Source organism: Trinickia sp. (genome assembly GCF_051953955.1).
Classification (GTDB): domain Bacteria; phylum Pseudomonadota; class Gammaproteobacteria; order Burkholderiales; family Burkholderiaceae; genus Trinickia.
The window spans coordinates 1-56,016 of record NZ_JBQCIF010000084.1; the positions used below are offsets into that span (position 1 = coordinate 1).

Genomic DNA, 56,016 nt, shown 5'->3' on the forward strand with positions numbered 1-56,016 from the left:
CCCTGCGTCTCCGTTCCTGAGCCCGAGAGGGGTACTGCGAAGCCTGCAAAGCGAGCGAATTCACCTCCCTGGGTGATCGGGGCGACAAGCGCCACACCCAAGGCATTGAACGTGGCGGGAGAGAGCACAAGTGCCGGACGAAAATCGCCTTGCTGCTCACGGCCTACTGTCGGATTCAGGCTCACGCGGACGATGTCGCCTCGCTCGAACTTGACGCGCCTTACCATGCCTCACGCCCCACCGGCTTAACCTCGCCCCAAGCGGCCAAGTCGGCCGGAATGGGCGCTTTCTGATCGCATTGGGCGACCAGATCGTCAAGCGAATACTTACGGCGCGCCGGGGTGAGCAGCACGCCATCCGGACGCACCTCGGCGCTCAGCGAACCGCCGATCGATGCATGAATTTGCTCGAGGAGCACGCTGGGCAACCGAACTGCCGCACTATTTCCCCACTTTTGAATCTTCAATTCCATAGACCCTCCAATGTCGATCCATTGTAGATACAATGAACCCGACATGCAAGCATTTCGTATCTACAATGAAGATACGCTACGGGACCGAGACAGCGTTGCGTCAGCGAGTAGACCTTTGCATCGGCGCGATCCGGAGGGTCGGCCGGGATTCGTAAATTTTTCGCCAAAATGGCGCTAAGTCATTGATCGAAAACAGAGGATCATCGCTCTCACAGCGCTAAAGACTTCCTCTGCCTGTTGATGCTAACTGTCGCGTGACGGCGCGCTACGAAGCGCCGAAGCTATTCGACTCTTCCACGTCCCTGGCCCAACTTCGTATCGTGACAGTTGGCTGAGAAGCCTTTCGCTAGGCGCAGTGGTTGTGTATCGACCGCCTTGGATCCAAGACTCGGTATCGAGCCATCCCATCGACTTGCCGAAAGAGATCTGTCCCGGCGACCGGCCGACGCTTGGCGCCTCGCACGCCAAGCATCACGTAAGCGGGCTCCGCCCCTGCACAAGAGCCCCCACCGACCGCCCACTAGTCCATCAGAAACATCAATGCCAGCGCGGTCGTAACAAACGTTCCGCCGGCAACGTAGAAGAACCAACTCGAGCGAATGAATGCGAGGCGCCCGCCCGGGCGATTTTCCGCCTCCTCGTCGCCAAGCCACCATTCGAGTTGCCCAATCCTTGCGTTGAAAATCGCGATAAAAAGGCAAGCGAGCGCGATCAAGCAAACCGCCAGCAGCCCGTCTAGCAGAAGGTCTCGCATCATTTCAGCGCCTCAATGCCACATCAACTCGTTGAAAGCGTCGAGTTCATCCTGATAGAAGTCGAACATGACTTGCCCCGCCATGCCACCCAGGTTACTCCCAATCGTCACCGTCGCCACGGCACAAATCGGTTCGGCCGGGCCGCAAATGAATGAAACGGCCGCACCAGCAGCGGCGCCGCCGATCATGCCGGCAGCGATGATGCTGCCTTGCCGGGCGGCCTCTCTGACCTTATCCTTCGCGTGGACGATTTCGCCAACCGCAAGAATCGCGGTGAACAGGATCAACGACTTTCCTAACACTTGCATTCTCGCCGCTGTAGCAGTGACTCGTGCGTTGTCGCGGCCAGCGGACTCGATCACCGCGTAGTAGACCGAGCCGCGTTCCGTTTCCGAAAGCGCGAGAAAGTCACGGCCAAATTGCTGCTGGGCGTACTTGTTCAGATAGAAGTCAAAGCCCTTTGCGTTGAGCTTAATTTCCTGCGCCCGCGCCACTGCCTGTGGCGAAGTGAACCTGCGATATTCGACAAAAAGCTTGTCCCGCAACTGATTGCAATACTCCGCTCCCTCTTTCACGGAGATTGCGCCGCTGTCCACTTGCGCTCTGACCTCAGCTGAGACCTTCTTGATATGCGCCTGGTATTTCCGTCGAACGGCCTCATCGCGGATCATGTCGTAGGCGATACGATTCGCAGACTCCTCGTAGGAATCGATTGCAGCTTGCAAGATCGAACCCCTCAGCGAATGCTCCTTCTTTGTTTCGTAGGGGCCGTTGAAAGCAACTGGAGCGCTTGCCTGCTGCTGGGCCATTGCTGTCTTCTGTTGTGCCATCACGCGTCTCCCATCGAACTAAACGACATTTTCGACAATAACGACTCGGTCGCAGAGCCCGTTGCCCAGCCTTGCCCATCGGAGAGGACTTCAACCTTCGTGCATGGGCTCCCATTGGGCCGGGCAAAACTCACGGTGTTCTGTGCGTCGAAAGCGCCCGTCTCGAGCGAGCCGTCCGCGAAGTGGGCCGCACAGCGCAGCCCTTCGCAACTGCCTTCGTCGTGCAGGGAAAAACCGATCCAATGCCAAGCATCTTCCGACGAGTCCTCAGCCGAAAACCGAGCGACGGCCGGGCTCATCCGCGCGATGTCGCCGTCGCCGATGGTTTCGGACATCGTGCGAACAACCTGGAAGACCGGCGGGGGATTGCAGCCGCAAGCGTTGACGTCGCCGGAAAGAGCGCGCTGCCGGCCGTTCTCAGCGGTACCCGCGTGGCGCGGGCCGCGCGGCGAGATGTAGCCGTCCTTCTTGCAGGCGTCGCACCACGTCTTCATGTAGACGGTCGACAATTCGACGCGCACTCCGTCCGCGCCTTGATACGTGCTCGTGGGTAAGCCCTCGACGATGACCGCGGCACCTGCGCGGTCGCCCTTAGCGAGAAAATATCGTTGCATCGCGCCTCCTCAGTGAAGCGCTTCGGTATTCGCAGGCGGGGGGGCGTAGTCGGGGTCGAACAGCCCCTCGATGGGTTTCCCGGCACGCTCGTTGACGCCCGCGCCGTTGTGCATGGATTTAACGATTCGATCGCCGTTGCTCAGCCGGCTGCCGACAAGCGCAAGCGGCTTATCCAGGCAGACGGCTGCAAAGCCGGCCCCGTCAATGATATAGGCCTCGCTCCCGTCCTCGTAGACAACCTTGTCGCCGACACGTGCAATGGTCAGGTCGGCGATTTTTGCGCCGCTGCTCGCGTGAGCGACTCGCCCACCGCGCTCGGTAGTCGAGCCCTCCGTCGCAAACGGATGATATTTCTCGATGACTGCTTCAGCATTTTCTTGTTGCTCGTTTTTTGCGTTTTGCATAAACGCTTGCTCCTTTTAAGAGTCGGCCTGAATTCTCGGAATACTCTCGTGCGGCAACGGTGTGCCGTTATTTTGGTCGGCGATTATAGCAACTGAACGACCTCACCCAGACGCTTTGCGATCGGCTCGGCTGCGTACGTCGGGTGCCGTCGCAATCGGCAGTGCGATGAAATCCACTGCGGCATTTCATCGAACGTCTGAGGGAACGGCAGATAAAGCAACACGAGCCATTGCTCGCCCTGTCGACGGCCGGCGTAGGGATGGAGGATTACGGTGCAGTTACCTGCGTGGGCGCAGCGAGCCTTGCTGGACAAGCCTTTGGCCGGTGCAAAATAAAAGTGTCACCGGATACTCAAACGCGGCCCCTCGTGCCTCCGGCGGGACGAATGCAGCATTGGCACCGCAGGCCGGGCGATCACCGGTTACCCAAAGCGGACTATCGTTCTACTGCGTTCGGCCAGCACCTCCTCATGCGGTGCGAGATCAGCCCGCCGACCGCCTGCGGCTACCCACTCGCCCCGATGCGGTCTCCAAACTGCTTCCGTCAATCAATGTCCAGCATCGAGCTTCGGACGGCGCGATTCCCGCGCAATCGGCAAGCCGCCGTATATGCGAGCAGGCGAGGATGGAATGCAAGCGCGACCGGTTTCAAATGCAAGCCGCTACACTTACCGTATTGGCTCCCGTAAGGTCGAGGAATCATGAAGCGAGTGATCGAGCTATCACGCAACGCCGACCTGCCGTCGTTGCGAAACGACGAAACGCGGACCATGGCACTGTATGTCATGCAGAACATGCATGGCTTAATCAAGATCGGCCGAAGCGCAGACCCAATTCAGCGCCAGCGACAGCTACGAAAGCAGGCACGCTGCGCGGTAGATCTCGTGGCAACGTTTCCCAACGCGGGGCACTTCGAGGAGTGGGTGCACGTGCAATTGGACGCCCATCGCGCGGCGCTTGAGTGGTTCAAGGGCGATGATGCGGCGCGCCTCGCGATCGAAGATCTTTTCGGTGCACCGTTGAAATGGCCCTACGCGCATCACGCGGATGACGCTGCGGCTTGGATTGAACGCTTGTTGGACGCTGGCGCCGACCGGTATTGGCGCCGCCGTGAGCGGCAGGTAATCAAGTATCTGAAGTCTGCGGTCGTCGGCGAGGGCGTCTATGCCTTATACGGCGACGGCTACTACCAGCTCGATGCTGATATTGGCCTAATGATGGGATACCCCGCCGTGTGTATCGGTTCGAGCAAGGGGGAAACGATCGTTACCGGCCGACGCGAGGGTGACCGCGTAGAAACCGAAGTGCCGCGTTATTCGCGATCGATGGAAGCGGCCATGACGTTGTGGCTCCCCGACGTGCCTGAGCCTGAGCGCGGCGCGTATGCGCGGCCAGTGGAGTGTTGCCTAGCCGCGCTGTGCGACCGGTGGGGCTTCGACGCCGAGCGCCTCGGGTTCGCTCGTAAGCTGCGATAAGTTGCACCCTGTCAACATTGAAAGGGTGCAGCGGTCGACTCCACCTCCGATGCCTCTCGCCCTTGCCGTTTCCGCCGGCAACATGGCACTGCGCCGCTTCTTCGGATGAAAGGGCACTGCCATGAACTTATGAGCAACGTTCACGAAACCGCTTATCCGATCCTGCCCGCCGAGGTGAGCGATGATGAACTACGCGCGGTCTACACGCCCAGCGCGGCTAAAATTCGCTTCGTTGACGGCCTGTTCCGGCTGGCGCCGACGCGCGTTCTAATCCTCACGCAACTGAAGCTCTTGCAACGGCTCGGCTACATGCCGCTCGTATCCGACGTGCCGTCGGCGATCATCGAGCCCTCCCGAATGAAATCGATGAAAGCCCGCAGCGGCGCCGGCACATGCCGATGCCCCGGGTAGTAGAGAAACGGCCCTGTGAACGATAGTCACCAAGGTTCGAGAACCGGCTCCAATTCGCCGCTGTCGAGGTACGGCTGCAGCATGTCCTCGAATAGATTGATGACGCCTGCGCCGCCCACCGCCGCGCTGATCGCGAGATCCAGTGCGGACGCCGGCCTCACGACCAACGGGCCGGCGGGGTTCAGCTCATACTCCTCCTCGCCGCGCTGATATCGCCACATCGCCATCGCGCCACCCGAGAACTGAATTCGCAAGCAGGCGTGCCCGAGCAATTCGCGCGGATGGGCCGGCCTGCCGCGCGCAGCGAAATAGCTCGGCGCCGCGGCCGTCGCGAACCGCTGCGTACGCGGCCCGATCGGAACGGCAATCATGTCCTGCTCGAGCCGCTCGTCGTAACGAATGCCCGCATCGCAGCCGCTCGAGAGGACATCGACGAATCCGTCTTCGACGATGACTTCCACGCGCACGCCAGGGTAAGCCTTGATGAACGGCCCGACGATGCCAGGCAAGAACGTGCGCGCCGCGTTCGCCGGCACGTTGAGCTTCAACGTGCCCGTAGGCGTGTCGCGAAACGCGTTGAGAACGTCGAGCGCGGCTTGCATCTCGCCGAAGAGCGGCATCAAGCGTTCGAGCAAGTGCAAGCCGGCATCGGTCGGCGCGACGCTGCGCGTCGTCCGATTCAGCAAGCGCAAGCCGAGCTTGCTTTCCAACCGCTTCACCGCCGCGCTCAAGCTCGACGCCGACACGCCGCTCGCGCGAGCCGCATCGCGAAATCCGCCCGCGCGGGCGACAGAGGCAAACGCCGCAAGGTCATTGAAATCCATGGGGATCGATTGTTCATTTTTTCGAACGACCCGTGCAATCTAAATCGGATTATCGAACAGCGCAATCGCTTCCATACTGTTTAGCATCCACCATTCAACGAGGGAGGCACCATGTCATCATCGACAGTCACCACCACTTACCGTTTTGCGGGACGCACGGTTCGGCGCCTCGGATACGGCGCCATGCAGCTGGCCGGCCCAGGTGTGTTCGGGCCGCCGAAGAATCGCGACGCCGCAGTGAGCGTGCTGCGGGAAGCCGTCGCGCTGGGCGTCGATCACATCGATACCAGCGACTTCTACGGGCCGCACGTCACGAATCAAATCATCCGCGAAGCGCTGCACCCCTATCCCGAGTCGCTCGTCATCGTCACGAAGGTGGGTGCGGTGCGCGACGACGCGGGCGCATGGCTGCACGCTCAAGAACCGGAGGACCTGCGGCGAGCCGTGCACGACAATCTGCGCAACTTGCAGCTCGATGCGATCGATGTCGTCAATTTGCGGCTCATGTTCGACCCGCACGGCCCCAAGGAAGGGCCGATCGAGCGGCAAGTCGCCGCCCTCGCCCGATTGCGCGACGAGGGGCTCATCCGGCACATCGGCATCAGCAATGCCACCGCCGAGCAGGTTGCCGAGGCACGGCGCATCACGCCGATCGCGTGCGTGCAAAACCACTACAACTTGATGCACCGGCAGGACGACGCGCTCATCGACGAGTTGGTGGACCAAGGCATCGCCTATGTGCCGTATTTCCCGCTCGGAGGTTTTTCGCCGATTCAATCGGCCGCGCTTTCGAACATCGCGCAAACGCTGGGCGCAACGCCGATGCAGACCGCGCTCGCGTGGCTCATGCGTCGAGCACCGAACATCCTGTTGATACCGGGAACGTCGTCGCTCGATCACTTGCGAGAAAACATGCGAGCCGAGGCGTTGCACCTCTCCGATCAAACGCTGGCCGATCTCGATGCGATCGGCCGGCTCGGGCAATAGGCGATCGGCAATCGGCAATCGCGCTCAAGCGAACATCTGGCGCAGGTCGGCAAGCGACTTGCGTTGCCCGCCCTGCTCGTCGAAGTTGTCCGCGGACAGCCAAGTTTTGAACGCTTGCTTTTGCACCGGCCACTCTTTATCGAGAATCGAGAACCACGCCGTATCGCGGCTACGTCCTTTGTAGATCACGACCTGCCGAAAGATGCCCTCGAACTTGAAGCCCAGACGCTCCGCCGCCGCCCGCGACGGGGCGTTCAGGCTGTCGCACTTCCATTCGTAGCGCCGATAGCCGAGTTCGTCGAAGACATAGGACATCAACAAGAACTGCGCTTCGGTGGAAATCGGCGTGCGCTTGAGCAGCGGCGAAAACGCGACGTGGCCCACTTCGACGACGCCGTGCGCGGGTTCGATCCGCATCAGCGCCATCGAGCCCACCGCTTTGCCCGTCTTGCGATCGATGACCGCAAAATGACGCGGGTCCGTGCTGCGCGCCAACGCTTCGGCATGCCGGCGGTAAACCTGTGGGTCGTCGAACGGGCCCACCGGTAAGTAGGTCCAGTCGCGTGCGTCGGGCGCCGCCCGATAGGCCGCGTAGAGATCGTCGGCATGGCGCTCGGGATCGAGCGGCTCGAGGCGGCAGTAGGAACCTTCCAGCGTCACGGCGCTAGGCAAAGGCCGCGGCGACCAGCCGGGCTGTGGCGCGCCGATCGGTTGGCCGTATTCGTTCGTCAAAGTGGACATTGCGTTTCTCCCCGTGTGCGTCGTCGATGAAACACTTTAGAATCTCTCGTGGCCCGCACAAAAGAGCCACCAAAGCACGATTCGATGGTGCCACGCAACGTTCTGACGCGGGGGTGCCGCGATCGGTCTCGCCGATCTCACCGATTCACGGAGCCTCCGCATGCCGGATGCCGAAGCGCCCGCCGGTCCCGTCCTCGACCTGCTACTCGAAACCCCGCTCGTGAAAGATCGGAGCGGCGCTTCGTTGCAGCGGCAACTGCATCAACGGATCCGCGGCGCGATCCTCGACGGCCGCTTTCCCTCGGGTTGCCGTTTGCCCGGGTCACGCGCGCTCGCGACTGCGCTCGGCATTTCGCGCAACAGTGTCACGGCCGTCTATGACTTGCTCGGCGCGGAGGGCTATATCACGCTGAGCCGCCAAGGCACGCGCGTCAGCGCGCTCGAGCGGCCCGCAAGCCGCCCTCGCGCGGCCCGGCAGGCCGCCTCGCCCCCGGTTGCACGACGCGCTGCCCGGATACGCGACAGCGCACTGAACGCTGCCGACAATCTGCCGCTGCGGCCAGGCGTGCCGGCGCTCGCACGCTTTCCCTTGAGTGCTTGGAAGCATTGTCTCGATCGCGCCGTCCGGCAGGCGGGACCCTCGGGGCTCTGGTACGGCGATCCACTCGGTGAGCCCGCCCTGCGCGCCGCGATCATGCGCCACTTGGCCGTCGCACGCGGCGTGCGCTGCGAGCCCGAGCAGATCGTCATCACCGAAGGCGCGCAGGAAGCGTTGACGCTGTGCGTTCGTCTCGTGACGAATCCCGGCGATACCGCCTGGATCGAAGATCCCGGCTACCGCGGCGCCAAGACGGCCATGCTCGGCGGCGACCTCGACGTCATTCCGATGCGCGTCGACGACAGCGGCTTGAGCATCCCCGAACGCGCGTGGACGACGCAAACGCCGCGGCTCGTCTACACGTCGCCGTCGCATCAGTACCCGACCGGGGGCGTCCTCACGGCCGCACGCCGCCTCGATCTGATCGACAGGGCGCAGCGGCACGGCGCGTGGATCATCGAAGACGACTACGACAGCGAATATCGGCACGCGGGCGAGCTCGTCGGTGCGATGCAGGGGCTCGTGCCCGATGCACCGGTACTGTACGTCGGTACGTTCAGCAAGACGCTGTTTCCCTCGCTTCGCCTGGGATTCCTCGTGCTGCCCGACGCCTTGGCTGCGAAGGCCGCGCCATGGCTGCGGGAGACGCTGCGCGGTGGTCATCGCTACGAGCAACTGGCCCTGGCGCAATTCATCGAGAGCGGCCAATTCAGCCGCCACCTGGGACGCATGCGCCGCCTCTACAAGCGACGCCAAGACGCGCTGCGCGCGGCCTTGACACAGCATCTGGACGTGCCGCACGTCGTTGCCGGCGGCGACAGCGGCATGCATCTCACGGTCCGGCTTCCCGATGATTGCCTCGACACCCGTATCGCCGAGGCCGCGCGTGCGTTCGAGATGGCGCCGATGCCTTTGTCGCGCTTTGCGCTGCGCCCACTGCCCGAGGACAACGGGCTCGTGCTCGGCTACGGCAATACGTCGGAGTCGTTGTTCGTCCCGCTCGTGCAGCGCTTGGCCAAGCTGATCGCAGCCGATCGGCAAGAAGGCAAAGGTTGAACGGCGCCCGCTCGCATCGGTGCGCTCGCCGGAACTGCGCCCAGGTCCACGTACAATACGCGGCTGATCGATCCAACCCGCGGGAAGGCATGCCATGGCAATGAAGAAATTCGACCTTGAGAAGAACAAGGCACTGAAACTGACGCAATCGGTGAAGCAATCGCATTCGGAGCGCTTCGGCAAAGGCGCGGCCGAAACGCCGGCCAATCGCCGCGAGCAGCGCAAGCTCGACCAAGAAAAAGGCCTCGTGCCGTTCGCCTGCAAGCTCGACGGCGAACTCGTCGCCGCGCTCAAAGCGCGCGCAGCCGTTCACCCCGAAGGCATGACGGGCTTGCTCGACGACTTGCTGCGCCCGGCGCTGACGAAGGAAGGCTGAGCGCGGCGCGAGTGGGCGCCGGCGCCGACGCTTATTCATCGCCATCTTCGCAAAGCAGCCCGTAATGCAGCGTTACCAATCTCGCATGGCGCTTTCACATGTATCGTGGACTGGCCCCTACACTGGCCTCGTTTTCTACAGAAACGAGCGCAGCCACGCGCAAGGAGTCAACACCATGAACAAGAAGCTCGTCAGTGCAGTGATCGGTGTAGGTATCGCGGCGTTCGCGATGTCGAAGGCGGCATCGGCCCATGTCGATATCGGCGTCGGTATCGGCATCCCCGTCGTACCGACATATGTCGAGCCGGCCCCTGTCTACGTTGCGCCGCCGCCGGTCGCCGTCGGCTACTGGCAGGGCGACGACGGCTGGCGCGAGCGCCAATGGCGCCGCCGCGAGTGGCGCGAACATGAATGGCGCGAGCACGAGTGGCGCGAGCATCACGGTGGGGGCTGGCGCGGCCGGGATTGACGCACGAATGACGCGTGAATGACCGCCCGACCCTTCCTCACCCCGCGGGCGTCGCCTATGACGCCCCTTTCCCCGCCCTCGGGCTTTCGAGCCAATGCACGCTGAACAAGCGCGCCTCGTCCGTCCATACGGGCCCCGGCCGAAAGCCCGCCGAAACAGCCAGCTTACGAAAGCCTTCGATCGTGAACTTATGCGAGTTCTCGGTGTGAAGGCTTTCGCCTTCGGCAAAGCTGAAATCACGCCCCGCCACGCGAACCGTCTGCGCACATCGGCTCAGCAGATGCATTTCGATCCGGCATTTCCGCGGATCGTAGAACGCATAGTGCGCGAACTCGCGCAAGTCGAAATCGGCCGCTAGCTCGGCGTTCGCCCGCTTCAGCAGGTTCAGATTGAACGCCGCGGTCACGCCCTGGGCGTCGTTGTAGGCGCGATGGAGGATCTGCGGATCCTTGACGAGATCGACGCCGACGAGCAAGCCCCCGCCTTCGAGCAAGCGCGCAGCGAGCCGCAGAAAGGCCATGGCTTCGTCGCGATCGAAATTGCCGATCGTCGATCCGGGGAAGAATCCGACGCGGCGGCCCGTCGACGCATCGAGCGCCGATAGCTGCTCTTCCCGCATGTAGTCGGCCGCAACGGGCCGCACTTGCAGCCATGGGCATTGGGCATGCAATCGGCGCGCGGCTTCTTCCAAGTGATCGGCCGAAATATCGATCGGAAAATATCGGCTCGGCAATGCGCGCGCGTCGAACGATTGCAACAGCACCCGAATCTTTTCGAGCGAGCCCGCACCGAATTCGATGATGTCCGCTTGCGGCCCGATCACCTCCGCCATCTCGCGCCCGTGCCGCTCGAGGATGCGCCGCTCCGTGCGAGTCGGATAGTATTCGGGCAGTTCGCAAATGCGATCGAACAACGCCGAGCCCTGCGCATCGTAGAAGTATTTCGGAGCGATGCTGCGCGGCGTCTTCGACAAGCCGGCCAACAGATCGCGGCAAAACGGGTTGTCGTCGAGATCGGCACGCACGTGCCGAGGGGGCGCGCCCGTAAGCGCCGCTGCGTCAGTTGTCTCGTACAAGGCGTACTCCCGTGAATTGCCAGCGCGCAGCCGGCGGGAAAAAGTTTCGATAGGTCGGGCGCGTGTGCCCAGGCGGCGTCGCGATACTGCCGCCGCGCAGCACCTGCTGCCCCACCATGAACTTGCCGTTGTATTCGGCCGCTACGCCGGCCAATGGCCGAAAGCCCGGGTAAGGCTCGTAGGCGGATCGCGTCCACTGCCAGACGTGCCCCGTCATTTGCTCGATGCCCGGCGTATCGAATGCCGCCTCCCATTCGAATTCGGTCGGCAGCCTAGCGCCCGTCCATTCCGCGTAGGCCGCCGCTTCGTAAAAGCTGAGGTTCGAAACGGGCGCGTCGGGATCGAGCATCTTCAATCCCGACAGGCCGAAGACGCGCCAGTTCCCGCAGCCGCCACTCTTTTGGTCGCTCTTTTCCCCACCGGGTACCCAGTAGATCGGCGCCGTCCATCCTTCGCGCTGCACCGCTGCCCAACCGTCCGACAGCCAAAGCTCCGGTCGCGCATAGCCGCCGTCGGCGATGAACGCCGCATAATCGCCGCAGGTCACGAGCCGGTGTGCGATCGAATAAGGCCGCAGCAAGTAGTCGTGGCGCGGCCCCTCATTGTCGAAAGCGAAGCCTCGGCCGTCATGGCCGATGCCGACCACGCCGCCCGCTCGATCCAGCCACTCGATCGGGCCCGGCCGCGTCGACCGGAGCCGCGGCGCGGCTTCCCCATCGCTCGGCTCGGGGCGATAAGCCGGCATCAACGGATTGCACGAGAGCGCATGGACGATGTCCGTCACGATCAATTCTTGATGCTGCTGCTCGTGATGCAAGCCCAATGTAATGAGCGGCTCGATCGCGTCGCGCGTCGCGGGGTCCGCCCGCGTCATCAGCGTCGACATCGATTCGTCGACGTGCCGCCGGTACGCATGCACCTCTTCCAGCGACGGACGCGTCAACAAGCCGCGCTGCGGGCGCGCGTGGCGCGGCCCCAGCGCTTCATAGTACGAATTGAAAAGATAGGCGTACCGCTCGTCGAATGGCCGATACCCCGGCAGGTAGGGCTTCAGCACGATCGTTTCGAAGAACCAAGTCGTATGAGCGAGATGCCATTTCGTGGGACTCGCGTCGGGCATGGACTGTACGCCTTGATCTTCCGCCGAAAGCGGCTCGGCAAGCGCCATGCTGTACCGCCGAACTTCGTCGTAAGCGCGCCGCCATTCAGGTACGACGATGCTCATCGGGTCGCTCCTCCTGTCAAAGAGAAAAAGAGAAAAATAGGCCGAGGCAACCGGCCGTCGTCCGCGTGCATGTCGCGCGGCCTCCCGCGCTCGCACTAATTTAAGGGTTTTCCGGCGCGGCTGCTCTGGCGCGCGACGAACGCCGCCGCCCGGTCGGTGCGATTTCGCTCTCGAGCTCGGGCAGCGGCTTCACGTCGAGGTTCAGACGTTCCTTCAGTCGTCGCGCATCGAATGGCGCCTCCACTTTTTGGTCGTTGTCGAAATAGCAAAAAACGTCACGCGGCTCACGCTCGGGGCGCGCCTGCGACAGACGTTTCGCGTCGCGCGGCTCGCGGCCCTTCGCCCAGGCCAGAATGCGTTGGGCCCATCGATCGAGCGCGGGTTCCGCATAAGCGCCGCTGTAGAGCGTTTCCGTTCCGTGCAAGCGCATGTAGAGGAAATCGGCCGTGACATCTTCGAAGTATGGCCATCCGGCGACCGAATCGGAAATCACCAGTGCGGCGCCGTGGCGGCGCAAAATCTCGGGAAACGCTTCGTCGCAGAAGCTCGCATGCCGCACCTCGACCGCGTGGCGCAGCCTGCCCCGCCGCTTCGTCTCGCACCACGGCGCCTTCACGCGCGCATCGTGCGTGCGTGCCAACGCAACGGCCTCGTCGATGGTTCGAGGCAGCAATGCCAGGAATCGTTCTAGGCGCGTCGCGTCGAAGCGGAAGTTTGGCGGGAATTGCCAGAGGAACGGCCCCAGCTTGTCCTCGAGCGCCAGGACGCCCGACGCGAAGAAGTTCGCTATGGCAGGGCGCGCACTCTCGTCGCGAAAGCGCAACATGTGCGTCAAATACCGCGGCCCCTTCACACTGAACGAGAAATGCTCGGGCGTCGCCTCGTACCACGACCGGTAGCTGCCGATCGTCTGCAGCGAATAGTGCGAGCCGTTGATCTCGATCGTATCGACGGCGCGCGACGCGTAGGCCAGCTCGCGCGTCTGCGCCAATCCGTTCGGATAGAACACGCCTCGCCAGCCCGCATAGCGCCAGCCGGATATGCCGATGTGGATGGTCATGGCCCGGTACCGTTTGCATCCGCCCCGTGGAGCAAGCCGCGTTCCAGACGGCTCGATCGAGTCCCTCCCATCGGGCGCGCGATAATTGCGGATTCGTTCTTTTGCAGAGAGCTCTTAGATGCGTATGCGCGCAGTCCCCGCCCGTCAAGGTTCGCACTGGTTCTCCGAGGCTTGGGGCGTGTTTCAACAGCAGCCGGCCAGATGGATCCTGCTCGGCGTCATCGATCTGCTCGTGACCGCGGTGCTCTACGCGTTGCCTTATGCGAGCGATCTCGTGGCCGTCTTCACGGTGCTGTGGACCGGGGGCATGGTCGGGGCCGCCGATCACTGCCGCGCAACGGGTTCGGCAGGACTTGCCGACGTCGTCCGCACGGTCCGCACCCACTTTCAGCCGTTGTTCGCGGCCGCCGTGTTCGGCCTGCTGATCGCGATCGTATGCGACCTCACCGGTGATCGCGCGTCGAGCGCGCTGCGGCTGCTCGCATTCGGCGGCGCGGGCAATGCGAGTTCGATCCTGGCGCTCGTCGCCGGCGCGCTCTATCTGACGGCGGCCCTGATCGGGGCCATGGCACTGTGGCTCGCGCCCGCACTCATCGTGCTCAACGGCGCGGCGCCGGGCGACGCGCTGCGCGCGAGTTTCGCCGCCGCTTGGCACAATGGGCCCGCGGCCCTCGTCTACGGGCTCATCACGGCGGGGCTGATGCTCGCCTGCGCGCTGACGCTCGGCGTCGCGACGCTCATCGTTGCCCCGCTCGTCTATCTATCCACCTATGCCGCCAGCTTGGAGATGTTCCCGCCCCGCGGGTAAGGCGATGGCCGCTCCGGCCCTGCACGCCGCCGGACGCATCGCCGTCGCCGAGATGCCGTTGAAGGTATGCTTGACAATTCGATGCGACACCCCCACATCCGCGACATGAACGCACCCTCGAGCGCCAATGCCCTGGCCTTGTTCCATCCGGCCGTCGCCGCTTGGTTCGAGTCGGCCTTCACGGCGCCGACCAATGCGCAAATGCGCGCGTGGCCGCACATCCGCGGCGGCGAATCCACGCTCGTGGCGGCGCCCACGGGATCGGGCAAAACGTTGACGGCGTTTCTATGGGCGCTCGACGAGCTCGTGCGCGACGGCCTCGCCCACGGTGGTGCCCTGCCCGACGAGACGCTCGTCGTTTACGTCTCGCCGCTCAAGGCCCTCTCGAACGACATCCACGCCAATCTCGAGCGGCCGCTCGCGGGCATCGGAGACGAACTGGCGCGGCGCGGCCTGCCGCGCGTCGAGGTACGGACGGCCGTGCGCACAGGCGATACGACGCAGCAAGCGCGCAATGCCCACAAGCGCCGCCCGCCGCACATCCTGGTGACGACGCCCGAATCGCTCTATGTGCTGCTGTCCTCCGATTCGGGGCGCCGCATGCTCGCGACCACGCGTACCGTCATCGTCGACGAAATCCACGCGATGGCCGGCAGCAAGCGCGGGGCGCATCTCGCGCTCTCGCTCGAGCGGCTCGATGCGCTTTGCAAACGGCGCCTGCCGCGCATCGGTCTATCCGCCACGCAAAAGCCGATCGAAGCGGTGGCGCGTTTTCTTGTCGGTCAGCACGATGCGGCGCACTGCGCCATCGTCGACGTCGGCCATCATCGCGAACGCGATCTCGCACTCGAGCTTCCGCCCGTTCCGCTCGAAGCCGTCATGGCGAACGAAGTCTGGGAGCGTGTATACGATCGGCTGGCCGAGCTCGCCTGCGCGCATGCGACGACGCTGATTTTCGTCAACACGCGGCGCATGGCCGAGCGCGCCGCGCGCCATTTGACCGAGCGCCTCGGCAAGGATGCCGTCGCGGCGCACCACGGCAGCATGGCCAAGGAGCATCGGCTCGATGCCGAGCAGCGCCTGAAGCGCGGGACGTTGCGCGTTCTGATCGCGACGGCGTCGCTCGAACTCGGCATCGATATCGGCGACGTCGATCTCGTCTGCCAACTCGGCTCGCCGCGCTCGATCGCATCGTTTCTGCAGCGGGTCGGGCGCTCCGGCCATCAGGTCGGCGGCATGCCGAAGGGCCGGCTATTCCCCGCCTCGCGCGACGATCTGCTCGAGTGCGCCGCGCTCATCGACTGCGTGCGGCGCGGGGAACTGGATGCGCTGACGTTGCCGCGCGCCCCACTCGACGTGCTCGCCCAGCAGATCGTCGCCGAGGTGGCGTGCGAAGAATGGAGCGAAGACGCCCTGTTCGCCTGCTTCAAATGCGCGGCGCCCTACGCCGCGCTCGCGCGCGAGCAATTCGACGCGCTCTTGCGCATGCTGGCCGAAGGCTATACGAGCCGTCACGGGCCGCGCGGCGCCTATATTCATCGAGACGTGATCAAAGGAACGCTGCGCGGGCGCCGCGGCGGGAAGATGACGGCCGTGACCTCGGGCGGGACGATTCCCGACAACGCCGATTACGCCGTGCTGCTCGAGCCGCAGGGCTTGAACATCGGCACCGTCAACGAGGACTTCGCTGTCGAGAGCCTGGCCGGCGACGTTTTTCAGCTCGGCAATGCGTCGTATAAGATCTTGCGCGTGGAGCCGGGCCGCGTGCGCGTCGTCGACGCCGCGGGCCAAGCGCCGAACATACCGTTCTGGCTCGGTGAGGCGCCGGGGCGCAGCAACGAGCTGTCCGCGGCCATCTCGAGGCTGAGGGCGCGCGTCGACGCATTGCTCGGCAGCGTCGGGCCATCCGCGCAAGCCGCCGATGCCAAGGCGGCGAACGCACGCGTCGTGAGCGCGCTCATGGACGAGTTGACGATCGACGAAAGCGCCGCGCGCCAAATCGTCGACTACCTGGCGCGCGCGAAGGCCGCGCTGTCGGTGCTGCCCACGCAGCGCACGCTCGTCATGGAGCGGTTCTTCGACGAATCGGGCGGCACGCAACTGGTCATTCACTCGCCGTTCGGCAGCCGCCTGAACCGCGCCTGGGGCCTGGCGCTCCGCAAGCGATTCTGCCGTACGTTCAACTTCGAATTGCAGGCCGCGGCCACCGAAGACGCGATCGTGCTCTCGCTGACGGGCAGCCACAGCTTCGCGCTCGACGAGGTATGGCGCTTTCTGCATTCGAACAGCGCCGAGCACGTCTTGATCCAAGCCTTGCTCGATGCGCCGCTCTTCAACGTGCGCTGGCGCTGGAACGCCGTGACGTCGCTCGCGCTGCCGCGCTTCACGGGCGGACGCAAGACGCCGCCGCAACTGCAACGCATGAAGAGCGAAGATTTGCTCGCGTCCGTCTTTCCCGATCAGGTGGCGTGCCTCGAGAACATCGCCGGCGAACGCGAGCTGCCGCACCATCCGCTCGTCGATCAAACGCTCGACGACTGCCTGCACGAAGCAATGGATTGCGAGGGATGGCTCGCGCTGCTGCGGCGCATCGAGCACGGTGAGGTGACGCTCGTGACGCGCGAGCTGTCGGCGCCCTCGCCGCTGGCTGCGGAAATCCTCAATGCTCGCCCGTACGCGTTTCTCGACGACGCGCCGCTCGAAGAGCGCCGGACGCAGGCCGTCCTGTCGCGACGCTGGACCGATCCCGAAGACGCCTCCGACCTCGGCGCGCTCGATGCCGACGCGATCGCCGCCGTGCGCGGCGAGGCGTGGCCGCAAGCACGCAACGAAGACGAGATGCATGAAGCGCTGATCGGGCTGGCCTGCATCGACGAAAGCGAAGCCCGCGCCGAGGAAGGCTGGCTCGCGTGGCTCGATGCGCTGGCGCACTCGGGACGCGCGGCGCGCATGCAAGTGGCCGAAGATGAAGCGTTGTGGCTGCCGGTCGAACGGATGAACTGCCTGCGTGCCGTCTATCCCGACGCTGCACTCGCGCCGCGCCTTGCCGCACCCAAGGGATTCGACCAACCGTGGACAGCGGAGCAAGCGCTCGTGGACATCTTGCGTGCGCGGTTGTCCGGTCTCGGCCCCGAAACGGTTTCGACGCTTGCGCGTGGTCTCGCGTTGCCGGCCTCGAGCGTCGCGGCCGCGCTCGTCGCACTCGAACGCGAAGGCTATGCGATGCGCGGCCGCTTCACGCCCGGAGCAGCCGAGGACGAATGGTGCGAGCGGCACTTGCTCGCGCGCATTCATCGCTACACGATCAAACGGCTGCGCCGCGAGATCGAGCCCGTCGAACGCGCGGACTTCGTGCGCTTTTTGATCGAATGGCAGCGCCTGGCGCCGGGCGCGCGCGGGATGGGCCGCGATGCACTGGCCGCGACGCTCGAGCAACTCGCCGGATTCGAGGCGGCGGCGGCCGCTTGGGAAGAAGAAGTCTTGCCGGCGCGATTGCGCGACTATACCGGTTCGGCGCTCGACGAACTGTGCCGTTCGGGCAAGTTCGTTTGGGCGCGCTTCGCGGCGGACGGACGAAGCACCGGGGCGCCCGTGCGAACGACGCCGATCGTCCTCACGCCTCGGCGCGATCTGCCGGCCTGGCATGCGCTGACGGACCAGGGGGACGGCGATGTCGATGCCGCGGCCGGCGCACTCTCGCCGCGCGCACGGATGCTGCTCGATGCACTGTCACGGCACGGCGCGTTGTTCTTCGACGAGCTGATCGGCGAAGCTCATGCGTTGCCGCTCGAAGTCGAGGCCGCGCTCGGCGAACTCGTGGCGGCCGGGCTCGTCAATGCCGACAGCTTCGCCGGGCTGCGCGCGCTGATCGCACCGAACGTATCGCGTCAACGCGGCGCGCGTGCGATGACGCGTCGCGGCGCCCATCGCGGGGCATTCATCGGCGGGATGCAGGATGCGGGCCGATGGGCGTTGCTGCGTCGCCCCGTCCTCCCGAATCCGGCGCTGCCGATGGCGGCGCAACGGCAACCGCGATCGCAGGACGATGCGAGCCGAACCCTTGCGGTTGCCCGAACGCTGCCGGCCGAGACGATCGAGCACGTGGCCATGACACTGCTGCGCCGCTACGGCGTCGTATTCTGGCAACTGCTCGAACGCGAACCGGCATGGCTGCCGCGTTGGCGCGATCTGCTCCATACCTTCCACCGGATGGAAGCGCGCGGGCTCATACGCGGCGGCCGTTTCGTCAATGGACTGTCAGGCGAGCAGTTCGCGCTGCCCGAAGCACTAGCATTGCTGCGCGACGTGCGCAAACGCGATCGCGACGGACAATTCGTCTGCGTGTGCGGCGCCGATCCGCTCAACATCGTCGGTACGATTTTGCCCGGCGAGAAGGTCCCTGCGCTGGTCGGCAACCGCATCGCACTGCGCGACGGCGCATGCGTCGCCACGTTGATCGCAGGCAAGTTCGATTTCGAGCCGCAACTGACGCCGGCCGAAAAGGAGGCCGCGCGGCTTTGCCTGGCCCATCGCAACAAATAGCATGGGCTCTTGCCTGGCGGCCCTCACGCGAGCATGTGGCACAACCCCTCGAACAGAATGTCCGCGCCGAGCACGAACCCACTGCCGCCCACGTTCAGGTAGGCCGACAACGTCACACAAAGGTTCTTCGAACTCGACGACATGTACGGTTCGCTTACGATCGTCTCACCGGGGCGAACCAGCGCGTCGCGAAAGTAAGTGCGCTTCGACCAATTGGCCCCGCTGCTGCGCGCCAATACCGGAAAAGTGGCGCGGCGCCAATGGTCGTGCCTATCCGATTCCACGTTCTCGCCGACTTGCCGCCCCATGTCGTCGAGGATGAACACGCGCAACGCCCACTCGCACGCCAAAAAATGCTGCGCGGCCATTTCGATCGGCACGCCCGCGCGCCAAGCGTCCCTCAATAGCACGAAGCCGCGGCGATAGGGCGCCAACTCGTCGAGATCGCCGACGCGACGCAGCTTGCGCGCGTCGATGAGCCCGTCGTCGAGCCGCGCGGTTCCGGCGCTCTTCGCCGCCATGGCCGCCTCGATGTCGATCGCCGGCCGGCCGAAGTAGTAGCCCTGAACGAAATCGGCATCGCAATCGGCGCTCAGCCGCGCCTGCTCCTCGGTTTCGATGCCCTCGACGACGATGAACGTGCCGATGTCGTGCAGCAAATCGACGAGGCGCAGCAAGCTTCGAGCATTCCGATAGCTGGAAACCGCCTTACAGATCAATTCGCGGTCGAGCTTGACGACGTCCGGCCTCAGATCCCAAACCCGCCCGAGATTGGTGAGCCCCGCGCCGAAATCGTCGAGCGCGATCAAGAAGCCGAAGCTGCGCAGGCGCGCGACGGCATCGCCGAGCGCCGAGGGCGCGTCCTGCTTCGCCTCCAGAATTTCGATGACGACGCGATCCGGCGCCATGCCGCTTTCGAGCAGATCGTCGGCCAGCGCGGGGCCCTGCACGGGATCGGCGAGAACATCGGGGTGGACGTTGAGGAAAACGACGCTGTCTTCGTCCGCGAACCGCATGAAGCGCTGAACGTGATGGCGCATGCAGGCACGCTCGAACTCGCCGTAGCGGTCGGCACGCCGCGCCGCCTCGAAAGCTTGGTCGGGCGAGCATGGCACGCCGTCCTGGGTCGCGCGCAGCAGCGCTTCGTATCCGATAGCGGCCGAATGCGCCAGCGACAGCACCGGCTGGAAGGCGCTTTCTATCTGCGGCAGTCCGGGCGCTGGGGCTTCGATCATGGCAAGGGTCGCGTCGTTGGGGTCGAAAGCGGGCGTCGGGCCGTCATGGGTCTCGAGGGTCGCCTAGTAAGGTCTCGCGTTATATAACGTCAGATGTTTCGAAGAACTTGATGGTTTCGTTGGGAGAAACGCGAATCCGTATCAATTTTCTTGGCTGCGCGCCGTTATCAGCGGTATAGCCCGAGCACCGGCACCGTTACGCCGTTCCCCGGTGCAACCGCCGCCCACGGGCGCAACCCAAGAGGAAATTTCGATGGCCGCTGATCATCACTCGATCGACGAACGTACCAACCTGACGAGTTCCAACAAGTTCGAGCTGCTGCTCTTTCGGCTTGGCGCAGCGCCCGGCAACGACGACTCGCACGAGTTGTACGGCATCAACGTCTTCAAGGTTCGCGAAATCATGACGATGCCTACGATCACGCCGATCGCGGGCGCTTCCGAGCACATGATCGGTGCCGTCGACATTCGCGGCCAGATCATCCCCGTCATCGACCTGCCCAAACTGATGGGCTGCCAGCCGACGCGCGGCCTGAACATCCTGCTCGTGACCGAGTTCGCCCGCTCGACGCAGGCGTTCGCCGTCGAGGAAGTCGACGACATCGTCCGTCTCGAGTGGAATCAGGTGCTCTCCGCCGAGGGCTCGGCCGGCGGCAGTTCCGTGACGAGCATTGCGCGCATCGACGGCAATACCGGCGATTCGCGGCTCGCTCAGGTGGTCGACGTCGAGCAGGTGCTGCGCGACGTCTTCCCGGCGCAACATCCGGCCGTCGAAGCGGCCGACGTCGGTACCGCGGTCAAGATGATGGGCGGCGCGAAAATCCTGGCCGCCGACGACTCGGGTTTTGCCCGTAAGCTCATCGAGCAGAGCCTGGCCGCGCTCGGCGCCGAGTACATCATCACGAAGACGGGACAGGAAGCCTGGGACACGCTCGCGAGAATCGCCGGGGAGGCACAGAAGGAAGGCGTGCGTACGCGCGACAAGATCGCGCTCGTGCTGACCGACCTCGAAATGCCCGAAATGGACGGGTTCATGCTCACGCGCCAAATCAAGGCCGACGATCGGATGCGCGACATTCCCGTCATCATCCATTCGTCGTTGACCGGCACGGCCAACGAGGCGCACGTCAAGAACGCCGGCGCAACGGGATACGTCGCGAAATTCGCGGCCGGCGATCTTGCCGAGGCCATTCGCCAAGCGCTCGTCGCCTGAGCGAACGCGCCCCGGATCGCCGTTCGCTTTCTAAAAAGCCGGCCTGCCGCTCAAAACAGCGGCAGGCCGGCGTCGCTTTTGACCTCGCGCAGCGATAGCACCGATTCCACCGACGTCACCCCGGGCAACGCGCGCAGCACGTCGCGCACGAATGCGCCGTAGTCTTCAAGATCGCGCGCGACGACGTGCAGAAGATAATCGGCGCTGCCCGACACGTTATGGCAGGCGACGATGCGCGGTATGGCCTGGATCTCGCGTTCGAACTCGTCCGCCAGGCGCCGGTCATGCACGCCGAAGCGAACGAGCGCGAAGGCCGTTACCCCGATCCGCAGCGCGCGCTTGGACAGGACGGCGCGGTACCCCTCGATGTAGCCGTCGGCCTCGAGCCGCTTCAAGCGCCGCGCGCAAGGCGTCTCCGTCAGGCCCACCGCATCGGCGAGGCTCGCGTTCGTGATGCGGCCATCCGCCTGGATCGCCATCAGAATAGCCCGGTCGGTCTTGTCGAGAGTCATGCGCCTCCGCCCTTGCGCCTACGGTTTCGAGAAGCTGCGATGGTAGCGCATGTGCGGGCACCGGCCTTGCTCGCCCATCGCGTCATGCGCCTCCCCTTTCCCCCCCTCCTGCCCAGATCCGCTGCGCGCGATGGGTCGAGCAGCTTGGCCCGGCGGCGGCACCGCGCGGTTCTTCGTCGTCTCTCCGCATCTCGACGATGCCGTGTTCAGTTGCGGCATGCTGCTCGCAAGTTGTCCCGGCTCGATCGTCTGCACGGTCTTTTGCGGCGACCCCGTCCCGCCGCAAAAAACGGAGTGGGATCGCCGCGCGGGACATCGCGATTCGCACGATGCCTTGCGCGCACGCGTCGAGGAGGACGAGCACGCGCTCGGCGTCGTCAGCGCGCGTGCAGTCCGGCTGCCGTTCCTCGATAGTCAATATGGCAGTACCCCGTCGCTCGACGCTCTCGTGCAAGCGTTGACGCAGGCGTGGCGGCAGACCGGATCGGCGCGCTTGGTCGCCCCGCTGGGGCTCTATCACTCGGACCATGTGTTGGTTGGCGATGCCTGCCGCGCGCTCGTGCGCGCGCACCGCCCGTGCGACCCGGTCTTCTATGAGGATGCGCTCTATCGAACGATTCCCGGCGCGGCTAGCGGGCGATATGAGGCTCTGGCATGCGACGGCTTCGTCTTCGCGCCGCTCGATGCGTCAATGGCCGGCCAACTGCGCCGCCCAGGCGCGGCCAACGCGAAATGGCGAGCCGTCCACGCCTATCGAAGCCAACTGCGCGCACTCGACGACGCGCATCCGCACGATCTCGTCGAGCCCGAACGCTATGTCCGCTTCAATCCGCTTCCGCCGAAGGCACCTTCATAGGCGTGTTCCGCTCGCTCCGAGCTTGGGCCGCGCGCACCCGTTCGCGCATGCTGAGCACCCGCTCCCCGACGATGCGCCGACGACGAAGCGCCCACGCGATCCCGGCCACAAGCGAGGGCGCATCCCGCAAAAGCGATCCTTCCCGAAGATAAACGCCCAACGCGCGGGCCGATGCCGCCCATGCCTCGGTGAGCGGCAGCCGCAGCCAGGCGACGAGCGCCGCGTTGCGCGCGAGCATGCGCCGGCGCAGGCGCGCATCGCGTGCGGGGGACGGATGGTGCATCACCGCCAACGCGTCGCAATAGACGATCGCATAGCCGCGATCGAGCACGTCGAGCGAGACGAGCGACTCCTCGCCGCCGATGAACAGGCGTGGTTCGTAGCCGCCCACCTCGCGAAACACCGAAGCGCGGAATACGCACGCGCCCGCCATGTAGCCGATCAGCGACGGTCCCGGCAGCGCATCGCGCGGGAGCGGACTCGCCTGCATCAGTAGACAAGTCGGATCGAGCCGCCCTTCGTCGCCGACCCGCACGCGGCCCGACAACACCGCCACCCGCGGTGCGGCGTCGAGGACACGCACCGCGTGCGCGAGCGAACCGGGCGACCAATGCGTGTCGTCGTCGCTGAACGCGACATAGTCCGTCGTCGCCGCGGCCACGCCGTGATTGCGCCCCGCCGCGCCGAGATTCTTCCCGCAGCCGATGATCCGTACCCGCACTAAATGCGCGAAGCGCGAGCGCAGCGCTTGCAGCGTGCCGTCACTCGAGCCGTTGTCGACCACGATCACAGCCGGACGCTCGGGCAAGGCGAGCAGGCGTTCGACCGTCGCCGTCACCTCGCGGACGCGGTTGTGCGTCAACACCACTACCGATATGCGCGTGTCCATGTCGTCATGAGGCCCCTGTGGGCGCTCCACGTTCTTCGACCCTTTCGCGCTTCAGCAAGAAATCGTCCCCGAGTTTCGAAGCGACGACAGCGACGGCAGCGACGGCAGCGACGGCAGCGAAAAACGTTCGCGCCGATGCAGTGCGCTTATTACATCGATTCTGTAACGGCGGCATCGCTTTCACACCGTCGAGTAAAGATCGCAGAACCGTCTCGGGGCGTCGCAACGCTTGTGCACGTTTGACCGGTGGCATGAAAACGATGGGCACACCCTGTGCTCGATAGGACACCAGCACTTGGGCAAAGGCGCATCCGTAGGCCGATCGCGCTCGCCGGCGCGGCACTCCAATACAAAGGACTACTCATGAAGATCGCACTCGTCAGTGAACACGCGTCGCCCCTCGCCATCGCGGGCGGCGTCGACAGCGGCGGACAGAACATCTATGTCGCTCACGTCGCGCGGCAGCTTCACCGGGCCGGGCATCAAGTCGACGTGTTCACGCGACGCGATCGCGCATTGCTGCCGGCGGTGTCGGATATGGATGGTGTCCGCGTCGTCCACGTCCCGGCCGGTCCGCCGACGCAAATGTCCAAGGAGGATCTGCTGCCGTTCATGCCCGAATTCGCCGACTTTCTCGTCGGCTTCTGCCGGCGCGAGCGGATACCCTACGACGTCATGCACGCGAACTTCTTCATGTCCGGGATGGCCGCCCTCAAAGTCAAGGCGGCGCTCGGCATTCCGCTCGTCACGACGTTTCATGCGCTCGGCAAAGTGAGGCGAATTCACCAGGGCGCCGACGACGGGTTCCCCGACGCGCGCTTCGCGATCGAGGACGAGCTCGTGCGCCGATCCGACGCCATCATCGCCGAATGCCCGCAGGATGCGCAGGACTTGCGCGAGCATTACGATTCCGATCCTTCACGCGTCGAGATCGTTCCATGCGGGTTCGACCCGGCCGAATTCGGTCCGATGGACCGCGCCGCCGCCCGCCGCGCGCTCGGATGGCCGAGCGATCGGTTCGCGGTGCTGCAGCTCGGGCGGCTCGTGCCGCGCAAAGGCATCGACACCGTGGTGCGCGCACTCGCGAAACTGCGAATGGTGGCCGGCATCGATGCGCACCTGTATGTCGTGGGCGGGAACGCCGAGATGCCGAACGAGATCGCGACACCGGAGATCGCGCGCCTACGCGGCATCGCGGCCGGCTGCGGCGCCGCGGAGCACGTCACGTTCGTCGGGCGCCGCGGCCGCTCGCAGTTACGCGAGTTCTACGCCGCGGCCGACGTCTTCGTCACCACGCCCTGGTACGAGCCGTTCGGGATCACGCCGATCGAGGCCATGGCGTGTGCCCGTCCCGTGATCGGGGCCGACGTGGGCGGGATTCGCTATACGGTCGTCGACGGCGAGACGGGATTTCTCGTGCCGCCGCGCGACCCCGATACATTGGCCGAACGCTTGTCGCGCCTCGCTCGGAATCCGGCCCTCGGCGAGCGCATGGGGCAAGCGGGGTTGGAACGCGTTCACGCGAGCTTCACCTGGGCCCGCGTGGCCCGCATGCTCGAGGAAGTCTATCGGCGCGTGGCGCAAGCGCCGGCCGACGACGACTATCTCGTCGGAGAGCGAACGAGCCGCAGGCAACGCGCCGGTAGCGCGCATGCCGCGGTAGGCCGCGCTTGAAGCCCGCGTGCAAGCCCGCGTCGAAGCAGCGCCCGATTCGCGCCCGTCCTCCCCTTCCGGTGCCCGCGCCATGACCCACGCCGCCGTGCTGTTCGACAAGGACGGGACGTTGCTCGACGACGTCCCCTACAACGTCGATCCCGCGCTCATGCGCTTTGCGCCCGGCGCGGCAGACGCGCTCGCCATTCTCGCCGCGCACGGGTTCCGCTTGTTCGTCGTGAGCAACCAGAGCGGCGTCGCGTTGGGCCGCTTCTCCTATGACGCACTGGCGGGGATGGAGGCGCACCTGCGGTGCATGTTCGAAGCGTGCGGCGTGACGCTAGACGGCGCCTACTGGTGCCCGCATCACCCGGACGGCGTCGACGCGCGCTATGCCTACCGCTGCGAGTGCCGCAAGCCTGCGCCCGGTCTGCTGTTGCGGGCGGCGCACGAGCACGCGATCGATTTGGCGGCGAGCTGGTTCGTCGGCGACATTCTCGACGACGTGGAGGCCGGCACGCGGGCGGGGTGCCGCACGGTGCTGATCGACAACGGCAACGAGACGCGCTGGGAGCCGGGGCCTTTCCGCATCCCGACGTTGCGCGAACCCGATCTGCTGCGTGCGGCACTCGCCATCATCCGCGAACACGATGCGGGCGTCTTACCGCGCGGGCCCGTCGCGCAGACACCGCGGGCCAACGACGCAGCGCTGGGCGCGAGCGGCCCGGCCGCCGCCGCGGCGAGCGGCAAGACGCACGCCGAGACCATCCATGGGAGCACGGGATGAGCGCGTTGCCGTTTCCGATCCTGCCCGTTTCCGCTCAGGCGCGCGAACGAGCGACGTCCGCGTCCCATTGGGGCGAAGACGTCAAGCGGATACTCTGCGTGAGGCTTGACCGCCTGGGCGACATCCTGATGACGACGCCCGCCATCCATGCGCTGCGCACGTCGTCGCCCGGCCGGCACATTACGCTGCTGACGTCGAGCGTCGGCGCCCAAGCGGCGCCATTCCTCGGCGACGTCGACGACGTCATCGCCTACGACGCCCCTTGGCACGGACTCGCTCCGAACCCCGACCGGGCCGTCGACCTCGCGATGCAACGCACGCTCGAGGCGCGGCGATTCGATGCGGCGGCGATCTTCACCGTCTACAGCCAAAGCGCGCTGCCGGCGGCGATGCTCTGCTATCTCGCGGGAATTCCCCGGCGGCTCGCGCATTGCCGCGAAAATCCCTATGCACTGCTGACCGATTGGGTCAGCGAAACCGAGCCGCAGAACGGCGTTCGACATGAAGTGGAGCGTCAATTGGCGCTCGTCGCCAGGGTCGGCGCGGTGTCGTCCGATACGCGCATGCGCTTCGAGGTGAGCGCGCACGCGCGACGAGCGCTCGATGCACGCCTGGCCGCGCGCGGCATCCCCGCGAATGGCCCGTGGTTCGTGATTCATCCGGGCGCCAGTGCGGCGTCACGCCGGTATCCCGCGGAGCGTTTCGGCGAAGCGGCGGCACATCTCGTGCGCGCCACGTCGTGGCCGATCCTGCTGACGGGGACCGCCGGCGAGGCGCCGCTGATCGATGAGGTGATCGATGCCGCCGGATCGCCTGCACGCGCATATCTTCATGATTTCTCAGGAGAACTAAGCATTGCGGAATTTGCCGCGCTGATCGAACGCACCGCCGTGCTCGTGACGAACAACAGCGGTCCCGTCCATCTTGCATCCGCGTTGGCCACGCCTGTTGTCGATCTCTACGCGCTGACGAACCCGCAGCATACGCCGTGGAAAACCGAGCAGCGCGTGCTGTTCCGCGACGTCGAATGCCGCTGGTGCTACCGCGGCGTATGTCCGCAGGAGCATCACGCCTGCTTGCTCGGCGTGCCGGCCGTCGAGGTCGCTGCTGCCGCGCTCGAGCTCGCTGCCTCCAACGCTCCCGCCGCCGTCGATACGGCCGTCGACACCGACGCCGCCTCGGCCGGCGCGCCGATCTCTTCCTGACCGTCGCCGGAATACCGCCATGTACACACTCGGAATCAACGCCGTTTACCACGACAGCGCCGCGGCACTCGTGAAGGACGGCTTCGTCGTCGCCGCCGCGGAAGACGAACGCTTCACGCACGTCAAGCATGCCAAGCGGCCCGTGCCGTTCTCGACTTGGCAGATGCCGTTCGATGCGATCGACTATTGTTTGAAGGAAGCCGGAATCACGCTCGCCGATGTCGATCACGTCGCCTATTCGTACAATCCCGCCCTGCTGCCGTCGATGCCCGACCCGGCCCATGGCCCCGCAACGATCGCGCTGCCGCTCGAGCCCAGCCTGCAACCGACGGCGAATCCGACGCAATCGCCTTGGGACCCGCTGTTCCTTTCGTATATCGTCAATGCGCGCGCGCAATTGATCGACGGCGCGCCTCATCACCTCGCCAAGCGCTTTCGGGCACCGGACGGCAAGCACCACTTTGCCTGGCACTACGTGGAGCACCATCTGGCGCACGAAGCGAGCGCGTTTCTGGCCGCGCCGCTCGGCGACACGGCCGTGCTGACGATGGACGGGCGCGGCGAAGGCGTCACGACGAGCCTCGGCCAGTTCGTCGATGGGCAATACAAACGAATCAAGCAGGTGGAGCTGCCGCATTCGCTCGGCCTGCTTTACGAGGCCGTGACGAGCTGGCTCGGCTTCCTGCATTCTTCGGACGAGTACAAGGTCATGGCGCTCGCGGCGTTCGGGCAGCCCGTGCATGCCGACGTCTTCCGCGAGATCGTCCGCTACCGCGGCAACGGGAGTTACACGGTGGAAGAGCCACGGCTCGTCGAACGCTTCGGTTCGCCGCGCGAGCGCGGTGGCCCGCTCGAGCAGCGCCACTACGACATTGCGAGTTCGCTGCAAACCGTGCTCGAGGAAACCGTGCTCGAACTCGCGCGCTGGCTCCACGAACGCACGGGCTTGCCCCGGCTGTGCATGGCCGGAGGCGTTGCACTGAACTGCGTCATGAACGCGCGCGTGCGCGACGAGGGACCGTTCGACGATGTCTGGGTGCAGCCCGGGGCCGGCGATGCCGGCACCGCGCTCGGCGCAGCGCTTTGGATCGACTGGCGCGAGCGCGGCCTCACGGGAGACCGGTCGCGGCGCTGGACGATGGATCACGCCTACCTCGGGCCGTCCTACGCCGATGCGGAAATCGAAACGTTCTTGCGCTGGTCGAAGGTGCCGTTCAAACGGCTCGACGACGTCGCCGGTGCAACGGCCGATTTGCTCGCGGCCGGCAATGTCATCGGCTGGTATCAAGGACGCACCGAGTTCGGCCCGAGAGCGCTCGGCGCGCGCTCGATCCTAGCCTCGCCGATCGATCCCGGGATGCAAGCGAAGCTCAACGAGATCAAGGATCGCGAAGATTTTCGGCCTGTGGCGCCTGTCGTGATGGAAGAGTACGCGGACGCTTGGTTCGTGAACGGCCGCACGGCGCCCTTCATGCTGTTCATCTTCGATATCCGTCCCGAATTGGCGGACCGCATTCCGGCCGTCCGCCACGTGGACGGCACCGCGCGCGTGCAAACGATCAACCGCTCGCAGCACGCGCTCTATTACGACCTGCTCGCCGCCTTCTATGCGCGCACGGGCGTGCCGATCCTCGTGAATACGTCGTTCAACACGCGCGGAGAGCCGATGGTCAACTCGCCGCGCGATGCGCTCGAATCGTTCTGGACCTCCCCGCTCGACGCACTCGTGATCGGCCCATTCCTGATCACCAAGCAAGGAGCCGCAGCGTGAACGACCCCGCGCTCGCGCAAACGCAACGTCTGCGGGAACGGGCCTCCGAGCATGGTGCTCGAATCGGCCTGCGCCCAAGCGTTTCGGTGGTCGTGCCGACGTGGCGCCGGCCCGCGCTGCTCGAGCGGTGCCTCGAAGCGCTCGTGCGCCAGACGCTGTCGCCTTCGAAATACGAAATCGTCGTATGCGACGATGGCCCCGACGAGACGACGCGCACGCTCGTCGAACGCATCGCCGACGCGCACCGCGCGCGCGGATTGTGCGTTCGCTATCTGCCGATCACGGCTACGCAGGGGCCCGCGGGAGCGCGCAACGCCGGTTGGCGCGACGCGCGCGGCGAAATCATCGCGTTCACCGACGACGACACGATCCCCGATCCGCACTGGCTCGAAGCGGGCCTCTCGGCAATGGCCGGCGGTGCCTGCGCCGCCGCCGGCTCCATCGTCGTCCCGCTGCCCGAGCGTCCGACCGACTATGAGGCCGATGCGAGCGGTCTTGCTCGCGCGGAATTCGCCACGGCGAACGTGTTCGTCGACCGCAGCGCCCTGATCACCGTCGATGGCTTCGACGAGCGGTTCACATCGGCTTGGCGCGAAGATTCCGACTTGCAGTTTTCGTTGCTGGCCGCGGGCGGACGCATCGTCAAGGCATCGGAGGCGATCGTCGTGCATCCGGTGAGACCGGCACGCTGGGGCGTGAGCCTGTCGCAGCAGCGCAAGAGCGCTTTCGAGGCCCTGCTTTATCGCAAGCATCGCGAGTTCTATCGCCAACGCATCGCGCCGACTCCCCCGCTCGGCTACTACGCAACCATCATCGCCGCATTGACGGGCCTCGTCGCCGCGGCCTGTCAGGCGTGGCCGATCGCGGGCATCGCCGCATTGGTTTGGCTCGCGCTGACGCTGCGGTTCTTCGCATTGCGCATGCGCGGGCGCAGCCGAGCATGGGGGCACGTCGCCGAAATGGCAGTGACGTCCGCATTGATTCCATTCCTCTCGGTCTATTGGCGCCTTCGAGGCGCCTGCCGTTATCGAACATGGTTCCTCTGATGCGATTTTCTCCCGCCACGCCCAACTTCTCGCCGCCTCGGCGCGTCGCGATCTTTCGCGCGCTGCAACTCGGCGACATGCTCTGCTCCGTGCCGGCACTGCGCGCGTTGCGCGAGGCGTGGCCCGATGCGCACATCACTTTGATCGGACTGCCATGGGCGACGCGTTTCGTCGAGCGGTTCTCATCGCTGATCGACGAACTCGTCGTTTTCCCCGGCGCGAAAGGCTTTCCCGAGCAAGAGGAAACCGACGCCGGCCTGCCGCAGTTCTACGCCGCCATGCGCGCTCGCCGCTTCGATCTAGTTTTGCAGATGCATGGCAGCGGCGGCCCGGCCAACGAGATCGTCAAGCAATTCGGCGCACGATCCTACGCGGGATTCCATCAGCCGCAGGAGGCTCCCGAGCCGGGCTTCATCGCGTGGCCCGACGAGCTTCCGGAGCCGCGCCGCTATCTCGCGCTCGTTTGCGCGCTCGGTATCGACGCGCGCGACGACTCCCTATGGTTCCCGCTTTCGCTGCACGATCGTTGCGAGTACGAAGCGCTCGAAGCGCGACATGGCATCGAGCCCGAACGGTTGATCCTGCTGCATCCGGGCGCGCAATTGCCGTCCCGGCGCTGGCCGCCCGCCCGCTTCGCGGAAGTGGCCGACGATCTTTCCGCGCGCGGCTGGCAAATCGCCATCACCGGCACCGCGAACGAGGCGGCGATCACGGCCTCTGTGCTCGGGGCGATGACCGCGCCCGCACTGCATCTGACAGGCACAACGACGCTCGGTGGGCTGGCGGCACTCGTGGCACGCGCGCGGCTCGTCGTCTGCAACGACACGGGCATCTCTCACGTCGCCGCGGCGATGCGCACGCCCAGCACCGTCATCGCGTCCGGCAGCGATACGCGCCGCTGGGCCCCGCTCGATCGCTCCCGCCATCGCGTGCTGGCCGACTATCCGCCCTGCCGCCCCTGCGCGTACCGCGATTGCCCGTTCGGTCATCCTTGCGCGCTCAACGTGAGCGTCGAGAACGTCGTCGAAGCAGCGCTCGAGCAGCTCTCGCATCGGGCGCGCGCCCATCCCGCGGGCGCCGGCGTGCTGCACGCGCGCGCCCATCACCGTGAACGCGAGGAGCCTCGTCATGCGACATAACAAGCGTCTGCGTGTGCTGACCTGGCACGTGCACGGCAACTATCTGTACTACCTCACGCAGGCTCACCATGACTTTTGGCTCGTGACGCGCCCGGGGCATCCGCCCGGATACGCGGGCCGCAGCGGGGTGCTGCCGTGGGGCGACAACGTCCATGAAGTCGACGCGGCCGTCGTGGCCCAGCGCGAGTTCGACGTCGTTCTCTATCAGCACCGCGAGCAGTGGGAAAACGATCGATTGATGGTGCTGTCGGAAGCGCAGCGGAAGTTGCCGGCGATCTATCTGGAACACGACCCGCCCCAGAACAACCCGTTCGCGGAGCGGCATTGGGTGCAAGATCCGGCCACGCTGCTCGTGCACGTCACGCATTTCAATCGCTTGATGTGGGACAACGGCGCCGTGCCGACGCGCGTGATCGAGCACGGCGTGCTCGTGCCCGACGGCGTGCGCTACACGGGCGAATTCGAACGAGGCATCGTCGTCATCAACAACCTCGCGACGCGCGGCCGCCGGCTCGGCTCGGACATCTACGCGTCGGTATCGGGGCGCATCCCGCTCGATCTCGTCGGCATGAATGCGCAGCAAGCCGGGGGGTTCGGGGAGATCGGCAATCTCGATCTCGCTGCGTTCTCGGCGCGTTATCGGTTCTTCTTCAATCCCATCCGCTGGACGAGCCTTGGTCTCGCCATCGTCGAGGCAATGACGATCGGCATGCCGATCGTGGGCCTGGCCACCACCGAGCTTCCCACGGTCATCGTCAATGGCGAAAACGGCTACGTCGCCACCGACGTCGACATGTTGATCGAGCAGATGCGCTCACTGCTGGCCGATCCCGCGCATGCGCGCCAGCTCGGCGAGGGTGCACGCCGCACGGCGCTCGAACGGTTCGGCATCGAGCGCTTCAAGCGCGACTGGGACAACCTGCTGAGCGAGGTCGCGTCGTGACGGCAAGTGCGTGCGGCGATTCGCTTATCTCTGACGAAAATAGGAGCCCCCGACGATGAAAGAACTCGATCGAAAGCGGATACTCGTAACAGGCGGTGCGGGCTTTCTAGGCTCGCATCTGTGCGAGCGGCTCGTCGATGCGGGCCACGACGTCTTGTGCGTCGATAATTTCTTCACGGGCACGCGCGAGAACGTCGCGCATCTGCTCGGCCGCAGCAATTTCGAGTTGATGCGGCACGACGTCACGTTTCCGCTCTACGTCGAAGTGGACGAAATCTACAACCTGGCCTGCCCTGCCTCCCCGATCCACTATCAATATGACCCGGTGCGCACGACGAAGACGAGCGTGCACGGCGCCATCAACATGCTCGGGCTGGCCAAGCGTGTGCGCGCAAAGATATTCCAGGCGTCGACGAGCGAAGTCTATGGCGATGCGCGCGTTCATCCGCAAAAGGAGGATTACTGGGGGCACGTCAATCCGATCGGCCCGCGCTCGTGCTACGACGAAGGCAAACGCTGCGCCGAAACGCTGTTCGTCGATTATCGGCGCCAGTACGGCATGGAGGTGCGCATCGCACGCATCTTCAACACTTACGGGCCGCGCATGCACCCGGCCGACGGCCGCGTCGTGTCGAACTTCATGGTGCAGGCTCTCGCGGGAGAACCGTTGACCGTTTATGGCGACGGCACGCAAACGCGCTCGCTCTGCTATGTCGATGACATGATCGATGCCTTCATTCGCTTGATGGACGCGCCAGACGGTAGCTGCGACCCCGTCAATCTCGGCAATCCGCACGAAATCACGATGCTCGAGCTGGCCGAGCACGTGCGGCATGCAGCCCGATCCGACAGCGAGATCGTCTTTCGTCCGTTGCCGATCGACGATCCTTGGCATCGCCAGCCCGATATTTCGACAGCGCGGTCGCTGCTCGATTGGACGCCCTCGACGGCACTCGATGAAGGCTTGCGCGCGACCGCCGAGCACTTTCGCGCGCTGCTCGCCGCCCGGCCCGAGGCGGGCCGAGCTTCAGCGGCGGGCGTTTCCCGCCGCTGAAGAACGAAGACGCAACGGCCCCGGGCGCTCGCTATGCATGGACGGCGAGCCGCCGTATCTCACCGGCCAGCGCGTCGATCGGCACCGGTTTGACGAAATGGGCGACGAAGCCCGCGCTGGCGGTCCGCTCGCGCACGGCCGGATCGCTGTGGCCGGTCAAGGCGATCGCCGGCGGCGAGACGCCTGCCTTTTTGCGCGCCATCTCGCGAATTTTCGCCAGTACCTCGCACCCGTCCTCGTCGCCGAGCGAAACGTCGCACACCACGATTGCCGGCCAGTTCGACGGCGTGGCCTCCCGCAGCCGCCTCAATGCGTCGTCGCCCGAGCCGGCCAGCGCAACGTGAGCACCGTTCGCGGCCAGCGCGGCTTCGAGGGCGTCGCGAGCCTCCTCGTCGTCGTCGATCGCCAGCACGTTGATGCCATCGAGCCTCGACGCGCCGTGGCCGATCGGCGCCACCACCCCATCCGCGCCGACGACAGGCAGCAACGGCAGACAGGCGACGTAAGCCACATGCCCGTCGATCGCCATCGGCCGGAACATCCCGCCCGCCTCGCCCAAGATCCGCTCCGCCTCGGCCGCTTGCTCGTCGGACAGCGGAGCGGGCTGGGCATGAGCACCGACCACGGCGAGCCGGGCCGTGTTGGTCTCGCGCTGCGCATGCAACTCGACGCGCTCGCCCGGCGACGCATGCGCGATCTCGTTGGCGCACAGCATGGCGACGACGCGCTGAATCTGCTCGGTCTCGCCCGTCACGGGCAGGTCGGGGTCCATGACGCGCAATCCGAAATCGACGCCTTGCTGCGTCGCTTCGGTGGTCACGCGCGCCGCGATCTCCGCCGCGAGGTCGCCCACGCGCATCGGCTGCGCCGCCAGCTTGCGCTGCGTGTGCTCGAGCTCGCCCTGCTCGAGTTGCAACGCCCACATGCGCGCGTAGACCCCGCCGTGACGCGCCAGCAGCTCGTCGTGCCGGCCTTGCTCGACGATGCGCCCGTGCTCCATGACTAGAATGCGATCGGCGTCGACGATCGTGGACAATCGATGCGCGATCACGACCGATGTGCGCCCCTGCGCCAAGCGCCGAAACTCGTTCTGGATCGCCCGCTCGGAGCGCGTGTCGAGCGCGGACGTCGCCTCATCGAACACGATGATCGGAGGATCTTTCAAAAAGGCGCGCGCAATGGCGATCCGCTGCCGCTCCCCTCCCGACAGGCGCACGCCGCGCTCGCCTACGCGCGTGTCGTAATGATCGGGTAGACGCTCGATGAACTCGTCGAGCTGCGCGGCGCGCACGATATCGGCGCGCGTCGCGTTCGGGTGCCCATAGCCGATGTTGTAGGCAATCGTATCGTTGAAGAGCACCGTATCTTGCGGCACGATGCCGATCGCTCGGCGCAGGGAATGACGAGTGATCCGCTGCAAATCTTGCCCGTCGATCGTCACCTTGCCGCGTGTCGGCGCGTAGAGACGAAACAGGAGCCGCACGAGCGTCGACTTGCCGGAGCCGCTGCCGCCGACGACGGCCAGCGTGCCGCCCGCGCTCGCCCGAAAGTCGACGCCGTGCAAGATTTGACGCGCCGGGTCGTAGCCGAAATCGACCAGCTCGAAGGCGATTTCCCCCGCCGTCACGATGAGCGGCCTCGCACCCGGCTCGTCGCGATCTTCGTCGGCGGCGGCGTCGCTGCCTTCCAGGCTGTCCGCCGCCAGCACGACGAACATCCGCTCGACGTTCACGAGCGCGTCGTTCGTTTCGCGAAACACGAATCCGAGCGTATTGAGCGGCATGCACACCTGAACGATGTACGCGTTCACGAGCACGAGGTCGCCAAGCGTCATGCGGCCGGCGGCTACGTACTGCACGGCAAGCAGCATCATCACGGCGATGCCCGCGCACACGATGGCGCTTTGCCCCAGATGCAGCGCCGTGAGCGCGCGCTGATTGGCGAGCCGCGCGACGATCCATTTCGACAGCACGGTGCGATAGCGCGCGGTTTCCAATTCCTCGGCGGCAAAGTATTTCACCGTGTCGTAGTTGAGCATGCTGTCGACGAGCCGGCTGTCGGATGCGGCCTCCAAGCGATTGACCTCGCGCTGCACGCGCATGCGCCGCCGCGTGAAGATCACGGTATAGGCCGCATAGCCCACGAGCGTTGCCGCGATGATCCAACTGAACGTCACGTTGTAATTACCGGCGATGATGCCGATGACGGTCCCGATCTCGATGAACGCAGGCAAGATCGTGAAGAGGCCGACGCCGAGCAGGTAGCCGACGCCATCCGTGCCCTTCTGCACGTCGCGCACGATCGAGCCTGTTTCGCGCTGGGAGTGGTAACGCGCGCCGAGCCGATGCAAGCGCGCAAACGTGCGCTCGGCGAGGCCCGCTACCGTGTGCTGGGTGACGGTGCTGAAGACGACGTCGCGCGCCTCGCCGAGCGCATCGCCGATGAAACGCAACAGCGCGTAAGCCAACACCAGGAAGACGGGGAACAGTGCCAGGGCCGTGCGATGCCCGAGATCGTCGATGATTTCCCGCAGCACGAGCGGCACGGACACGCCGGCCAGCTTGGCCGCAATCATCAGCGCGCAGGCCCCGAACGTCTGCCTGCGATAACGCCACATCGCTTGCCAGACGTCGGCCGCGATGCGCCCTTTTACCCTTGCTCGGCTGCGGCTGCCGAGTGGCTTCACGCTTGCCCTCGTTCAGCCTCGGCAACGATCGATTCATTCGTGACGTGGGTAATCGACGTGGATGACGACGGGAAGCTCTTGAACAAGGCATGTTCGATTTCACCGAGGCTTTGCTGCGCATCGATCGAGACGGTCATCGCCACTCCTTTTCAACGGCCCGCGGGCGGGCTCACCGACATGCGGGCGCGCACGAACGCGCGCCCGCTTCCCCCTGGTTCGCAATGCACGTTCCAGCCCCGTCATCTCGCCGCGCGCCGTACGCGGCATGTCCCTTGCAGCGTCGAAAGGTGTCCGTGTGAAGATGAAATTGGACGCGCATCACACCCTTTTTGAACGGAGGATCATGATGAAAACTTCGACGAAGACACTGCTCGCTTCCGCGATTTCGGCTATCGCGCTCGCATGTGCAGGGGGAGCCTATGCCCAGGCCGGCGGTGGAGCCGGGGGTTCAGCCGGCGGCGGCGGTGCGGCCGGCTCGGCCGGCGGTGCCGGCGGAACCGGTGGGGGGACGCGAGGCGGTGCTGCGCCAAGCGGCAATTCGCTCGAACAACCGGGCATCCAACCGGGTATGGGCAACAGCAACAACACGGGCGGCTACGGCAGCCCCGGTTCGACGCGCACGCATTCCGGCCGCTATACCAAGTCGCCGCGGATGCGCAACCAGAACCCCTCTGATACGACTGGCGGCAATTCGACGGACCCGCAAGGGACTTATCACGGGCAGGGACAGCAATAGCCTGAGAGGATGAGGGCGGACCCGCGCCCATGAACGGACGGGCCGGCGAGAACCGGCTCGTCATTTGCGAAGTCATTCGCGATGGAGAAACGGCCTCCGTCTCGTCGAGTGGGGTGCCGTTTCGTCCCCCTGGTCTCCCGATCGATGACGGCAAGTGCGGCGGTGAATCCTCATTCGCCGCCTTGTAGCCCGGAGGCCGCCACGGTGCGTGCGAGCTGGCGTTTAGCGGCCTCATAGACGCGATCGGGCGTGAAGCCGAACTTGCCTTGCAGATCGCGCATCGGTGCCGAAGCGCCGAAGGTATGCATGGCGATCGTTTCGCCGCTGCGCCCGACATACCGGTCCCACCCTAGCGTGGCCGCCTGCTCGACCGCGACTCGCGCGTCGATCTCGGGAGGCAGCACGGCGTCTTTATACGCGTCGTCCTGCAATTCGAAGATGTCCCAGGACGGCATCGACACGACGCGCGCTGCCACGCCCTCCCCCGTCAATCGCTCATACGCCTGCATGCAAACGTGCACCTCGCTGCCCGTCGCGAGCAGCAGCACCTTGGGTGCTGCTCCGTCCGGTGGATCGGCGAGGACGTAAGCGCCGCGGCGCACGCCGTGCGCATCGGCGTACCGAGTGCGATCGAGCGTCGGCAGCGGTTGTCTCGACAGCACCAGGGCGGTCGGGCGCCGCGCAGCCGCAAGCGCGATGCACCATGCTTCGCGAACCTCGTTCGCGTCGGCCGGACGCAAGACGGTCAAACCAGGCACGGCGCGCAGCGAGGCCAACTGCTCGACGGGCTGATGCGTCGGGCCGTCTTCGCCGAGGCCGATCGAATCGTGCGTGAACACGAAGACGACCGGGATCTCCATCAGCGCCGCGAGCCGAATCGGCGGCTTCATGTAGTCGCTGAAAATCAGGAAGGTCCCCGTGTAGGGACGCAGGTTGCACAGCGCCAGTCCATTGGCCACCGCGCCCATCGCATGCTCTCTCACCCCGAAGTGCAGGTTGCGGCCCGAGGGGTTCTGCGCTGAAAAGCTGCCCGCATCGTCGAACTTCAACAGGGTTTTCGTGGAAGGCGCGAGATCGGCGGCGCCACCGAGAATCCAGGGCACGCGAGGCGCGATCGCGTTGAGGATCTCGCCCGACGAAGCGCGCGTCGCCTCCCCCTTCGGATCGGGCTCGAATGAAGGCAATGCGGCGTCCCAGCCGTCGGGCAGCCGATGCTGCTCGATCAGCTCGAGCTCGCGCGCGAGTTCCGGATAGCGCTGCTTGTACGCTTCGAAGCATCCCTTCCACGCCTCGCGCGTTTGCGCGCCGCGCGCGCCCACGCCCTGCGCGAATCGCTCTTGCACGTGCGGCGGGACGTAGAACTGCCGTTCCTCGGGCCATCCATAGGCCCGCTTCGCCAACGCCACCTCTTCTTCACCGAGCGCATCGCTGTGCGCGGCCGAGGTGCCCTGCTTGTGAGGCGCGCCCCAGCCGATGACGCTCTTGACGACGATCAGCGTCGGCGCGTTGGTCATGTGCTCGGCATCGGTCAGCGCCGCTTCCACGGCCGCCGTATCGTTGGCATCCTCGACCGCCAACGTATGCCATCCATAACCGCGAAAGCGCGCTTCTACGTCGTCGCTATAGGCCAGATCCGTGTGGCCTTCGATCGTGACGCGATTGCTGTCATAGATCCACGTGAGGTTCGACAAGCGCAGGTGTCCCGCCAGCGATGCGGCTTCGTGCGAAATCCCTTCCATCAGGTCGCCGTCTCCGGCAAGCGCATAGACGCGATAGTCGAACAGCGGGAAGTCGTCGCGGTTGTACCGCGCCGCGTACCAGCGCGACGCGATCGCCATCCCGACGCTGTTGCCGAGACCTTGCCCGAGCGGGCCGGTCGTCGTCTCCACGCCCGTCGTCATCCGATACTCGGGGTGGCCCGGCGTTTTGCTGTCGAGTTGGCGAAAGCGGCGGATGTCGTCGAGCGATACGGCAGCCGCTTGCGTCGGGCAGCCGTTCTCGTCGACGGCCTTGACGCCGGCCAGATGCAGGAGCGAATAGAGCAGCATGGACGCGTGGCCGACCGACAACACGAATCGGTCCCGGTTGGGCCACAGCGGCTCGTTCGGATCGTAGCGCAGGTGGTGTTGCCAAAGCTGATAGGCGACGGGAGCGAGGCCCATCGGAGCACCGGCATGCCCTGAATCGGCCTTCTGCACCGCATCCATGGCCAGGGTGCGGATCGTATTGATGCAAAGCGTATCGAGTGCGGGGTCTGAGCGCATGAGGAAGGGTCCTGTTGGAGGGTTGCAGCGAATCTTATCGGCGAGCAACGCCCATACCGGGCGGCAAACCCTGCACCGGCGGTGCAGCTTTTACGGCGCCCATGATCGCGCGCGCCGGACACGCATGCAACGGTTCGGGAGGAACGCTCGTTGCTGCATCGAAGGCGTGTTCAACCTCGCTCAAGGAGGCATACATGGCTCAGCATCCGGCCCACGCGCAGGATCATCGGCATCCCGGACAACCGTCGCCGGTGGCGGTCCAAAAGGCCCTGGCAGGCGTCGACTATCCGACGACGCGCGAGCACCTAGCCGAAACGGCGCGCGCACACCACGCGGACCGCGAGATCGTCGATCTGCTCGACAAGCTGCCGGACAAGAACTACGACAGCCCCGCGGCCGTCTCGAAGGCGATCGCCCAAGTGCAGTAGCGTCGTCCGGTGCGGCTGCGGCCGTCCATCCCGCAACAGAGGCCGCCGGCGCGAAGCAATGCAACGCCGGCACGATACGATCTTCAGCAAAGGAGCACCTCATGAGCATTTCACCCGATCCCATCGGTAGCCGCGGCGAGACCCGCATCGTCGGCAAGGGCAGTTCGACGGCGGAAGGTCCCGGCCCCTATGTCATGGCAGCCAGCACGCTCGACGGCGACAAGGTCATGAGCTCCGACGGCGAAGACGTCGGCAAGATCAAGGAGATCATGCTCGATGTCTATACCGGGCGCATCGCCTACGCCGTCATGTCGAGCGGCGGCTTCCTCGGTATCGGCGACAAACTGCTCGCCATCCCGTGGAACGCGCTGACGCTCGATACCGATCGCAAGTGCTTCATGCTTTCGGTCTCGGCCGATACCGTCAAGAACGCACCAGGCTTCGACAAGGACCACTGGCCAGCGATGGCCGACGTGGCCTGGGCGAGCGAGTTGCACGAGTACTACCACAGCTCGCCCTACTGGGATTCGAACATGGAGCGCGTCGAAACGACGGGCGTAGCGTCGGGCACGGCCCCGACCCGCACGGACCACCACTAAGCCGAAGCGGTGCCGCCGGCGCGCGCTGGCTCGACGCGCGGGCGGCACCCGTTAGGGCCGACATCCGAGGGGCTTGGCGCCGCTCGCGGTTCGGCTTGCGGGGCGACGCGTCCGACGCGTCTCGGCGCGGCTTGCTGTTGCGAGCCGGTTGGCGGTTCGCCTCAACCGCCGCCGATGCCCTGTAGTACTCGCCCCGTTCCTCCGCAAATCGTGCAAGGCTGCCCTTCCACCATGCCGGTCCCGCGGCACGCGCGGCAGGGGCTCTCACCCACACCCGGCGCATCCGGCGGTGCCTCGTCTCCGGGGTTCTTCGGTTCCTGGGGTTCTTGCATGGACAATATCCTCCGTAAGCGGGCGCGGCCCGTCCGCGCTACCGTCACGCGCTGGGGCAGCAATTACCGGGCCGACGCATCGCCCGATGGTCAGCCGTACCGCCGTTTGGCGTCAATTTCGGGGCTGCCGCCAAACTCGGAACGGCGGGCTGCCGAGTCGATCCTTCAGCAAACCGAAAAAACGCCCGTCACCGACGCACGGCCGACGAGTATCCTCCGATTGTGACGAGCGAATTAAACGGTACCCATTGGCGCTATCCGGGCGGTATGCGGCACTGTCCGAACATTTCCGAAAGTTAATGGAAAACGGCTGTCACAGCGGTTACCCATCAGAACAAATGGGGCAGTAGAGGAACACGGCTCTTCCATATTGCGAACTCGCGAAGACGGTATTAGTATTGCGCCAACCACGAATCAAGCCTGGCCTCACCCAACCAGCCGGGCATTCGAAACAATTACCGACATCGCCGCAGGATGCGTGCCTGCGACGGGTAATTAATACCTTTCGTGGTTCCGCAGTTCACAAAAATAATTCTTCGAAAACGTTTTATAGCGTCATATGAATAGCCATTCCGATTGCCTGCAGATTTGTCGTATTAGCCCGGAATTCTTCCCGGTTTTACTTAGCGCTTTTCGCCGACGAAGTAATTGATGCGTGGACAACCCGGTGCAACCGGCACCGGCCCATTGCGGATCGAAGCCATCGATCGACTATCTTTGTTGAATGGAGAGAAGCATGCTGAGCCCACACGAACTCGCCACATTGATGCTGGTCAAGGATGCGCCGGATCAGATCGGCGATCGCGCCGAGCTGAGCACGTTGCTCGAGCGCCATCTCATCGCGTTGGAGCAGCCGGCCGAGGACTTCGGCCTGCCGCGCCCGCGCATCACCGAAAACGGAAACTCGATTCTCGAAGCCTGTTCGCGCTTGCGGTAGCGGCGCGAGCGGGTCGAGCAACGGCGGCGCGAAGGCACCGGCAACAGCGGTTCGCCGTGCCGCCCTCACGTTTAACTTCGTCAACGCTCATAAAGGAGAACCGAAGATGACAAAAAAAATTGCGCTCGTCACGGGCGGCATGGGGGGCATCGGCGAAGCGATCAGCATCAGGCTGCACGACGTCGGCCACGCCGTCGTCGTCACCTATTCGCCGAACAACACGGGCGCCGACGATTGGCTCGCGCGGATGGAAGCCGCGGGCCGCCAATTCCGCGCCTACCCTGTCGACGTGGCCGATTACGACTCGTGCGAACGCTGCGCCGCGCAGATCAAGGCCGAGATCGGGCCGATCGACATCCTCGTCAACAATGCCGGCATCACGCGCGACGCGAGCTTCAAGAAGCTCGACAAGGGCGGATGGGATGCGGTGCTGAGCACGAACCTCGATTCCGTGTTCAACATGACGAAGCAGTGGTACGAGGGAATGATTTCGCGCGGGTGGGGGCGGATCATCAACATTTCGTCGGTCATCGGCTGCAAAGGCGGCTTCGGGCAGACGAACTATGCCGCCGCCAAAGCGGGCATGCACGGCTTCACGAAGTCGCTCGCGCTCGAGGTCGCGCGCAAGGGCGTAACGGTCAACACGGTATCGCCGGGCTTCATCGCCACGCGGATGGTCACGGCCGTTCCCGAAGAAGTCATGCAGACGAAGATCTTGCCGGACATTCCCGTCGGCCGTCTCGGTCAGCCGGAAGAAGTGGCGGCACTCGTCGCGTACCTGTGCTCGAACGAAGCGGGCTTCGTCACGGGCGCCAACATCTCGATCAACGGCGGCCAGCATCTGCAATGACAACCGCGGCCTCGACAACCGCAACGACCGCAACATCCGGTAGGCCGCAGCGCCGGCTCCTGCCGAATCGACAAACGACGGCGGCGGGCGGTTCACGCCGCGATGCCTAGCTGCACTTAGCACTTAGCCGCACCACCGGCCGGTACGCCTCTCGCTTCGCAGCCGGTCTGTCTTTCTCGCGCCGCGCTCGGAAACTCGGTCCGAGCGCGGCGCATTCGTATTCATTCGTATCGCCAGCGCTGATTCCGCGCGCCTCGCGGACGCGCGCAGCGGGTCCGCGAGGCGCGCGGAGCGACGCGTCATGCGCATCGTGCGTCGAACGGCACGGGGCTTGCAGCTTCGCGGGGCGCCCATGAGCCGAGCCGGCCGACATTCGTGCCTTGCATGCCGGGTCGTCTATCGGGCGATCGGCTGCCCACATCGGCGCTCGAACGAACCACGAGAGGACCTGCTTCATGCACTTCGCCTTCGCGCGTCCGGCGCTCGCGGCCGCCTGCCTCTGTGCCGCCATCGGCTTCACATCCGAGCTCCGCGCGGCGCCGTCCGCCGCTTCAGCAGCAAGCGAACAGGCCGCATCCGCCAGCACGGCAGCAAACGCGTCCGATTCGCTCGCTTCCTCGACAGTCCCGCTTCCTCCGTCTGAAAGCCTCGGCGAACTTTATCGCGACGTCGAACTCGCTCGTCTGTTCCCGGACAGCAAGACGTTCGCCGACATGATTCCGAAAGAGTCGCCCGAGCGCATCGTCGCAGCCTACCAAGCGGCGCGTGCGCAGGCCGGTTTCGATCTGCGCAAGTTCGTGGCCGCGCATTTCGACGTGTCGGCGCACGAATCGAAGCCCTATGCATCGGACCCGACGCAAAACGTCGTCCAGCATATCGACACGCTCTGGAACGTCCTTCGCCGCGACCCTGATCCCGTGGCGAGCCCATGGTCGTCGCTGCTGCCGTTGCCGGCGCCGTACGTCGTGCCGGGTGGCCGCTTCGACGAGGTCTACTACTGGGATTCGTATTTCATCATGCTCGGTCTCGTCGCGAGCGGCCGGTTCGATCTCGCGAACGATGAACTGAAGAACTTCGCGACGCTGATCGATCGCTATGGGCACATCCCGAACGGCAATCGAACCTACTACTTGAGCCGCTCGCAGCCACCGTTCTTTTCGCAGATGGTCGGGTTGCTCGCCGAACACGACGGCGACAGCGTCTATCTGCAATACCTGCCGCAGTTGAAAGCCGAATACGACTATTGGATGAGCGGCGCGGCGGGACTCCCATCCGGTCACGCCGCGCGGCACGTCGTGCGCCTTTCGGACGGCACCTTGCTCAATCGCTACTGGGACGAACGCGCCGCGCCGCGCGACGAATCGTATCGCGAAGACGTGCTGACGGCCCGTTCCATGCCGCAACGCAACGCCGGAGATCTCTGGCGCAATCTGCGCGCGGGCGGGGAAACGGGGTGGGACTTCAGCTCGCGCTGGTTTGCCGATAACCGCACGCTGGCGACGATCGACCTCACGTCGCTCGTCCCCGTCGATTTGAATGCGTTGCTTTACGGGCTCGAGCGCACGCTCGCGAAGGCGTACCGCCTGCAGGGCGATCCCTCGCGCGCCGAGAACTTCGACGCGCGTGCGGCGGCGCGGGCCGAAGCGATCCGCCGGTGGCTTTGGGACCCTCGGCTCGGCGCGTTCACCGATTACGATTTCGTTCACCGCGCATTGCGCGATCGCTTGACGGCCGCTACCGTCTATCCGCTCTTTGCCGGCGTCGCCTCGCGGCAGCAAGCGAGTGCCGTCGCGCAGTCGATCAAGCGCGGGCTGCTGCGGCCGGGGGGCTTGGCGACGACGCAAGTGACGACGGGCCAGCAATGGGACGAACCCAACGGATGGGCGCCGCTGCAGTATCTGGCGGTGATTGGGCTCCGGCGGTACGGCGAGGCGGCGTTGGCGCGGACGATCGCGACGCGGTGGATCAAAACGAACGTCGACTACTACGTGCGAACAGGCAAGCTCGTCGAGAAATACGATGTGGGACGAGATGCCGGGCACGCGGCGGCGGGCGGCGGCGAGTATCCGCTGCAGGACGGCTTCGGCTGGACCAACGGCGTCTTGCGACAGTTGTTGCTGCTTTATCCGCACGCCGCCGAGGCCGATCGCGCAGTACCGGCCGCGTCGTCGCCGCAAGCTGCAATCGCTACCACGGCTGCTACGGTTCCAACGGCTCGTTGAGCCCGCCCGGTCTATCGATACGGTCCGGCTCGATGTCGGCATCGTCCGTCAGCGTCGAATCGCCATCGGCCGACGATCGTTCGCCGGTGCCGGCCCGGTCCGTATCGCTCGCGAGTTCCGCATCGCCGATCTCGAGCGCGTGCTGGTCCAGCTCCGTGTCCTTGTCGAATTCGTGCCGCTTCGCGCCCGCGATGTCGCTGCCGCTATCGGACGAATCGCTCGGGCCGAGGGCGCCGGTCTCGCGGCCGCTCGATTCCCCGTTGCCGGAAGTCGGGATGTTGTCGGGATCCAGGGTGCTGCTCATGGCGATCTCCTTCGGTGAAATCGGTGCAATCCAAATCGAAATCGAAATCGAAATCGAAAATCATGTCGACGGTGTCGACGCTCAAGATCAGCCGAGCAATGGCCGCGCCTGCGAGCTGCGTTCGCTGCGTCGCGACGAACGCCGGCACGCGTTATGCGTGGATGAAAGAGCGGAACCCACGTATCTCGCAGGAGGACTCGTGAACATCCATAGCGGCAAATCACAGGACGAGCGCGTCGCGGCGCGCAAGCAGGAAAAGCAGCGCTCGCTCGAGCAGCCGGGCGGCGAAATGGCGGTCGAGGGAACGGAAGCGGACGAGCAGCATAGCTGCGGCGAGCTGTCCGAGGCCGGCAAGCGTGCGTGGCGCACGGGAACGGGCATGGACGGCGGCGGCAAGAGCAACTGAGCCACGGGACCCTCGCCGTGGCCTAGGAATGGTCGTTGCGCGCCCTATCGGCTGCATTCGCGCGTGGCGCGCGTCAGCACCGAAGTACATGGAACATGAAACGGGAGAAATACCATGCGTACCCATAGCACATCGTCGACGACGAACGTCTCGCAAGGGGCACGGATCGTCGGCAAAGGCAACGAAACGACGGCGGGGCCGGGCCCCGACGTGATGGCCGCGAGCACGCTCGACGGCGACAAGATCCTGAGCGCCGACGGCGAGGAAGTCGGCAAGGTCAAGGACATCATGCTCGACGTGCAAGCGGGGCGCATCGCCTACGTCGTGATGTCGTGCGGCGGCTTTCTCGGCATCGGCGACAAACTGCTCGCGATTCCCTGGAACGCGATGACGCTCGATACGACGCGCAAATGCTTCTTGGTGGCGCTGTCGTCGGAAAAGATCAAGAACGCTCCGGGCTTCGACAAACAGCATTGGCCCTCCATGGCGGATGCGACCTGGGCAACGTCCGTGCACCAGTACTATGGGCGCGAGCCGTATTGGCGCAGCCTCGGAGCCGAGGACGAATACGAAAGCGACTACGACGTCGCGCGCGACGACCTCGATCCCGACGCGCCGGAGGCGGGCGGCGTGAAGCTATAAGGATGGCACCCAGGGCGGCCGCCCACGACGAAGTCCATCGCGGGCTCGGTGCGCGGCCGATCCAGGCGCGGGACGGCCGTTTCATGCGGCCGTCCCGCATCCCTTCCGCAGCCGTCGCCTATCGCCGCAATGACCATGCCGCTCGGCGCCCGCGCTCCTCGATCCCTCATCCTTGATCCATTTCTCCCCTGCTTCATCGATGCAACGTGGACCGCATCTTTTCGACTTCCGCCGGCGCGACGGGCTGAGCCTCGTTTCCCCAAGCGTTGCGGATGAAGGTCAGCACCCGCGCCATCTCGGTGTCGGTCAGCTTGCCGACGAACGAAGGCATTCGCTTCGGCTCCGGCCCGCCGAGCGTCTCGGGGGCTCGCGCTCCGTCGATGAGCAGGCGGATCAACGAAGTGGCGTGCGGGGCCACGACGGTGGGATTGCCGGCCAGGCGCGGATATTTGCCGGGTTCGCCCCGGCCGTCGACCTTATGGCAGCGCGCGCAAAACGCGTTGTAGATGCCGGCGCCCGGATATTCGATCGAGCCGGTGCGCAGCACGCCAACCGTGGCGGCGTTGCGGGATGGGTCCGTATCGATGTGGCCGCTCTTTTTGCGCGGCGGCAGCGTCTTCAAGTAGGTCGAGATCGCTTTCAGGTCGTCGTCGCTCATATACTGCCCGCTGTTCTCGATCACTTCCACCATGCTGCCGAAGGCAGACAATCCTCCACCGTGCCCATGCTCGAGGAATGCGGCGATGTCGTCGGCCGAAAGGCTCCCGAGCCCCGAGTCGGGATCGCCCGTGAGGTTCGGCGCGAACCAGTGATCGTTGGTGCCGCCCGTCAAATACAGCCGATCGCCATCGTTCAAGCCACGTTCTTCATAGGCCGGCCCCCGGGGCGTATGGCATGCGCCGCAATGCCCGAGCGACTGCACGATGTACGCGCCGCGATTCCATTGGGCACTGCGATCGCTGCGCGGGCCGAAGCGCTCGTGCGGCGCGAACAGTTCGTCCCATACGGCAAGCCCCCAGCGCATATTGAACGGGAACGGCAACTTCGTTTTCGGCACCGGCGCGGCGACGGGTTTGACGCCGTGCATGAAGTAGGCATATAGGGCATGCATGTCATCGTCGGTGATTTTCGAGAACGACGGAAACGGCATGGCCGGATACAGGTATTTGCCACCCGGCGCGATGCCGTCGCGCACGGCGCGCTCGAAGTCGTCGTAGGTATAGCGGCCGATGCCGAACACGGGGTCGGGCGTGATGTTGCTCGTCCAGATCGTGCCGAACGGCGAGCCCATCGGCAGCCCGCCCGCGAACGGCGGCGATGGCTTCGGAGGATGCCCCGCCGGCGCATTCGTGTGACACCCCGCGCAATCGGCCAGCTTCGCGAGGTAGGCCCCCTTCGCGATCAGCGCCGAATCGGCCGCCTCGCCGGCAAGGCAGAGCGGCGGCGCTCCGAGCGCGGACGCGAACACGAGCGCCATCGCGAGCGCGCTAACTCGTACGCGCCCTCGAAGCAGCCCGGTGCGCAAGCCTAAAACCATATGCCCCTCGTCATCGATAGACGGCGCTAGACGCACGCCGACACGAGCCCGGTGGCGACGTCCGTCGCCACCAGCGCGAACAGGAAGAGCCCGCTCGCCATCAATCCCACGCGGGCGACGAACGCCTCGCCCTCCACCTTCGTATCCGTCGCCTCGGGCGTCTGACGGCGCTCCGCGCGCATCAAGCGCCGCCAGTTGCGCCATGCGATCCCCGTGCCGATCACGCCGACGACGAGCGTGAGGGCGCTCAGCCCGACCACGCCCCACCCCACAGCCGGCGCGAGCGGCACGCGCAGCGGCAGGTCGTGCGGAAAGCACGTGTGGGCAATCAGCGTTTCGCCCGCGCAGATCTGCAATACCCAAGCGCTGGGCGCCGCCAATACGCCGATCGTCAGCAATAGAATCGAAACGGGACTGCTGCGCTGCGCACGATTCGCTTCCATGGCGTTAGAACCGTTAGAACCAATAGGGCGTGAAGTAAAGCGTCGTGAAAATGAACAGCCACACGACGTCGACGAAGTGCCAGTACAAACTGCCGATCGTGAGCGCGGCATGGCGCCTTTCGTCGAAGTAGCCGAGCGCCGTCCACCAACCGAGCAGTACGAGCACGACGATGCCCACGAGGACGTGGCACAAGTGAAAGCCCGTGATCGTGAAATAGAGCGACCCGTACAGGTTCGACGTCATCCCGTATGGATGGTCGTGCCACTCGTGCAGTTGAATGCCGACGAAGACGATGCCGAGCACGACGGCAACGGCCATCGAGGCGACCGCCCAACGCTTGCGGCGGCGGCGCACGAAACGCTCGCACAACCACGCGAAGACGCTGCTCGACACGAGGATCGCCGTGTTGACCGACGACAGGCCGAGCCGCGGCAGCCCCTCGGGCGGCCAGTGCGTGGTCTGCTGCACGGCGAGGTAGAGATACGAGAAGATCAGATAGCCGAACAGCGAGGCTTCGGTGGCGATCAACATCAAGCAGCCGAGAAAGCCGCTCGCCCGCTCCCCCGCGCTGCCGACGGGCAACGTGTTCGCCGGGTGCAGCAGGACGGCTTGGGCGTCGTCGGACACCGCGCGCGGCGAGCCGGTTTCGATCGTGCCCACCGAGCCTGGCGAACGTGGAGGCTGCGACATGGCTCAGCCCTCCTCTACCGGCGCCGGCTCGCGCTGTATCAGCGCCCGCTGCGGCCAGAGCCAGACGATGATCGAAACGCCGCAGGCCGCAAGCAGCACGAGCGCCGCGCCCCACCACCGCATCGCCAGTGCCGCGAAAAAGAGTGCGGCGAACACGCTCAACCAAAACGGCGCGTAGGAGTCCTCCGGCATCTTCAGAATGATGTGCGGCCTGCCGCTGAGCGCGGTGGTGCCGAGCGCCTCGCGCCCTTGCATCAGAATGTAGCCCTCGTCGAGATGCGATCGCGTCGAGACGGGCTTATCGGCCTCTTCTTCCATGCGCGCTTCCCAGAGCGGGTGACGGCTGGCGACGATCGGCAGTACTGCGAAGTTGTACGGCGGCGGCGGCGAAGGCACCGACCATTCGAGAGACGGCGCATCCCAGGGATTGCTGCCGGCGATCGGGCCGCGCTTCAGGCTGTAGAGCACGTCGACGAGGAAAACGAGAATGCCCAATGCGAACATGAACGAGCCGATCGAAGACAACATGTTGACCGTGTTCCATCCCATGTCCGGCGCATAGGTGTAGATCCTGCGCGGCATGCCCAGCAATCCGGCGATATGCATCGGGAAAAAGCCGAGGTTGAAGCCGACGAACATGATCCAGAACGCGATCTTGCCGAGGCGCTCGCTCATCATGCGGCCCGTGAATTTCGGGAACCAGAAATAGGTGCCGCCCACGACGGGAAACACGTTGATGCCGATGAGGACGTAGTGCAAATGCGCGACGACGAAGTACGTGTCGGTCAGTTGCCAATCGAGCGGCACGGCCGCCGTCATCACCCCCGAAACGCCGCCGATCACGAACAGCATGACGAAGCCGGCGAAGAACAGGAACGGCGCTCGGAACACGGGCCGCCCGAGCCAGATCGTCGCGATCCACGCGAACGTGGCCACCGCGCTCGGGATCGAAATGATCATGCTGGCGGAGCCGAAGAATGCCAGCGCCATCGGCGGAATCCCCGTCGCGAACATATGGTGGATCCAGACGACGAAGCCGACCACCATCGTCGCGACGGTAGAGATCGCAACGGGGCCGTAGCCGACGAGCGGGCGCCGGCAAAATACGGGCAGTGCGTCGGAGACGATCCCCATCGCGGGCAGTACGACGACGTACACCCACGGATGCGCGAACACCCAGAACAGATGCTGCCAAAGCAGCGCACGCCCGCCGCCGCCCGTCACGTCGAAGAAATGCGTGCCGATGCGCCGGTCGAGCCACAGCATGAAAAACGCCAAGCTCACGGACGGCACCGCGAGCAGATTGCCCACCGAAATCGTCAGCGTGCCCCAGACGAGCACCGGAATGCGGTCGATCGACATCCCGGCCGCGCGCATGCGCAGCAGCGTGACGACGAAGTTGACGGCGCCCACCGTCGTGGAAATGCCGAGCAGTATCATCCCGAGCGAGTAGACGTCGATGTTCGGGCCGGGATCGTAGGTCAAGCTCGAAAGCGGCACATAGTTGAACCAGCCCGCATCGGCGCCCTGCCCGAGCGGAAAGCTCGCATAGAGAAAAATGCCGGCGAATAGGAACACCCAGTACGAGAATGCGTTGAGCCGAGGAAACGCCATGTCTCGCCCGCCGAGCACGAGCGGCCACAGATAGTTCGAGAAGCCCGATAGGATGGGCAAGGCGTAAAGAAAAATCATCGTCACGCCGTGCATCGTGAACAACTGGTCGTACTGCTCGGGTGTCAGCAGGCTGGCGTTGGGACGCGCGAGCTGCACGCGCATGATCAGCGCCTCGACGCCGCCGATCAGCAGAAAGACGAACGCCGTGACGAGATAGCGCAGGCCGATCGTCTTGTGATCGACCGTCGAGAGCCATCCGCGCCAGCCGGGGCGCGTCTCCCACAGCTCGAGCAAGTGCGCTTTCCCCTTTTCGTCGAGCACGCCGCGCTGCAGCGGGCGCTGCAGTCGCACGGCACCGGGTGGATCGCCTGGCAATGCGGAAATGGGCGTCTCTGACATCGTTCGTGGCTCACTGCAAGGTAGAGAGGTAGGCCGAAAGCGCGGCCGCATCCGAAGCCGATAGCGCCATCGAAGGCATCAAGGAATCGGGCTTGATCCGCTGCGCGTGCTCGATCCAATCGAGCCGATGCTCGGGCGTATTCGTCATTTGGCCCGCCGCGATCAGACGGCGCGAAGCAAGATGCGTGAGGTCGGGCGCTTGCATGCCGTCGGCCGGCGTGCCGCGCACGGAATGGCATCCTGCGCAGCGCGCTTCGAAAATGTGCTGCCCCGCCCTTGCATCGGGCGTCGCGGCGCTCGGGGCGCCGCGTCGCTGCGCCTCGCGCCATGCATCGAACTCGGCCTGCGGCTGCGCGATGACCTCGAAGGCCATATGCGCGTGCTGCGCGCCGCAGAACTGCGAGCATTGCCCGCGATAGACACCGGGCGTATCGGCTTCGATCCACTGCACGTTCGTTTGCCCCGGGATCATCTCGGTCTTGCCGGCTAGTTGCGGCGCCCAAAAGGTATGAATGACGTCGGCGCTTTTGAGCTCGACGCGCACGGGCACGCCGGTCGGAATGTGAATCTCGTTCGCAGTGACGAACGCGCGCGACGGATCTTCGGCGTCGGGGTAGTCGATCTTCCACCACCAATCGTAGGACGTGACCGCGATCGTCAACGGCGGCTCGCTGGGCGGCGACGCCACGGACTCGAGCGTCGTCATCGCGTAGACGAGCGCCGCAAAGAGCGCGATCGACGAAATGCTCGTGCCGACGACGATCCAATTCATCCCGCCCGCATCGGGCGGCAGCTTTTCCTCCGCGCCGGCGGGCGGCTTGGGCCGGCGCCTGGCCAGCGCCCCGACGAGCAGCACCGCGATGATGATCATCACCGCGGACACGAGCCCGATCAGCGCCCAGCCCAGCTTGAACGCAGGTGCCGAGGCCGGGCCGGCGGCGTGCAACAAGTATTGAAGAGGGGCGGCGCTCATCGTGCCGACCCTCAGCCGGCGATTCCGCTCAATCCGTTCTCGCTGTCTCCTGTCGGATTCTTCGGGCGCTTTTCAGCGCTGCGCTTCGACGGCTCGCTCGGCGTATCGTCGCTGCCGCCACCGTCCTCGCTCGATCCGCCTTCACCCGGCTTGGGGGCGCGCTTGTCGGGGTCGATCCGGGTCGCGCCGCCAACGGCTGGCGGATCGCTGGCCGGAAACGTCTCATCGACGCCGTGGTCGATGCGCTCTTCCTCATGGTTGTGCCCGGTAGGTGGCTTTCCGCTTCCGCTCGACATGGCATCCCCTTTCGCAACGCGTGAAAACGAGCGTTGCAGCGCAAAGGCTATGCCCGGCCAGCGAGGTGTGCTTGCGCTTTCCGACCCCTTGCCGGGTATGCGGCTTGCGAACCGACGAACAGTTTTTGATGGCGACCTCTCATGCCCGAAGCCGACCAACCCACGCGCGAGGATTCCCGCGCCGTCCACGACGACGATCCGCATCAGCAGCGCAATCAGAGCCAGGATTCCCATGCCGGCGAACGCGACGGCGACGGCGACGGCCATGGCCGCGATGCCGGTAGCGGCGGCAGCGATGGCGACGACAAGAAAGACGCCAAGCCTCGCAGCAAAAAGCCATTGATCATCCTTGCCGTCGTGATCGTATTGCTCGCCATCGTCGCGTTCGTCTGGTGGTTCATGACGCGCAATCAAATCAGCACCGACGACGCGTACACGGACGGCAATGCTGTTGCAATGGCCCCTAAAGTGGCCGGTTATGTCGTCAAGCTCGCCGTCAATGACAATGTCTATGTTCACAAAGGCGATTTGCTGGTGGAAATCGATCCGCGCGAATATCGCGCGCAAGTCGACGACGCCCGCGCGCAGTTGGGTCTTGCCATGGCGCAATTGCATACGGCGCAGGTCGGGCTCGAAATCGCTCGCGTACGCTACCCGGCCGAATATCGGCAAGCGCAGGCTCAAACGGCCTCGGCGCGGGCCGATTTGAAGCAAGCACAGGCTTCCTACGACCGCGAGCACAGTGTCGATGCGCGCGCGACGTCGCAGCAAAACATCGACGCGGCCGATGCGAAGGAAGCATCGGCGCGCGCTTCGGTGAAGCAAGCGCAGGCTCAGCTTTCGACCGCATCGCTCGTCGAGCAGCAGATTCGGCAAGCCGTTGCCGCCGTCGAGGAACGGCGCGAGCAGGTGGACGCGGCTCGCGCCAAGCTCGAGCAGGCCGATTTGAATCTGTCATGGTGCGAGGTACGTGCACCTACCGACGGTTGGATCACCAAGCGCAACGTGCAATTGGGCAGCTATCTTCAGCCCGGCACGTCGCTGTTTTTCATTGTCACGCCCCAAATATGGGTCACCGCGAATTACAAAGAGTCGCAACTCGACCAAATGCGCCCCGGCGATAAAGTCGAAATCGACGTCGATGCTTACCCGAACCTAACGCTGCATGGCCACGTCGACAGCATTGCGCAAGGCAGCGGCTCGCGCTTCTCCGCCTTCCCCGCGGAAAACGCGACAGGTAATTTCGTCAAGATCGTGCAGCGCGTACCCGTCAAGATCGTCATCGACAGCGGCATGCCCACCGATCATCCGCTGCCGCTCGGCCTCTCGGTCGAGCCCACCGTCTATCTCAAATAACGCGACTGCATCGATCGAGCCATGCCGAACGAGAACTGGCATCCTTCCGCGAATCCTTGGCTCATTGCCGTCGTGGTGACGTTGGCCGCCTTCATGGAAGTGCTCGACACGACGATCGTCAACGTCGCGCTGCCTCATATCGCGGGGACGATGTCGGCCAGCTACGATCAGGCGACGTGGACGCTGACGTCCTATCTCGTGGCTAACGGCATCGTCTTGCCGATCTCGGCGTTCTTCGCACGCCTGCTCGGGCGCAAGCGCTACTTCCTGCTCTGCATCGCCGCATTCACCGTCTGCTCGTTTCTGTGCGGCATCGCAACGAACCTCGGCGAGCTGATCGTGTTCCGCGTCGCGCAAGGCTTCTTCGGCGGCGGCCTGCAACCGAACCAGCAATCGATCATTCTCGACACGTTCCCACCCGCCCAGCGTTCGCGCGCTTTTTCGATTTCGGCCGTTGCGATCGTCGTCGCCCCGGTGCTCGGGCCAACGCTCGGCGGCTGGATCACCGATCATTTTTCCTGGCGGTGGGTGTTCCTGCTCAACGTGCCGGTCGGCATTCTGACGACGTTGGCCGTGCAACAACTCGTCGACGATCCGCCGTGGGCGCGAACCACGCGCGAAAAGCTGTCGATCGATTATGTCGGGATCGGGCTGCTGGCCATTGGGCTCGGCTGCCTGCAGGTCATGCTCGACCGCGGAGAGGACGCCGATTGGCTCGGGTCGCCGTTCATTCGCGTGTTTGCGGCGCTGGCCGCACTCGGGCTCGTCGGCGCGGCCGTTTGGCTCACCTATGCGCGCAACCCCGTCGTTCGGCTCACGCCGCTGCGCGACCGCAACTTCGCACTCGGCTGCGTGGCGATGGCCGCGTTCGCGATGATCCTTTACGGCAGCGCGGTGCTCATTCCGCAACTGGCACAGCAACGGCTCGGCTACACGGCCACGCTCGCGGGGCTCGTGCTGTCGCCGGGCGCATTGCTGATCACGCTCGAGATTCCGATCGTCAGCAAGCTCATGCCGCACGTCGAGACACGCTTTTTCATCGGCTTCGGCTTCGCTTTCCTGGCCGGCGCGATGGCCTACGCGCATTGGCTCACGCCCGACATCGACTACAAAACGCTGGTCATGATGCGATGCGCGCAGTCGTTCGCGATCGGATGTCTGTTCGTGCCGACGACGGCACTCGCTTATCTGAGCGTGCCGCGCGACCTGAACAACGATGCGTCGGCGCTCTTCACGATGTTTCGCAATGTCGCGGGATCGATCGGCATCTCCGTCTCCACCGCGCTGATCCGCGAGCGCGCGCAGGCCAGAATGGCCCACTTATCCACCCACATGACGCCGTTTTCTCAGAACTTCAACGACGCGCTGCATGCACGCGCGGCCACGATTTCGTCGCTGCTGGGACAGCCGCCCGCGCAGGCGCTGCAGACCGCGAACGGCATGATGTATCAAACGTTCGTCGAGCAAGCCCAGATCCTGGCCTACGTCGACGTCTTCTCAATGCTCGCGATTCTTTGCGTGCTCTGCGTGCCGCTGATGTTCTTCTTTTCGCCCGTGAAAGCAGCCGGCGGCGCGGGAGGGCATTGAGATGAGCACGCCTGGGTCGTCGCTTCGGCGTAGGGGCGCGATACGTGCTATAGGCGCTATGCGCGCCATACGTGCCATACGCGCCGGCGGGCTCGCGCGATGCGCTTATTTGCTGTCCGTCTGCGCGCTGACTGCTTGCACCGTCGGTCCGAACTTTCGTTCGCCGCGAACAGATGCCCCGGATACTTGGCAAGAGCTGTCCCGTGCCAAGGCGGAGGTGACGCCGAGCGTAAGCGCGGCGAGCGACGGACACGCGGCTTCGAAGAGCGCCATCGTCGTCGATAGCGATCCCGATCCGCAGTGGTGGCACGCCTTTCACGATGCGACGCTCGATGCCTTGATCGCACGAGCGCGCGCCGGCAACCTCGATCTGCAGCAAGCGGTCTTGCGCATCGTCGAAGCGCGAATGCAGATGCAATCGGCGGCTGCGCAGGGCTTGCCGAACCTGCGCGCGAGCGCCAGCTATAAACGCGAGCAGCTCGGTCTCAAAGGCTTCCTGCAATCAAACGGTGTCTACGGCCAAGTCGACCAGCTGGGCGCGCCCAACTCGCCCATCGACGCGATCGCACCGGGCGCCGGCCCGGGGCTGAAAACGCGAGCCGACGACGTGCTCGGCGAACTGACTTCACCGGTCAATCTCTGGCAGGCCGGTTTCGACGCATCGTGGGAATTGGATTTGTTCGGCCGCGTACGCCGCTCGGTGGAAGCGGCATCCGCCAACGTGGACGCGGCACGCGAAAGCCGCAACGATGCGCTGCTCTCGCTCGAGGCCGAAGTCGCACAGACTTACTTGCAACTGCGCGGCGCACAAGCGTCGCGCGAGATCGCCGCCCATCTCGTCGACGATGCGCGCGACACGCTTGCCTTGACCCAAAGCCAAGCCAAAGTCGGGCTCGCCAGCACACTCGACGTCAAGCAGGCCACGGCCGCCTTGGCGCAAGCGCAAGCGAACGTCACGCCGTTCGATGGGCAAATCACACAAGCCGCCAACGGCCTCGCCCTGCTCGTCGGAGCGCAGCCCGGCGCGCTCGACGCACAGCTCATGCAACGCGCGCCCCTACCCGCCCTGCCCGCGCGCATCGCGGTCGGGCTGCCGTCGGCGCTGGCACGACGACGCCCCGACATACGCCAAGCCGAAGCCGAACTGCATGCGGCGACAGCCGACGTCGGCGTCGCGGTCGCGCAGTTCTATCCCGACATCACGCTGACAGGACAGATCGGCACGCGCGCATCGAACGCCTCGGATTTGGCGCGCTGGTCGCACTTGTTCTATTCGTTCGGGCCAGCGATCTCCCTGCCGATATTCGAGGGTGGCCAGCTCGTCGCCAATCTTCATCTTGCCAACGCGCGCCAAGCGCAAGCCGCGCTGGCTTATCGCAAGGCGGTGCTCGTCGCACTGCGCGACGTCGACAACGCCCTGGCCGTCTATCGCACCGACCTCTCGCATCGCGACGCGTTGTCGACTGCCGTCGATACGCAGCGCAGCGCCTTCGATCTCGCACGCGAGCGCTATGCGAAAGGTTTCGTCAGCTTCGTCGACGTGCTCGACGCCCAACGCCAATTGTCGCAAGTGCAGGCGCAATTCGTACAAGCGCAAACGCAAGTCGAAACGGACCTCGTCGCGCTCTACAAAGCGCTCGGCGGTGGCTGGCAGGATGCGGCATAGCGTTTGCTGAGGCTTGGCTGAT

At 65.1% G+C, this 56,016-nt stretch carries 50 protein-coding genes and 2 pseudogenes; 29 read left to right on the forward strand and 23 right to left on the reverse strand.

The window, feature by feature from the left end; all coding sequences use genetic code 11:
* The 6 genes from ACTHNZ_RS15920 to ACTHNZ_RS15945 form a co-directional block, all read right to left on the reverse strand.
* The coding region (locus ACTHNZ_RS15920) for a type II toxin-antitoxin system ChpB family toxin (RefSeq protein WP_440543493.1) at nt 1–227 on the reverse strand (227 nt) is incomplete at its 3' end.
* Entirely contained in the window at nt 221–472 is a 252-nt protein-coding gene (locus ACTHNZ_RS15925) for an AbrB/MazE/SpoVT family DNA-binding domain-containing protein (protein WP_440543494.1), read from the reverse strand. The genes ACTHNZ_RS15925 and ACTHNZ_RS15920, both read right to left, overlap by 7 nt.
* 520 nt (nt 473–992) lie before the next feature.
* Nucleotides 993–1,229 carry a hypothetical protein gene (locus ACTHNZ_RS15930; RefSeq protein WP_440543495.1) on the reverse strand — a complete coding sequence of 79 codons (237 nt, stop codon included), beginning with the start codon at nt 1,227–1,229 and terminating at the stop codon, nt 993–995.
* Nucleotides 1,230–1,238: 9 nt separating this feature from the next.
* A complete protein-coding gene (locus ACTHNZ_RS15935; protein ID WP_440543496.1) occupies nt 1,239–2,057 on the reverse strand; it encodes a hypothetical protein in 819 nt (272 codons plus the stop codon).
* Entirely contained in the window at nt 2,057–2,671 is a 615-nt protein-coding gene (locus ACTHNZ_RS15940) for a hypothetical protein (protein WP_440543497.1), read from the reverse strand. The genes ACTHNZ_RS15935 and ACTHNZ_RS15940 overlap by 1 nt, the downstream gene beginning before the upstream one ends.
* A gap of 9 nt (nt 2,672–2,680) precedes the next feature.
* On the reverse strand, nt 2,681–3,076 hold the full coding sequence (locus tag ACTHNZ_RS15945; RefSeq protein WP_440543498.1) for a PAAR domain-containing protein: 396 nt from the start codon (nt 3,074–3,076) through the stop codon (nt 2,681–2,683).
* A 701-nt stretch (nt 3,077–3,777) separates the two neighbouring features.
* Here ACTHNZ_RS15945 and ACTHNZ_RS15950 point away from each other — a divergent pair.
* A complete protein-coding gene (locus tag ACTHNZ_RS15950) occupies nt 3,778–4,551 on the forward strand; it encodes a GIY-YIG nuclease family protein (RefSeq protein ID WP_440543499.1) in 774 nt (257 codons plus the stop codon).
* 129 nt (nt 4,552–4,680) lie between these two features.
* Nucleotides 4,681–4,899: pseudogene (locus tag ACTHNZ_RS15955) on the forward strand (DUF4158 domain-containing protein); the annotation flags it as partial.
* Here ACTHNZ_RS15955 and ACTHNZ_RS15960 read toward each other — a convergent pair.
* Nucleotides 4,857–5,786: pseudogene (locus ACTHNZ_RS15960) on the reverse strand (LysR family transcriptional regulator). The pseudogenes ACTHNZ_RS15955 and ACTHNZ_RS15960 sit on opposite strands and share 43 nt — an antisense overlap.
* Before the next feature lie 111 nt (nt 5,787–5,897).
* Between ACTHNZ_RS15960 and ACTHNZ_RS15965 the strand changes: the two are divergent.
* Nucleotides 5,898–6,773, forward strand: a complete 876-nt coding sequence (locus ACTHNZ_RS15965; protein ID WP_440543500.1) for an aldo/keto reductase family oxidoreductase — start codon at nt 5,898–5,900, stop codon at nt 6,771–6,773.
* Between the two features lie 24 nt (nt 6,774–6,797).
* On the opposite strand, the gene ACTHNZ_RS15970 is transcribed toward ACTHNZ_RS15965, so the two are convergent.
* A complete protein-coding gene (locus ACTHNZ_RS15970) occupies nt 6,798–7,514 on the reverse strand; it encodes a GNAT family N-acetyltransferase (RefSeq protein WP_440543501.1) in 717 nt (238 codons plus the stop codon).
* Nucleotides 7,515–7,674: 160 nt separating this feature from the next.
* On the opposite strand from ACTHNZ_RS15970, the gene pdxR reads away from it, so the two are divergent.
* From pdxR to ACTHNZ_RS15985, 3 genes are all read left to right on the forward strand, one after another.
* Nucleotides 7,675–9,168, forward strand: coding sequence for a MocR-like pyridoxine biosynthesis transcription factor PdxR (gene pdxR, locus ACTHNZ_RS15975; RefSeq protein ID WP_440543502.1), 1,494 nt, complete (start codon nt 7,675–7,677; stop codon nt 9,166–9,168).
* 94 nt (nt 9,169–9,262) lie between these two features.
* Nucleotides 9,263–9,544: a hypothetical protein gene (locus ACTHNZ_RS15980; RefSeq protein WP_440543503.1), complete on the forward strand. Its 282-nt coding sequence runs from the start codon at nt 9,263–9,265 to the stop codon at nt 9,542–9,544.
* A 175-nt stretch (nt 9,545–9,719) separates the two neighbouring features.
* Nucleotides 9,720–10,013: a hypothetical protein gene (locus ACTHNZ_RS15985; RefSeq protein ID WP_440543504.1), complete on the forward strand. Its 294-nt coding sequence runs from the start codon at nt 9,720–9,722 to the stop codon at nt 10,011–10,013.
* Nucleotides 10,014–10,068: 55 nt separating this feature from the next.
* Here the strand turns inward: ACTHNZ_RS15985 and egtD are convergent, their stop codons facing one another.
* The 3 genes from egtD to ACTHNZ_RS16000 form a co-directional block, all read right to left on the reverse strand.
* Nucleotides 10,069–11,037, reverse strand: coding sequence for an L-histidine N(alpha)-methyltransferase (egtD, locus tag ACTHNZ_RS15990; protein WP_440543580.1), 969 nt, complete (start codon nt 11,035–11,037; stop codon nt 10,069–10,071).
* A gap of 34 nt (nt 11,038–11,071) precedes the next feature.
* On the reverse strand, nt 11,072–12,313 hold the full coding sequence (egtB, locus tag ACTHNZ_RS15995) for an ergothioneine biosynthesis protein EgtB (RefSeq protein WP_440543505.1): 1,242 nt from the start codon (nt 12,311–12,313) through the stop codon (nt 11,072–11,074).
* 100 nt (nt 12,314–12,413) lie between these two features.
* Nucleotides 12,414–13,373 (reverse strand): DUF72 domain-containing protein, encoded by a 960-nt coding sequence (locus ACTHNZ_RS16000; protein ID WP_440543506.1) that lies wholly within the window; start codon nt 13,371–13,373, stop codon nt 12,414–12,416.
* Between the two features lie 118 nt (nt 13,374–13,491).
* On the opposite strand from ACTHNZ_RS16000, the gene ACTHNZ_RS16005 reads away from it, so the two are divergent.
* A complete protein-coding gene (locus ACTHNZ_RS16005) occupies nt 13,492–14,181 on the forward strand; it encodes a BPSS1780 family membrane protein (RefSeq protein ID WP_440543507.1) in 690 nt (229 codons plus the stop codon).
* Between the two features lie 81 nt (nt 14,182–14,262).
* Entirely contained in the window at nt 14,263–18,723 is a 4,461-nt protein-coding gene (locus ACTHNZ_RS16010) for a DEAD/DEAH box helicase (RefSeq protein WP_440543508.1), read from the forward strand.
* A gap of 23 nt (nt 18,724–18,746) precedes the next feature.
* Here ACTHNZ_RS16010 and ACTHNZ_RS16015 read toward each other — a convergent pair whose 3' ends face one another.
* A complete protein-coding gene (locus ACTHNZ_RS16015; RefSeq protein ID WP_440543509.1) occupies nt 18,747–19,958 on the reverse strand; it encodes an EAL domain-containing protein in 1,212 nt (403 codons plus the stop codon).
* A gap of 253 nt (nt 19,959–20,211) precedes the next feature.
* On the opposite strand from ACTHNZ_RS16015, the gene ACTHNZ_RS16020 reads away from it, so the two are divergent.
* Nucleotides 20,212–21,171 carry a chemotaxis protein CheV gene (locus ACTHNZ_RS16020; RefSeq protein ID WP_440543510.1) on the forward strand — a complete coding sequence of 320 codons (960 nt, stop codon included), beginning with the start codon at nt 20,212–20,214 and terminating at the stop codon, nt 21,169–21,171.
* 50 nt (nt 21,172–21,221) lie between these two features.
* Here the strand turns inward: ACTHNZ_RS16020 and ACTHNZ_RS16025 are convergent, their stop codons facing one another.
* Nucleotides 21,222–21,683 (reverse strand): Lrp/AsnC family transcriptional regulator, encoded by a 462-nt coding sequence (locus tag ACTHNZ_RS16025; RefSeq protein ID WP_440543511.1) that lies wholly within the window; start codon nt 21,681–21,683, stop codon nt 21,222–21,224.
* 130 nt (nt 21,684–21,813) lie between these two features.
* On the opposite strand from ACTHNZ_RS16025, the gene ACTHNZ_RS16030 reads away from it, so the two are divergent.
* Nucleotides 21,814–22,539 (forward strand): PIG-L deacetylase family protein, encoded by a 726-nt coding sequence (locus ACTHNZ_RS16030; protein WP_440543512.1) that lies wholly within the window; start codon nt 21,814–21,816, stop codon nt 22,537–22,539.
* Here the strand turns inward: ACTHNZ_RS16030 and ACTHNZ_RS16035 are convergent.
* Nucleotides 22,508–23,428: a glycosyltransferase family 2 protein gene (locus ACTHNZ_RS16035; RefSeq protein WP_440543513.1), complete on the reverse strand. Its 921-nt coding sequence runs from the start codon at nt 23,426–23,428 to the stop codon at nt 22,508–22,510. The two genes, ACTHNZ_RS16030 and ACTHNZ_RS16035, sit on opposite strands and share 32 nt — an antisense overlap.
* Nucleotides 23,429–23,791: 363 nt before the next feature.
* On the opposite strand from ACTHNZ_RS16035, the gene ACTHNZ_RS16040 reads away from it, so the two are divergent.
* The 8 genes from ACTHNZ_RS16040 to ACTHNZ_RS16075 all read left to right on the forward strand — a co-directional run bounded on the left by ACTHNZ_RS16040 (nt 23,792) and on the right by ACTHNZ_RS16075 (nt 33,026).
* Complete coding sequence (locus tag ACTHNZ_RS16040) at nt 23,792–25,102, forward strand: glycosyltransferase family 4 protein (protein ID WP_440543514.1); 1,311 nt, start codon at nt 23,792–23,794, stop codon at nt 25,100–25,102.
* Between the two features lie 70 nt (nt 25,103–25,172).
* Complete coding sequence (locus ACTHNZ_RS16045; protein ID WP_440543515.1) at nt 25,173–25,868, forward strand: D-glycero-alpha-D-manno-heptose-1,7-bisphosphate 7-phosphatase; 696 nt, start codon at nt 25,173–25,175, stop codon at nt 25,866–25,868.
* Complete coding sequence (locus ACTHNZ_RS16050; RefSeq protein ID WP_440543516.1) at nt 25,865–27,073, forward strand: glycosyltransferase family 9 protein; 1,209 nt, start codon at nt 25,865–25,867, stop codon at nt 27,071–27,073. Before ACTHNZ_RS16045 ends, ACTHNZ_RS16050 begins: the two co-directional genes overlap by 4 nt.
* Before the next feature lie 19 nt (nt 27,074–27,092).
* Entirely contained in the window at nt 27,093–28,844 is a 1,752-nt protein-coding gene (locus ACTHNZ_RS16055) for a carbamoyltransferase family protein (protein WP_440543517.1), read from the forward strand.
* 29 nt (nt 28,845–28,873) lie between these two features.
* On the forward strand, nt 28,874–29,890 hold the full coding sequence (locus ACTHNZ_RS16060; protein WP_440543581.1) for a glycosyltransferase: 1,017 nt from the start codon (nt 28,874–28,876) through the stop codon (nt 29,888–29,890).
* Complete coding sequence (locus ACTHNZ_RS16065) at nt 29,890–31,029, forward strand: glycosyltransferase family 9 protein (RefSeq protein WP_440543518.1); 1,140 nt, start codon at nt 29,890–29,892, stop codon at nt 31,027–31,029. Before ACTHNZ_RS16060 ends, ACTHNZ_RS16065 begins: the two co-directional genes overlap by 1 nt.
* Nucleotides 31,019–31,972: a glycosyltransferase gene (locus ACTHNZ_RS16070; RefSeq protein WP_440543519.1), complete on the forward strand. Its 954-nt coding sequence runs from the start codon at nt 31,019–31,021 to the stop codon at nt 31,970–31,972. The genes ACTHNZ_RS16065 and ACTHNZ_RS16070 overlap by 11 nt, the downstream gene beginning before the upstream one ends.
* A 55-nt stretch (nt 31,973–32,027) precedes the next feature.
* Complete coding sequence (locus ACTHNZ_RS16075) at nt 32,028–33,026, forward strand: UDP-glucuronic acid decarboxylase family protein (RefSeq protein ID WP_440543520.1); 999 nt, start codon at nt 32,028–32,030, stop codon at nt 33,024–33,026.
* A 31-nt stretch (nt 33,027–33,057) separates the two neighbouring features.
* On the opposite strand, the gene ACTHNZ_RS16080 is transcribed toward ACTHNZ_RS16075, so the two are convergent.
* Nucleotides 33,058–35,643: an ATP-binding cassette domain-containing protein gene (locus tag ACTHNZ_RS16080; protein ID WP_440543582.1), complete on the reverse strand. Its 2,586-nt coding sequence runs from the start codon at nt 35,641–35,643 to the stop codon at nt 33,058–33,060.
* Between the two features lie 65 nt (nt 35,644–35,708).
* Nucleotides 35,709–35,849, reverse strand: coding sequence for a hypothetical protein (locus ACTHNZ_RS16085; RefSeq protein WP_440543521.1), 141 nt, complete (start codon nt 35,847–35,849; stop codon nt 35,709–35,711).
* A 209-nt stretch (nt 35,850–36,058) separates the two neighbouring features.
* Here ACTHNZ_RS16085 and ACTHNZ_RS16090 point away from each other — a divergent pair, with 209 nt between their 5' ends.
* Complete coding sequence (locus tag ACTHNZ_RS16090) at nt 36,059–36,448, forward strand: hypothetical protein (protein ID WP_440543522.1); 390 nt, start codon at nt 36,059–36,061, stop codon at nt 36,446–36,448.
* A 170-nt stretch (nt 36,449–36,618) separates the two neighbouring features.
* Here the strand turns inward: ACTHNZ_RS16090 and tkt are convergent, their stop codons facing one another.
* Complete coding sequence (tkt, locus tag ACTHNZ_RS16095) at nt 36,619–38,712, reverse strand: transketolase (RefSeq protein ID WP_440543523.1); 2,094 nt, start codon at nt 38,710–38,712, stop codon at nt 36,619–36,621.
* 194 nt (nt 38,713–38,906) lie between these two features.
* Here tkt and ACTHNZ_RS16100 point away from each other — a divergent pair, with 194 nt between their 5' ends.
* The 5 genes from ACTHNZ_RS16100 to treA all read left to right on the forward strand — a co-directional run bounded on the left by ACTHNZ_RS16100 (nt 38,907) and on the right by treA (nt 44,080).
* Nucleotides 38,907–39,140 carry a DUF2795 domain-containing protein gene (locus tag ACTHNZ_RS16100; RefSeq protein ID WP_440543524.1) on the forward strand — a complete coding sequence of 78 codons (234 nt, stop codon included), beginning with the start codon at nt 38,907–38,909 and terminating at the stop codon, nt 39,138–39,140.
* Nucleotides 39,141–39,241: 101 nt separating this feature from the next.
* Nucleotides 39,242–39,739, forward strand: coding sequence for a PRC-barrel domain-containing protein (locus ACTHNZ_RS16105; protein WP_440543525.1), 498 nt, complete (start codon nt 39,242–39,244; stop codon nt 39,737–39,739).
* A 1,068-nt stretch (nt 39,740–40,807) separates the two neighbouring features.
* Nucleotides 40,808–41,008 (forward strand): hypothetical protein, encoded by a 201-nt coding sequence (locus ACTHNZ_RS16110; protein ID WP_440543526.1) that lies wholly within the window; start codon nt 40,808–40,810, stop codon nt 41,006–41,008.
* Between the two features lie 106 nt (nt 41,009–41,114).
* Nucleotides 41,115–41,858, forward strand: a complete 744-nt coding sequence (gene phbB / locus ACTHNZ_RS16115) for an acetoacetyl-CoA reductase (RefSeq protein WP_440543527.1) — start codon at nt 41,115–41,117, stop codon at nt 41,856–41,858.
* Nucleotides 41,859–42,313: 455 nt separating this feature from the next.
* On the forward strand, nt 42,314–44,080 hold the full coding sequence (treA, locus tag ACTHNZ_RS16120; protein ID WP_440543528.1) for an alpha,alpha-trehalase TreA: 1,767 nt from the start codon (nt 42,314–42,316) through the stop codon (nt 44,078–44,080).
* Here the strand turns inward: treA and ACTHNZ_RS16125 are convergent.
* Complete coding sequence (locus tag ACTHNZ_RS16125) at nt 44,058–44,384, reverse strand: chemotaxis protein (protein WP_440543529.1); 327 nt, start codon at nt 44,382–44,384, stop codon at nt 44,058–44,060. The two genes, treA and ACTHNZ_RS16125, sit on opposite strands and share 23 nt — an antisense overlap.
* A gap of 199 nt (nt 44,385–44,583) precedes the next feature.
* Here ACTHNZ_RS16125 and ACTHNZ_RS16130 point away from each other — a divergent pair, with 199 nt between their 5' ends.
* Together ACTHNZ_RS16130 and ACTHNZ_RS16135 are read left to right on the forward strand one after the other, a co-directional pair.
* Nucleotides 44,584–44,790, forward strand: a complete 207-nt coding sequence (locus ACTHNZ_RS16130; protein WP_440543583.1) for a hypothetical protein — start codon at nt 44,584–44,586, stop codon at nt 44,788–44,790.
* A 114-nt stretch (nt 44,791–44,904) separates the two neighbouring features.
* Nucleotides 44,905–45,432 (forward strand): PRC-barrel domain-containing protein, encoded by a 528-nt coding sequence (locus ACTHNZ_RS16135; RefSeq protein WP_440543530.1) that lies wholly within the window; start codon nt 44,905–44,907, stop codon nt 45,430–45,432.
* Between the two features lie 193 nt (nt 45,433–45,625).
* Here ACTHNZ_RS16135 and ACTHNZ_RS16140 read toward each other — a convergent pair whose 3' ends face one another.
* Genes ACTHNZ_RS16140 through coxB form a run of 5 tightly spaced genes read right to left on the reverse strand, consistent with a single transcriptional unit; the run spans nt 45,626 to nt 51,089 of the window.
* Nucleotides 45,626–46,969, reverse strand: coding sequence for a c-type cytochrome (locus ACTHNZ_RS16140; protein ID WP_440543531.1), 1,344 nt, complete (start codon nt 46,967–46,969; stop codon nt 45,626–45,628).
* 26 nt (nt 46,970–46,995) lie between these two features.
* The gene (locus ACTHNZ_RS16145; RefSeq protein ID WP_440543532.1) at nt 46,996–47,412 is read right to left on the reverse strand and encodes a hypothetical protein; all 417 of its coding nucleotides are present in this window, start codon (nt 47,410–47,412) and stop codon (nt 46,996–46,998) included.
* Nucleotides 47,413–47,425: 13 nt separating this feature from the next.
* Nucleotides 47,426–48,103, reverse strand: a complete 678-nt coding sequence (locus ACTHNZ_RS16150) for a cytochrome c oxidase subunit 3 (RefSeq protein WP_440543533.1) — start codon at nt 48,101–48,103, stop codon at nt 47,426–47,428.
* Between the two features lie 3 nt (nt 48,104–48,106).
* Nucleotides 48,107–50,116 (reverse strand): cytochrome c oxidase subunit I, encoded by a 2,010-nt coding sequence (gene ctaD / locus ACTHNZ_RS16155; RefSeq protein ID WP_440543534.1) that lies wholly within the window; start codon nt 50,114–50,116, stop codon nt 48,107–48,109.
* Nucleotides 50,117–50,126: 10 nt separating this feature from the next.
* Nucleotides 50,127–51,089, reverse strand: a complete 963-nt coding sequence (coxB, locus tag ACTHNZ_RS16160; RefSeq protein ID WP_440543535.1) for a cytochrome c oxidase subunit II — start codon at nt 51,087–51,089, stop codon at nt 50,127–50,129.
* Nucleotides 51,090–51,526: 437 nt separating this feature from the next.
* On the opposite strand from coxB, the gene ACTHNZ_RS16165 reads away from it, so the two are divergent.
* Genes ACTHNZ_RS16165 through ACTHNZ_RS16175 form a run of 3 tightly spaced genes read left to right on the forward strand, consistent with a single transcriptional unit; the run spans nt 51,527 to nt 55,994 of the window.
* Nucleotides 51,527–52,741, forward strand: a complete 1,215-nt coding sequence (locus tag ACTHNZ_RS16165) for an HlyD family secretion protein (RefSeq protein WP_440543536.1) — start codon at nt 51,527–51,529, stop codon at nt 52,739–52,741.
* A gap of 21 nt (nt 52,742–52,762) precedes the next feature.
* Nucleotides 52,763–54,328, forward strand: a complete 1,566-nt coding sequence (locus ACTHNZ_RS16170; protein ID WP_440543537.1) for a DHA2 family efflux MFS transporter permease subunit — start codon at nt 52,763–52,765, stop codon at nt 54,326–54,328.
* Between the two features lie 58 nt (nt 54,329–54,386).
* Entirely contained in the window at nt 54,387–55,994 is a 1,608-nt protein-coding gene (locus tag ACTHNZ_RS16175; protein ID WP_440543538.1) for an efflux transporter outer membrane subunit, read from the forward strand.
* Nucleotides 55,995–56,016: the final 22 nt, after the last annotated feature.

What these genes read in the sequence shown, in the direction of transcription:
- ACTHNZ_RS16110 (WP_440543526.1), top strand. Translation starts at nt 40,808, where the DNA reads ATGCTGAGCCCACACGAACTCGCCACATTGATGCTGGTCAAGGATGCG.
- ACTHNZ_RS15965 (WP_440543500.1), top strand. Translation starts at nt 5,898, where the DNA reads ATGTCATCATCGACAGTCACCACCACTTACCGTTTTGCGGGACGCACG.
- ACTHNZ_RS16090 (WP_440543522.1), top strand. Translation starts at nt 36,059, where the DNA reads ATGAAAACTTCGACGAAGACACTGCTCGCTTCCGCGATTTCGGCTATC.
- ACTHNZ_RS16145 (WP_440543532.1), bottom strand. Translation starts at nt 47,412, where the DNA reads ATGGAAGCGAATCGTGCGCAGCGCAGCAGTCCCGTTTCGATTCTATTG.
- coxB (WP_440543535.1), bottom strand. Translation starts at nt 51,089, where the DNA reads ATGAGCGCCGCCCCTCTTCAATACTTGTTGCACGCCGCCGGCCCGGCC.
- ACTHNZ_RS16025 (WP_440543511.1), bottom strand. Translation starts at nt 21,683, where the DNA reads ATGACTCTCGACAAGACCGACCGGGCTATTCTGATGGCGATCCAGGCG.
- ctaD (WP_440543534.1), bottom strand. Translation starts at nt 50,116, where the DNA reads ATGTCAGAGACGCCCATTTCCGCATTGCCAGGCGATCCACCCGGTGCC.
- ACTHNZ_RS16170 (WP_440543537.1), top strand. Translation starts at nt 52,763, where the DNA reads ATGCCGAACGAGAACTGGCATCCTTCCGCGAATCCTTGGCTCATTGCC.
- ACTHNZ_RS16175 (WP_440543538.1), top strand. Translation starts at nt 54,387, where the DNA reads ATGCGCGCCATACGTGCCATACGCGCCGGCGGGCTCGCGCGATGCGCT.
- ACTHNZ_RS16055 (WP_440543517.1), top strand. Translation starts at nt 27,093, where the DNA reads ATGTACACACTCGGAATCAACGCCGTTTACCACGACAGCGCCGCGGCA.
- ACTHNZ_RS16070 (WP_440543519.1), top strand. Translation starts at nt 31,019, where the DNA reads ATGCGACATAACAAGCGTCTGCGTGTGCTGACCTGGCACGTGCACGGC.
- ACTHNZ_RS16035 (WP_440543513.1), bottom strand. Translation starts at nt 23,428, where the DNA reads ATGGACACGCGCATATCGGTAGTGGTGTTGACGCACAACCGCGTCCGC.
- ACTHNZ_RS16105 (WP_440543525.1), top strand. Translation starts at nt 39,242, where the DNA reads ATGAGCATTTCACCCGATCCCATCGGTAGCCGCGGCGAGACCCGCATC.
- treA (WP_440543528.1), top strand. Translation starts at nt 42,314, where the DNA reads ATGCACTTCGCCTTCGCGCGTCCGGCGCTCGCGGCCGCCTGCCTCTGT.
- pdxR (WP_440543502.1), top strand. Translation starts at nt 7,675, where the DNA reads ATGCCGGATGCCGAAGCGCCCGCCGGTCCCGTCCTCGACCTGCTACTC.
- ACTHNZ_RS15985 (WP_440543504.1), top strand. Translation starts at nt 9,720, where the DNA reads ATGAACAAGAAGCTCGTCAGTGCAGTGATCGGTGTAGGTATCGCGGCG.
- phbB (WP_440543527.1), top strand. Translation starts at nt 41,115, where the DNA reads ATGACAAAAAAAATTGCGCTCGTCACGGGCGGCATGGGGGGCATCGGC.
- ACTHNZ_RS16080 (WP_440543582.1), bottom strand. Translation starts at nt 35,643, where the DNA reads ATGTGGCGTTATCGCAGGCAGACGTTCGGGGCCTGCGCGCTGATGATT.
- ACTHNZ_RS16100 (WP_440543524.1), top strand. Translation starts at nt 38,907, where the DNA reads ATGGCTCAGCATCCGGCCCACGCGCAGGATCATCGGCATCCCGGACAA.
- ACTHNZ_RS16000 (WP_440543506.1), bottom strand. Translation starts at nt 13,373, where the DNA reads ATGACCATCCACATCGGCATATCCGGCTGGCGCTATGCGGGCTGGCGA.
- ACTHNZ_RS16075 (WP_440543520.1), top strand. Translation starts at nt 32,028, where the DNA reads ATGAAAGAACTCGATCGAAAGCGGATACTCGTAACAGGCGGTGCGGGC.
- ACTHNZ_RS15980 (WP_440543503.1), top strand. Translation starts at nt 9,263, where the DNA reads ATGGCAATGAAGAAATTCGACCTTGAGAAGAACAAGGCACTGAAACTG.
- ACTHNZ_RS16125 (WP_440543529.1), bottom strand. Translation starts at nt 44,384, where the DNA reads ATGAGCAGCACCCTGGATCCCGACAACATCCCGACTTCCGGCAACGGG.
- ACTHNZ_RS16005 (WP_440543507.1), top strand. Translation starts at nt 13,492, where the DNA reads ATGCGTATGCGCGCAGTCCCCGCCCGTCAAGGTTCGCACTGGTTCTCC.
- ACTHNZ_RS16015 (WP_440543509.1), bottom strand. Translation starts at nt 19,958, where the DNA reads ATGATCGAAGCCCCAGCGCCCGGACTGCCGCAGATAGAAAGCGCCTTC.
- tkt (WP_440543523.1), bottom strand. Translation starts at nt 38,712, where the DNA reads ATGCGCTCAGACCCCGCACTCGATACGCTTTGCATCAATACGATCCGC.
- ACTHNZ_RS16040 (WP_440543514.1), top strand. Translation starts at nt 23,792, where the DNA reads ATGAAGATCGCACTCGTCAGTGAACACGCGTCGCCCCTCGCCATCGCG.
- ACTHNZ_RS16020 (WP_440543510.1), top strand. Translation starts at nt 20,212, where the DNA reads ATGGCCGCTGATCATCACTCGATCGACGAACGTACCAACCTGACGAGT.
- ACTHNZ_RS15970 (WP_440543501.1), bottom strand. Translation starts at nt 7,514, where the DNA reads ATGTCCACTTTGACGAACGAATACGGCCAACCGATCGGCGCGCCACAG.
- ACTHNZ_RS15935 (WP_440543496.1), bottom strand. Translation starts at nt 2,057, where the DNA reads ATGGCACAACAGAAGACAGCAATGGCCCAGCAGCAGGCAAGCGCTCCA.
- ACTHNZ_RS16050 (WP_440543516.1), top strand. Translation starts at nt 25,865, where the DNA reads ATGAGCGCGTTGCCGTTTCCGATCCTGCCCGTTTCCGCTCAGGCGCGC.
- ACTHNZ_RS16065 (WP_440543518.1), top strand. Translation starts at nt 29,890, where the DNA reads ATGCGATTTTCTCCCGCCACGCCCAACTTCTCGCCGCCTCGGCGCGTC.
- egtB (WP_440543505.1), bottom strand. Translation starts at nt 12,313, where the DNA reads ATGAGCATCGTCGTACCTGAATGGCGGCGCGCTTACGACGAAGTTCGG.
- ACTHNZ_RS16135 (WP_440543530.1), top strand. Translation starts at nt 44,905, where the DNA reads ATGCGTACCCATAGCACATCGTCGACGACGAACGTCTCGCAAGGGGCA.
- ACTHNZ_RS15940 (WP_440543497.1), bottom strand. Translation starts at nt 2,671, where the DNA reads ATGCAACGATATTTTCTCGCTAAGGGCGACCGCGCAGGTGCCGCGGTC.
- ACTHNZ_RS16030 (WP_440543512.1), top strand. Translation starts at nt 21,814, where the DNA reads ATGGGTCGAGCAGCTTGGCCCGGCGGCGGCACCGCGCGGTTCTTCGTC.
- ACTHNZ_RS15930 (WP_440543495.1), bottom strand. Translation starts at nt 1,229, where the DNA reads ATGATGCGAGACCTTCTGCTAGACGGGCTGCTGGCGGTTTGCTTGATC.
- ACTHNZ_RS16085 (WP_440543521.1), bottom strand. Translation starts at nt 35,849, where the DNA reads ATGACCGTCTCGATCGATGCGCAGCAAAGCCTCGGTGAAATCGAACAT.
- ACTHNZ_RS16045 (WP_440543515.1), top strand. Translation starts at nt 25,173, where the DNA reads ATGACCCACGCCGCCGTGCTGTTCGACAAGGACGGGACGTTGCTCGAC.
- ACTHNZ_RS16140 (WP_440543531.1), bottom strand. Translation starts at nt 46,969, where the DNA reads ATGGTTTTAGGCTTGCGCACCGGGCTGCTTCGAGGGCGCGTACGAGTT.
- ACTHNZ_RS16165 (WP_440543536.1), top strand. Translation starts at nt 51,527, where the DNA reads ATGCCCGAAGCCGACCAACCCACGCGCGAGGATTCCCGCGCCGTCCAC.
- ACTHNZ_RS15950 (WP_440543499.1), top strand. Translation starts at nt 3,778, where the DNA reads ATGAAGCGAGTGATCGAGCTATCACGCAACGCCGACCTGCCGTCGTTG.
- ACTHNZ_RS15925 (WP_440543494.1), bottom strand. Translation starts at nt 472, where the DNA reads ATGGAATTGAAGATTCAAAAGTGGGGAAATAGTGCGGCAGTTCGGTTG.
- ACTHNZ_RS16010 (WP_440543508.1), top strand. Translation starts at nt 14,263, where the DNA reads ATGCGACACCCCCACATCCGCGACATGAACGCACCCTCGAGCGCCAAT.
- ACTHNZ_RS16150 (WP_440543533.1), bottom strand. Translation starts at nt 48,103, where the DNA reads ATGTCGCAGCCTCCACGTTCGCCAGGCTCGGTGGGCACGATCGAAACC.
- ACTHNZ_RS15945 (WP_440543498.1), bottom strand. Translation starts at nt 3,076, where the DNA reads ATGCAAAACGCAAAAAACGAGCAACAAGAAAATGCTGAAGCAGTCATC.